Source organism: Methylomonas defluvii, assembly GCF_033949435.1.
GTDB classification, from domain to species: domain Bacteria; phylum Pseudomonadota; class Gammaproteobacteria; order Methylococcales; family Methylomonadaceae; genus Methylomonas; species Methylomonas defluvii.
Genome location: NZ_JAXARY010000030.1, coordinates 1 through 57671, shown reverse-complemented (window position 1 = coordinate 57671; position 57671 = coordinate 1). Strand labels below are relative to the sequence as shown.

At 54.9% G+C, this 57671-nt stretch carries 44 protein-coding genes, 3 pseudogenes and 1 riboswitch (1 of these 48 running past the window's edge); of the genes and pseudogenes, 13 read left to right on the top strand and 34 right to left on the bottom strand.

Going from position 1 to position 57671, the window contains the following annotated elements; translation table 11 throughout:
* Positions 1 to 262, top strand: partial view of a hypothetical protein gene (locus tag QLH52_RS22390; protein WP_319963016.1) — the 3' portion only. 8 nt of this gene lie to the left of the window's left edge; the window shows 262 of its 270 coding nt (coding positions 9-270); the start codon falls outside the window, past its left edge; its stop codon occupies positions 260 to 262.
* Between the two features lie 2 nt (positions 263 to 264).
* Here the strand turns inward: QLH52_RS22390 and QLH52_RS22385 are convergent, their stop codons facing one another.
* The 18 genes from QLH52_RS22385 to QLH52_RS22300 form a co-directional block, all read right to left on the bottom strand.
* The gene (locus QLH52_RS22385; protein WP_319963015.1) at positions 265 to 492 is read right to left on the bottom strand and encodes a hypothetical protein; all 228 of its coding nucleotides are present in this window, start codon (positions 490 to 492) and stop codon (positions 265 to 267) included.
* A gap of 98 nt (positions 493 to 590) precedes the next feature.
* Positions 591 to 2564, bottom strand: coding sequence for an exodeoxyribonuclease V subunit alpha (gene recD / locus QLH52_RS22380; RefSeq protein WP_319963014.1), 1974 nt, complete (start codon positions 2562 to 2564; stop codon positions 591 to 593).
* Positions 2561 to 6232, bottom strand: coding sequence for an exodeoxyribonuclease V subunit beta (recB, locus tag QLH52_RS22375; protein WP_319963013.1), 3672 nt, complete (start codon positions 6230 to 6232; stop codon positions 2561 to 2563). Before recB ends, recD begins: the two co-directional genes overlap by 4 nt.
* Positions 6229 to 9720: an exodeoxyribonuclease V subunit gamma gene (gene recC / locus QLH52_RS22370; RefSeq protein WP_319963012.1), complete on the bottom strand. Its 3492-nt coding sequence runs from the start codon at positions 9718 to 9720 to the stop codon at positions 6229 to 6231. Before recC ends, recB begins: the two co-directional genes overlap by 4 nt.
* 109 nt (positions 9721 to 9829) lie before the next feature.
* Entirely contained in the window at positions 9830 to 11206 is a 1377-nt protein-coding gene (locus tag QLH52_RS22365; RefSeq protein ID WP_319963011.1) for a GGDEF domain-containing protein, read from the bottom strand.
* A 71-nt stretch (positions 11207 to 11277) separates the two neighbouring features.
* The gene (locus tag QLH52_RS22360; RefSeq protein WP_051669884.1) at positions 11278 to 11997 is read right to left on the bottom strand and encodes a response regulator transcription factor; all 720 of its coding nucleotides are present in this window, start codon (positions 11995 to 11997) and stop codon (positions 11278 to 11280) included.
* A gap of 607 nt (positions 11998 to 12604) precedes the next feature.
* Positions 12605 to 13018: a lysozyme inhibitor LprI family protein gene (locus QLH52_RS22355; protein WP_319963010.1), complete on the bottom strand. Its 414-nt coding sequence runs from the start codon at positions 13016 to 13018 to the stop codon at positions 12605 to 12607.
* A 61-nt stretch (positions 13019 to 13079) separates the two neighbouring features.
* Positions 13080 to 13478: a cupin domain-containing protein gene (locus tag QLH52_RS22350; protein WP_319963009.1), complete on the bottom strand. Its 399-nt coding sequence runs from the start codon at positions 13476 to 13478 to the stop codon at positions 13080 to 13082.
* 97 nt (positions 13479 to 13575) lie between these two features.
* Complete coding sequence (locus tag QLH52_RS22345) at positions 13576 to 16851, bottom strand: efflux RND transporter permease subunit (RefSeq protein ID WP_319963008.1); 3276 nt, start codon at positions 16849 to 16851, stop codon at positions 13576 to 13578.
* Positions 16848 to 17945: an efflux RND transporter periplasmic adaptor subunit gene (locus tag QLH52_RS22340; RefSeq protein ID WP_319963007.1), complete on the bottom strand. Its 1098-nt coding sequence runs from the start codon at positions 17943 to 17945 to the stop codon at positions 16848 to 16850. Before QLH52_RS22340 ends, QLH52_RS22345 begins: the two co-directional genes overlap by 4 nt.
* Before the next feature lie 10 nt (positions 17946 to 17955).
* Entirely contained in the window at positions 17956 to 19293 is a 1338-nt protein-coding gene (locus QLH52_RS22335) for a TolC family protein (RefSeq protein ID WP_319963006.1), read from the bottom strand.
* Positions 19294 to 19415: 122 nt separating this feature from the next.
* Positions 19416 to 20687, bottom strand: a complete 1272-nt coding sequence (locus tag QLH52_RS22330) for an NAD(P)/FAD-dependent oxidoreductase (RefSeq protein ID WP_033156333.1) — start codon at positions 20685 to 20687, stop codon at positions 19416 to 19418.
* 42 nt (positions 20688 to 20729) lie between these two features.
* Complete coding sequence (locus tag QLH52_RS22325) at positions 20730 to 20942, bottom strand: YgaP family membrane protein (RefSeq protein ID WP_033156334.1); 213 nt, start codon at positions 20940 to 20942, stop codon at positions 20730 to 20732.
* Positions 20939 to 21094: a cytochrome bd-I oxidase subunit CydX gene (gene cydX / locus QLH52_RS22320; RefSeq protein WP_020481307.1), complete on the bottom strand. Its 156-nt coding sequence runs from the start codon at positions 21092 to 21094 to the stop codon at positions 20939 to 20941. Before cydX ends, QLH52_RS22325 begins: the two co-directional genes overlap by 4 nt.
* Before the next feature lie 11 nt (positions 21095 to 21105).
* On the bottom strand, positions 21106 to 22245 hold the full coding sequence (gene cydB / locus QLH52_RS22315) for a cytochrome d ubiquinol oxidase subunit II (RefSeq protein WP_319963005.1): 1140 nt from the start codon (positions 22243 to 22245) through the stop codon (positions 21106 to 21108).
* Between the two features lie 24 nt (positions 22246 to 22269).
* Positions 22270 to 23820 (bottom strand): cytochrome ubiquinol oxidase subunit I, encoded by a 1551-nt coding sequence (locus QLH52_RS22310; protein ID WP_319963004.1) that lies wholly within the window; start codon positions 23818 to 23820, stop codon positions 22270 to 22272.
* Positions 23810 to 24370 carry a cytochrome oxidase putative small subunit CydP gene (gene cydP / locus QLH52_RS22305; protein ID WP_225893093.1) on the bottom strand — a complete coding sequence of 187 codons (561 nt, stop codon included), beginning with the start codon at positions 24368 to 24370 and terminating at the stop codon, positions 23810 to 23812. Before cydP ends, QLH52_RS22310 begins: the two co-directional genes overlap by 11 nt.
* A 428-nt stretch (positions 24371 to 24798) precedes the next feature.
* Positions 24799 to 25455, bottom strand: coding sequence for a thiopurine S-methyltransferase (locus tag QLH52_RS22300; protein WP_033156460.1), 657 nt, complete (start codon positions 25453 to 25455; stop codon positions 24799 to 24801).
* A 469-nt stretch (positions 25456 to 25924) separates the two neighbouring features.
* Between QLH52_RS22300 and QLH52_RS22295 the strand changes: the two genes are divergently transcribed.
* The 3 genes and pseudogenes from QLH52_RS22295 (at position 25925) to QLH52_RS22285 (ending at position 28470) form a co-directional block, all read left to right on the top strand.
* The gene (locus QLH52_RS22295) at positions 25925 to 26356 is read left to right on the top strand and encodes a desulfoferrodoxin family protein (RefSeq protein WP_033156337.1); all 432 of its coding nucleotides are present in this window, start codon (positions 25925 to 25927) and stop codon (positions 26354 to 26356) included.
* 479 nt (positions 26357 to 26835) lie between these two features.
* A pseudogene (locus tag QLH52_RS22290) lies at positions 26836 to 27972 on the top strand (SulP family inorganic anion transporter); the annotation flags it as partial.
* A gap of 63 nt (positions 27973 to 28035) precedes the next feature.
* The gene (locus QLH52_RS22285; protein WP_319963018.1) at positions 28036 to 28470 is read left to right on the top strand and encodes a sodium-independent anion transporter; all 435 of its coding nucleotides are present in this window, start codon (positions 28036 to 28038) and stop codon (positions 28468 to 28470) included.
* Between the two features lie 494 nt (positions 28471 to 28964).
* Here QLH52_RS22285 and QLH52_RS22280 read toward each other — a convergent pair whose 3' ends face one another.
* The 5 genes and pseudogenes from QLH52_RS22280 to QLH52_RS22260 form a co-directional block, all read right to left on the bottom strand.
* The gene (locus QLH52_RS22280; protein ID WP_319963003.1) at positions 28965 to 29510 is read right to left on the bottom strand and encodes a M15 family metallopeptidase; all 546 of its coding nucleotides are present in this window, start codon (positions 29508 to 29510) and stop codon (positions 28965 to 28967) included.
* A 3-nt stretch (positions 29511 to 29513) separates the two neighbouring features.
* Positions 29514 to 30116 (bottom strand): nucleotidyltransferase family protein, encoded by a 603-nt coding sequence (locus QLH52_RS22275; RefSeq protein ID WP_319963002.1) that lies wholly within the window; start codon positions 30114 to 30116, stop codon positions 29514 to 29516.
* Positions 30097 to 30390 (bottom strand): annotated as a pseudogene (locus QLH52_RS22270) (XdhC family protein); the annotation flags it as partial. The gene QLH52_RS22275 and the pseudogene QLH52_RS22270, both read right to left, overlap by 20 nt.
* Positions 30391 to 30554: 164 nt before the next feature.
* On the bottom strand, positions 30555 to 30938 hold the full coding sequence (locus QLH52_RS22265; protein WP_033156342.1) for a hypothetical protein: 384 nt from the start codon (positions 30936 to 30938) through the stop codon (positions 30555 to 30557).
* Between the two features lie 112 nt (positions 30939 to 31050).
* Positions 31051 to 31155 (bottom strand): annotated as a pseudogene (locus QLH52_RS22260) (IS5/IS1182 family transposase); the annotation flags it as partial.
* Between the two features lie 482 nt (positions 31156 to 31637).
* Positions 31638 to 31712, top strand: a riboswitch (cyclic di-GMP riboswitch).
* A gap of 426 nt (positions 31713 to 32138) precedes the next feature.
* Here QLH52_RS22260 and QLH52_RS22255 point away from each other — a divergent pair.
* From QLH52_RS22255 to QLH52_RS22245, 3 genes are all read left to right on the top strand, one after another.
* Positions 32139 to 32888, top strand: a complete 750-nt coding sequence (locus tag QLH52_RS22255) for a hypothetical protein (RefSeq protein WP_101052258.1) — start codon at positions 32139 to 32141, stop codon at positions 32886 to 32888.
* Between the two features lie 196 nt (positions 32889 to 33084).
* A complete protein-coding gene (locus tag QLH52_RS22250) occupies positions 33085 to 33918 on the top strand; it encodes a hypothetical protein (RefSeq protein ID WP_101052257.1) in 834 nt (277 codons plus the stop codon).
* Positions 33919 to 34110: 192 nt separating this feature from the next.
* A complete protein-coding gene (locus tag QLH52_RS22245) occupies positions 34111 to 36312 on the top strand; it encodes a cytochrome-c peroxidase (protein WP_319963000.1) in 2202 nt (733 codons plus the stop codon).
* 254 nt (positions 36313 to 36566) lie between these two features.
* On the opposite strand, the gene QLH52_RS22240 is transcribed toward QLH52_RS22245, so the two are convergent.
* The 8 genes from QLH52_RS22240 to QLH52_RS22205 form a co-directional block, all read right to left on the bottom strand.
* A complete protein-coding gene (locus QLH52_RS22240; RefSeq protein ID WP_319962999.1) occupies positions 36567 to 37688 on the bottom strand; it encodes an XdhC family protein in 1122 nt (373 codons plus the stop codon).
* 292 nt (positions 37689 to 37980) lie between these two features.
* Positions 37981 to 38781, bottom strand: coding sequence for a 2,3-dihydro-2,3-dihydroxybenzoate dehydrogenase (locus QLH52_RS22235; protein ID WP_319962998.1), 801 nt, complete (start codon positions 38779 to 38781; stop codon positions 37981 to 37983).
* On the bottom strand, positions 38778 to 40841 hold the full coding sequence (locus QLH52_RS22230; protein WP_319962997.1) for an MFS transporter: 2064 nt from the start codon (positions 40839 to 40841) through the stop codon (positions 38778 to 38780). The genes QLH52_RS22235 and QLH52_RS22230 overlap by 4 nt, the downstream gene beginning before the upstream one ends.
* Positions 40841 to 41824: a FecCD family ABC transporter permease gene (locus tag QLH52_RS22225; protein ID WP_319962996.1), complete on the bottom strand. Its 984-nt coding sequence runs from the start codon at positions 41822 to 41824 to the stop codon at positions 40841 to 40843. Before QLH52_RS22225 ends, QLH52_RS22230 begins: the two co-directional genes overlap by 1 nt.
* Positions 41821 to 42843: a FecCD family ABC transporter permease gene (locus tag QLH52_RS22220; protein ID WP_319962995.1), complete on the bottom strand. Its 1023-nt coding sequence runs from the start codon at positions 42841 to 42843 to the stop codon at positions 41821 to 41823. The genes QLH52_RS22225 and QLH52_RS22220 overlap by 4 nt, the downstream gene beginning before the upstream one ends.
* Positions 42840 to 43778 (bottom strand): ABC transporter substrate-binding protein, encoded by a 939-nt coding sequence (locus QLH52_RS22215; RefSeq protein ID WP_319962994.1) that lies wholly within the window; start codon positions 43776 to 43778, stop codon positions 42840 to 42842. The genes QLH52_RS22220 and QLH52_RS22215 overlap by 4 nt, the downstream gene beginning before the upstream one ends.
* Positions 43775 to 44575 carry a siderophore-interacting protein gene (locus QLH52_RS22210; protein ID WP_319962993.1) on the bottom strand — a complete coding sequence of 267 codons (801 nt, stop codon included), beginning with the start codon at positions 44573 to 44575 and terminating at the stop codon, positions 43775 to 43777. Before QLH52_RS22210 ends, QLH52_RS22215 begins: the two co-directional genes overlap by 4 nt.
* Before the next feature lie 118 nt (positions 44576 to 44693).
* On the bottom strand, positions 44694 to 45674 hold the full coding sequence (locus QLH52_RS22205; RefSeq protein WP_319962992.1) for a helix-turn-helix transcriptional regulator: 981 nt from the start codon (positions 45672 to 45674) through the stop codon (positions 44694 to 44696).
* Between the two features lie 157 nt (positions 45675 to 45831).
* Here QLH52_RS22205 and QLH52_RS22200 point away from each other — a divergent pair, with 157 nt between their 5' ends.
* Genes QLH52_RS22200 through QLH52_RS22180 form a run of 5 tightly spaced genes read left to right on the top strand, consistent with a single transcriptional unit; the run spans position 45832 to position 52803 of the window.
* The gene (locus QLH52_RS22200; protein WP_319962991.1) at positions 45832 to 47805 is read left to right on the top strand and encodes a TonB-dependent receptor plug domain-containing protein; all 1974 of its coding nucleotides are present in this window, start codon (positions 45832 to 45834) and stop codon (positions 47803 to 47805) included.
* A gap of 6 nt (positions 47806 to 47811) precedes the next feature.
* Positions 47812 to 49035: an isochorismate synthase gene (locus QLH52_RS22195; protein ID WP_319962990.1), complete on the top strand. Its 1224-nt coding sequence runs from the start codon at positions 47812 to 47814 to the stop codon at positions 49033 to 49035.
* Positions 49032 to 50669 carry a (2,3-dihydroxybenzoyl)adenylate synthase gene (locus tag QLH52_RS22190; protein WP_319962989.1) on the top strand — a complete coding sequence of 546 codons (1638 nt, stop codon included), beginning with the start codon at positions 49032 to 49034 and terminating at the stop codon, positions 50667 to 50669. Before QLH52_RS22195 ends, QLH52_RS22190 begins: the two co-directional genes overlap by 4 nt.
* A complete protein-coding gene (locus QLH52_RS22185; RefSeq protein WP_319962988.1) occupies positions 50666 to 51544 on the top strand; it encodes an isochorismatase family protein in 879 nt (292 codons plus the stop codon). The genes QLH52_RS22190 and QLH52_RS22185 overlap by 4 nt, the downstream gene beginning before the upstream one ends.
* The gene (locus QLH52_RS22180) at positions 51541 to 52803 is read left to right on the top strand and encodes a condensation domain-containing protein (protein ID WP_319962987.1); all 1263 of its coding nucleotides are present in this window, start codon (positions 51541 to 51543) and stop codon (positions 52801 to 52803) included. Before QLH52_RS22185 ends, QLH52_RS22180 begins: the two co-directional genes overlap by 4 nt.
* 48 nt (positions 52804 to 52851) lie before the next feature.
* On the opposite strand, the gene QLH52_RS22175 is transcribed toward QLH52_RS22180, so the two are convergent.
* From QLH52_RS22175 to QLH52_RS22165, 3 genes are read right to left on the bottom strand one after another with little or no spacing between them, the layout of a single operon-like run.
* Positions 52852 to 53991 (bottom strand): XdhC family protein, encoded by a 1140-nt coding sequence (locus QLH52_RS22175; RefSeq protein ID WP_319962986.1) that lies wholly within the window; start codon positions 53989 to 53991, stop codon positions 52852 to 52854.
* 43 nt (positions 53992 to 54034) lie between these two features.
* On the bottom strand, positions 54035 to 56287 hold the full coding sequence (locus QLH52_RS22170) for a xanthine dehydrogenase family protein molybdopterin-binding subunit (RefSeq protein WP_319962985.1): 2253 nt from the start codon (positions 56285 to 56287) through the stop codon (positions 54035 to 54037).
* Positions 56284 to 56757: a (2Fe-2S)-binding protein gene (locus QLH52_RS22165; protein WP_319962984.1), complete on the bottom strand. Its 474-nt coding sequence runs from the start codon at positions 56755 to 56757 to the stop codon at positions 56284 to 56286. Before QLH52_RS22165 ends, QLH52_RS22170 begins: the two co-directional genes overlap by 4 nt.
* 486 nt (positions 56758 to 57243) lie before the next feature.
* Between QLH52_RS22165 and smbP the strand changes: the two genes are divergently transcribed.
* Entirely contained in the window at positions 57244 to 57564 is a 321-nt protein-coding gene (gene smbP / locus QLH52_RS22160; protein WP_319962983.1) for a small metal-binding protein SmbP, read from the top strand.
* Positions 57565 to 57671: the final 107 nt, after the last annotated feature.

Sequence of the window (57671 nt, the reverse complement as noted above, 5' to 3'; positions counted from 1 at the left end):
ATGCGCTAGCGTGACCTATGACAATCTAGGACACGCAACAATTGCCAGATTACATAGATTTCCAAAATGGAAGAGCTACCTTCTTACGGAAAGACGTGAACTCGTTGAGCAAGTTGCGTCCACCGGTTCCTGGGCAGCAAAAGAACTGCTTGGGTTAAAGATTGAAGATGAATTTCCTAGAATGAAGGACGATCAATTGGCGGATAGATTTTTTCTTGGTGACATTGACACATTGCGGGCAATACGTAGCGGGTATTCATGATCTTAGAAATGCTGTAATCCAACGTGTTCCTCTGACCGTCCGTCCGACAAACGAACTGGAACGGCAGGGCCGTAGGGTGGATAAGCGAAGCGCCATCCACCATAGGAACGCAAATAGGTGGATGGTGCTTCGCTTATCCACCCTACAACTTTTATTATTTGAATGGCTGATTTAAATTTTAAACCGACATTCAAGGTAAATACACGAACTTCCGCCTTGGAATTTTCCATTTCCAAAAACCATCATTCGGCAGCGGCGTAAGCCTATGTGAATCCATGACCCAAAGTGTTACCTAAAAAATCCAATAACATGGGCTTTTGCTTTACGACTACTTACGACAGGTCAAAATAGCTTTAGTAAACACCCCGTCGCTGCTTTCCAATAGGCTAAAGTGTTGTTTGGCGCGGGTGATGCCGGTGTAAATTAATTCGCGGGTGAGCACCGGGCTGATGTTTTCCGGCAAGACCAAGGCCACGTGAGCAAACTCCGAGCCTTGTGATTTATGCACGGTGATGGCGAAAGCGGTTTCCACGTCCGGCAGGCGCATTGGCGAGATCCAGCGTATTTTCAGATTGGCCGATGGCTCGATACCGGCATCGGCACTGGGAAATGCTACTTTAAGCTTGCCGCTACTGTCTCGCAGCGCAATCCCAATATCGCCGTTCATTAAGCCCAGGTTGTAATCGTTGCGGGTGATCATCACCGGCCGGCCTTCGTACCACAGCGCCTGCTTGGCTTTGGCGAACAACCATTCTTCAATGCGCTGATTAAGGCCTTCCACGCCCCACGGTCCTTTCCGCAATGCCGACAACACTTGAAACGCATCGAAGGCGGTCAACACTTGCATGGCCCATGCGTCGTATCGTTCCGCGCTGTCCGGCCGGCCATTATGGATTTGCGCCAAATAATAGCCATAACCTCGGCGGGCCACGTCACCGCTATTAATCACCAGTTTTCTTAACAAACTATTGACGGCGTCCGGGCTTGAGTGTTGCCGTAAAGCAATATATTTTGCGCGCGGTTCGGGTAGCAAATCCGGGTACCGTGCCGTATCAGCTAAGATGGCCTGAGCCTGCAAAGCATCGCCCTGATTCACGGCTTTAGCCAGTTGGCCGATGCCACTGTGGGCATCGAAACGATGACTGTGCCGTAACATAACGGTTTGTTGATTGATGGCAGAGCCGGGCACTGCGGCGGGTTTGATCTGTTCGCCGGCATAGCGGCTTATCCACGCTAGCGTTTCCTGATCATAGGCCGCGTGTTCGGCGCCGCGACATAAATCCCCCATCACTGAACCGGCTTCGACGGATGCCAATTGGTCCTTGTCGCCCAACAAGATCAACTGGGTGTTTGCCGGCAAGGCTTCCAACAGCGACGCCATCATTTCGAGATCTATCATCGACGCCTCATCGACGATCACGATGTCGGCGACGATAGGATTATGGCGATGATGCAGAAAGCGCCGCGAATCATGCCGGCTGCCCAGCAAACGGTGCAAGGTACTGGCTTTTCTCGGGATACATTGTTTGATACTTTCGTCGATAGTCAAGCTGTTGAGCGCTTTGGCAATCGACTCGCTGACCCTGGCCGCCGCTTTGCCGGTCGGCGCCGCCAGCAAGATATTCAGATTTCTGGGTTTATCGCTCTCCTGTTGCACCAGTTCAATCAATAAAGCCAACAATTTGGTCAAGGTAGTGGTTTTGCCGGTCCCCGGTCCGCCGGTGATAATGGCAAAACGGGCGCGCAAGGCCAGAACACAAGCAATTTTTTGCCAGTCCGGGCTTTCCGAGCTGGCGGGAAACAGCGTTTGCAAGCGTTCCGCCAAGGACGCCGGCAGCTGGTCCCGCGCTGGTTGCAAGAGCTGCGCGACGCGGGATTGCAGTATTTGTTCGTAGCGCCAGTAACGCCGCAAATACAGCCGGGTACCGGCTAAAACCAGCGGCGTATCGCCTTCTCCTGATGACACAAGTCTTGATTGCGATAGAGCCGCTTGCCAGAGCTCAAGGCTGTAAACTTTTAAGCGCGCCAATTCGGCCGCCGCCGCATCCTGCTCAACAGCCCAAGCATCATCGGCCGGAATAGCCAGCGTCATCCCCGGCTGCTCACAGAGTTTTGCCAAGTCCAAATACACTTCGCCTCTATCCAGCTGATGGCTGACCAAGGCTCCTGCCCATAGCACAGTGTCAGAAGCCGCCGGGTCGAGATCCAACAAAAAGCCCACGAAGGCGCGATTCAAATGACTCAACCAGCCTTTCGCTACCCATTGCTGCATGCTGTCGATTACCGCCGTTTGCCGAATCATGACGATGCTCCAAACAAAGCATCCAAACCCTCGATCAATGCCCTGGCTGGCTTATCGAATACGCGTCCCGCCGTTGGCCCTGGCGCGCCTCTTAAAAACAAATACAGGCCCCCGCCGATGTGCGTTTCGTAATCGTAAGCAGCAGCCAACCTGACTTTCAGCAAACGATGCAAGGCCAATAAATACAAGGAGGCTTGCAAATCGTACCGCTTAGCCAACATGGCCGCCGTCAAGGCCTCCTGGGTATACGCCGCGTCGTCGGCACCCAAACTGTTGAATTTATAATCCACCACGTAATACTGCTGATCGTGCACGAATACCAAGTCGATAAAACCTTTTAACAGACCGTTTACTTGGCCGGGTAACAAACTTGGACGCACTTGTCCGCCGAAGGTGTGGCGGCAGACCAAGCGGTCCAGTTCCTCAGTATCCACGGTATCGGCTCCCAGCAGAAACTCCAGCTCGGCTTGATAGGCATTGGTTTCGAGCGCAGCCAAACTAAGCTTAGCGTCCTGCAGCAAGGGCATGTTCAACCAGTGTGCCAAGGCCGAAGCGATGACGGCATGTTTGTTCTCCCATTCGCCGCCGATAAATCGCTTTTGAATCAATTCTTGTCTTAAGGCTGGATTTTCCGAGACCTTGGAAAACCCCCATTGCGCGCATTCCTCCAGCAGATCATGAATCAACACGCCGGGACCGGCGCCTCTGGGCAAAGCGTGGACACCGGACAAAGGTTTACTAAGCGCCGCAGCAATTTCGGCTTCGTCGTTTTGCTTATCGTCTTGGGCGGTTTCAAACTCAGGCAACAGCCGAGACTGATCTTCCGCAGGCGTCAGGTGGTCCGCGATGTGCAAAGCACTATAACTGGCTATCCACCAGTTACTGGATATTTTGCCGAGCGGCACACGCGCATCAAAGCCACCCTCTTCAACCAAGACCGGGCTATAGCGCGCGTCGTTAATTTCCGGTAAGGGCGTTATCGAAATCGCGTCACAGCTGCCTTTGAGTTCACGCAGTTGCTCGGCTAAGGCGCTGATCGGCATTTTGGCCTGCCAATTAAGTAAGGCGCCCATGGCCGATTTCTCCAACTGGCAATCCTTAGTACTGCCGGATTTGACCGGCGCAATACCCAACCAACAAGCATGCCGGGCTCGGGTCATCGCCACATACAGCAAACGCAAATCTTCCTGCAACCGCTCTTCGTCGCTGATGGCTTTAATGCGTTCTTGTTTATGCAAGTCGATTTGCAAATCCTGGTTGTCGTCGTGATAACGGTAGTAAGCATTGAAACGGCCGCCGACTTCCCGAAAGCTGCAAATAAACGGCAAAAATACCAACGGGTATTCCAGGCCTTTGGATTTATGAATCGTGACGACTTTAATCAGATTGGCATCGCTCTCCAGCCTGATGATGCCGTCATCGCCGGCCTGACTACCGCCCGCCTCTATGGATTCGGCCAGATACCTGATCAGCGCCTGCTCGCCTTCCAACTGCGTGCTGGCGCGTTGTAACAATTCGGCCAGATGCAGCAGATTGGTGATGGAGCGTTCGCCTTCGCTGTCGTCAACCAGGCGGGCGTGTAAGCCGTAATCGTTAATCAATTGCCGCAGCGCGGGCAAAATGCCGTCGCGTTGCCAGCGTTGTTGATACGTCAGAAAGCGTTCCAGATGCAATTCCCAGCCGGGTTCGTCCAAGGCGAGTGCGTGCAGCGCTTGGTAAGACCAAGCAAAGGTCGCCGAACTTAAGGCCGCTCGCACCTTGCGCTCATTACGCGGCTCGGCCAGGGCATTTAACCAAAGCAACATGTCGACTGCTTCGCCACTGGCAAAAATGGAATCGCGTTCGGACAGATAAACGCTGCGCAAGCGGCGGCGCGCCAAGGCGTTGCGTATCGCCGTTGCTTCGGTGCCGCTGCGGACCAGGATAGCGATGTCACCAGGGTGCAAGGCCTGCATGCCGGATGCAGATTTAAACCCGGCTTGCCCGGCATCGGCAGCATTCAGTAATTTGACAATCTGGCTGGCCGTCACCTCCGCCAGCCTTTCGCGATAAGCCGGCATGCCGACCGCATCCGCGCTTTCCCAATGCCACAGGGTCAACGCCGGAGCGGCTTGCTTATCGATAAGCCATACCTCGTCGCGACCTTGGGCCTTGACCGGCAAAAAAGGTAAGGGATTGTCCTGTTCGGTTTTAAAGCGAAACGCGCCCCGCTCTTGCTTATCGGCTTGCAAAAACACCTGATTGACCGCGTCTACCAAAGCCTGGGTGGAACGGTAATTGGTGCCCAGGGTGTAATGCCGGCCTTGGGTGTCGCTATGCGCTTTAAGATAGGTATAAATATCCGCACCGCGGAACGAGTAGATAGCTTGTTTCGGGTCGCCGATCATCAAACACGCAAAATCTCCGCCGGCTAGTGTGGCGTAGAGCCTGGAAAAAATCCGGTATTGCAGCGGGTCGGTATCCTGAAATTCGTCGATCAACGCGAAAGGATACTGCTCACGTATCACCTGCGCTAGTCTGTCGCCATTGCGGCCTTGCAGCGCGTTATCCAGACGTATCAGCATGTCGTCGAAAGTCATCCTGGCGATGCGCTGCTTTTCAAAATCGTAACGCTGCCTGATCCAATGCACGGCGTGCTTGATCAGCTCGACTTTTAAACTGGGCAGTGCCGCCAGTTGCGCGGGCAAGCGGCCAATCGCCGCAAAACCGGGATGGTCCGGCGGCGTCTGCCCTGGATTAGCTAATTGTGCCATGCCGGCCGGCGACAGATTCTCAAAACCCTTGCCTATGTCCAGCGTATCTTGCAAAGGGTCCAGACTCCATGCCTCGATTTTGTCCAGCCAGTTGCGGCGATTAGTGGCGTTGTAATTTTTTGCTGGCAGCACTTTGGTTTCTATAGCCGCCTCCAATAGGTCGCGCACTTCCGGCAGCCAGCTGAGCCAAGGCGCCTTTAAAGCCCGCAGCTCAGTCTGCCGAATGGACGCCACTGCGGCAATCAAGGCCTTGATGGGCTGACCGTCGGCCAAGCTAGAAGGTATCGGCTCGGCGTTACCCAGCAGCGAACGTACCGCCAACAGTAATTCGTCCGGATGCTTGAACAGCGCATACAGGCTAGCAAAATCGGCGTCGTTGGACATGTCGTAATAAAAACTGCGCCAATAGTCCCGCACCACCTCATTCAGCAATTCGGTATCGTTGGTGTTGACTTCCTGCCGGAACAAACTGCCGCTATCGAAAGCATGTTGTTGCAGCATGCGGTTACACCAGCTATGAATGGTATAAACCGCCGCCTCGTCCATCCAGTTGGCCGCCAATTCCAAGCGGCGGGCGCAGGCCGGCCAGTCTGCTTCGGGATAAGCGGCGCGGATGTCTTGTAAGAAGTTATCCTTCGTCGGCAATTGCTGACGAAAAAACCGTGCGGCCTGGCTCAAGCGCTCGCGTATCCGTTCCCCCAGTTCCTTGGTGGCGGCCTCGGTGAAGGTCACCACCAAAATATCCGGCGGCAATAGATACCGGCTGGGTTCGACGCTATCAGGATGGTGTCCCAGAATTAAGCGCACATATAAGGCTGCGATGGTGTAAGTCTTACCGGTGCCGGCACTGGCTTCGATTAGCCGCGTACCCGACAACGGAAATTCGAGGGGGTTGAGCGGGATAGCAGTGGTCATACCGACGCCTCTCCTGCCGCTGGTAATTCGCGGATATGCGCCAGCATCGGCCGATACAAATTATCCGCCCAATAAGCAAAGCCCTTATCCGCGTCAAACTCAGTCAAACTGGCAAAGTTGGGAAAGAAGCGGGCCAGATAAGCGTCGTATTGCACTTCGCCGGCATTCCAGTCGTCGCCGTCGTATCTGGCTTGGGCTTTTTCCCGCGCAGTTTCCGGCGGGGCGGCAAGCCAGCAAAATGCGGTGCGGCACGCCACCGGCAAAGGTGCTTGCATGCCCTCATGATAAGCAGCAACCAGATCTTGCAACTGTTGGTAAGCGTCGTCTTGCTCAACAATCGGCATTTCCAGCACCGTGTCGGCCCCGACAACTAAGGTGTTTACCGGCAAACTAGCGGCGCAAGCCGCCAAATGCTGCAGCCACTGCAAAAATAAATTCGGATACTTGATGGATTTGTCCTTATTCAACAGATTTTGCGCCGTCAAATGCAACAGACCGACTTGCCGGTCATTCCGGCGCAGTTGACTAAGATCGCCGGTCAGTTGCACCGTCACGCCGTCTGCCAATGCAAAAGGTGCCAGCTGCATCACATGCGGTTCTAAAACCTCTGACCATACCGAAGCCAACTCGCGATAACACTCCCAAGCCGCTGTAACCGGCTCGGCTAAGGCTGAGAAACTCGCCTGGGCAAAACCGCCCAAAGGCAATTGGCCTTTCTGCGTCATCACGGCCTGCTGCCTGGATAGGTATTCTTCCAAGTCGTCCGGATGCTCTGCGGTTAAACCCTGAAGCAATTCATTGCTGAACAAATAGGCTTGCAGATTATCGATTCCAAACGGCTCGCAGTCTTCGCTGGTAACTGCCAGGCTATCAAAGCCAAATTTCAGGGTTTGGTTACAAAAACTTTTCACCGGCGCGCGTAAAAACCGCGCAAGTGATTCCAGGCTCAAGGCGTAGGTTTTATCATCCGAGCTGGAGACGATTTGCCCGTTAAGCGGCTGAGCGGCGGCTGGTACAAACCATTCCCTGGCATAGGTAAAAAGGCCGGGATCGCGGTCTTTTTGCACATAAGCTTCGCTAAACGGTTGCAAGGGATGCGCGACGGTAATTCTCGCCAACAACGCGGGTTTATTGGCAAGCGCCCACCCCTGCGCCAGTACATCACGTAATTGACTGATCAGCACCGAAGGCGGCCGCTCGCTGTTATCGCGGATACTGCGCCCTACCCAACTGATATACAGCTGTTCGCGCGCCGACAGCAACGCTTCCAGGAACAGATATTGATCGTCTTGCCGCCGCGAGCGATCACCTGGGCGGTATTGCCCGCGCTGGCTCATCAAATCGAAACTGCGGGCCTGTTGATTGCGCGGGTAATCGCCGTCGTTCATGCCCAGCAGGCAAATCAGTCTAAACGGGATGGCGCGCATCGGCATCAAAGTACAGAAATTCACCCGACCGCTGAGAAAGCGTTGGTGTAAGGAGGGTTCGTCAACGCCAGCCAGCCAGGCCTCGCATACCACATGAATGGGCAATAAATCCGCACTGTTTAAACCGGCTTGTTCGCAATACCTGGACCAATTGGCCAATGAACTTGTCAGGGTATCCAGGGTTTTTCGTTCGCGTTCGTCGCTTGCCTGAAAAAAGTCGCTCAGCAGCTCGGATAATATTTGCTGCCATCTACTTGGCGCATGTTCCTTCCTTAACAGCTCAGCGTATTTTTCCAACGTTTCCAACAGAAACGCCAGACCGCCCAGCCATTGCGCATCCAGGCCGCCGATTTCTTCGTAAGGTTGAATCTCATCGAATGCGGCACCGGCGCCAACCGCATATCCCAACAACATGCGCCTCAGCCCAAACTGCCAGGTATTGGCCTGCAAGTTTGCGGGCATACTCACCCGTTCCGTGCGCTGCCGGGCGTTCAAGCCCCAGCGGATGCCGGATTCTTCGATCCACTGATGCAGTTTAGGTATAGCGGTTTCGTCAATCTTAAACCGCGATCGCAAGGCCGGCAGTTCGAGCAAGCCTAGAAATTCGCTGACCGCAAACCGCGATTCCGGTAAATTCAGCAAGGCTTCCACCGCAAGCAGCAGCGGATTTTGCCCACGCTGTTGCTGATCGGCCAGACTGTAGGGAATATAACGTGGATCGTCGCTTTGAATTTGCCCAAACACCGCGTGGATATGCGGCGCATAGGTATTGATGTCCGGCACCATGACAATGATGTTGCGCGGATATAAAGGCTTGCCATTTTGCTGCGCACTATCGAAGCGCGCCAACAGTTGATCGTGCAGAATTTCGACTTCACGTTGCGGACTATGGGCGATATGAAATTGGATAGACGTATCGGCGCTAGCCAGTAAAACCGGCTGCTCGGGCAAGGGCTCCATATCCAGTATCGACTGTTGCAGATGTTGCAGCAAACTCCGTTGCCCCGCTTCGCCGTAGTCCTTGAACATGTCGATTTTACTATCGGGCCAATGCCAGTTGGCATAGGCTTGGGTTTCATCGAAATGATCCAGCAAACGAATATAATCCCGGCCCTGTTTACCCCAGGCGGCCAGTAAAGGCGGCGCCTGTAGATGCAGTTCCGCATCGCTTAATGCCGCGCTCATCCCCGATTTATACGTCTGACGGCGGCGTTCGGCTTTCAGCAGTTCCTTGTCTTCGATGATGTCGGCCCAATAGTGCTGACAAGGGTTATGCACAAACAACACGATCTGACAAAACCGCCCCAATTTAGCCAGCACTTCCAGCGATTGCTGCGGCAGGGAAGACAGACCGAACAACACGACGCGGCGCGGCAGGCCGGCAGGCCGGACAGTCAATGTGTCGATTCTAGCCATGAACTGGGCATGCACCGCCGCCCTACTGGCAAACGGCGAGGACTCTTCGCCCAAATCTTCAAGCACGGCCCGCCACAAAGCGGCTTGCCAAAGTTGCGCGCTGGGTAGCGGTTTGCTTTCACCATGGCCGTTGCGCAACACATCCTGCCCCGCCGCCCAATCCGACACCCAATCGGAGCGATACACTTGATATTGATCGAACAGGTCCGCCAGTTGTTCGGCAAGTTGGTGTCGTTTGCGGCAATGGCTGTCGTCGGTCAAAAAACTGGCTAGCGTTTCAAACCCAGGTTGTTTCAGCAAGCCCGGCAACAGTCGATATATACGCCAGATCAAGGGGTCTTTGGCTAAGGGTTGCTCGGTGGGAATCTGCTCGCCCAATACGGCCCGGTAAACACTCCAGATAAATAAGGACGGCAATTGCATCTTCATCGCGGCGGCAATGCCCAGCGCGGAATTTTGCGCCAGACTTTGCTTCAACCAATGCCCCATACCGTTGCTCTGCACCAGAAAAATCTCGTTTTCCAGTGGCTGCAAGGGATGCTGTCTGAGCCAATACTCGACCACATCGCGAAGTTCCTCCAGTTGATTGGAGTGAATCACGGCTATGCCGTTATCTAGGGAGTGGGCGTGACCTGCTGCGGGCATGATAGGCTGAAATAGTTTAGAGGAGCGGTGCGCCTATTATCGCCGCTTTTGACCGGACCATCGAGACCTTGCGAATTAGCCGCAATACAGTCTTAGCTATCTATGCGTTTCATATCGGCATGACAAGATGTTGGGTCGGACCAGACGAGGTATCGGCAACCACCCGATTGCGGCCTTGATGCTTGGCAAGGTATAGCGCCTTGTCGACGCGATCAAGGAATTGGCTTTCGTGCTCGGTAATGGAAAACTGTCCGACGCCTATGCTGATAGTGACTTGTATCTGCTCGACGAAGGAATGGTCTTCTATCGTGGTACGCAAGCGATTTGCAAACTCGACGGCATCCTGAAGAAGTGTATGCGGCAGCAAAATCGCAAATTCTTCCCCGCCCCAACGAATGGCATCGTCGCTGCATCTGACCACGCTCATCAGTTTCAAACTGATGGCTTTCAAGATTTCGTCGCCGATCAAGTGGCCGTGTGTATCGTTAATGTGTTTGAAGAAATCGATGTCCAATAGCAACAGCGAAAACGCCGGGGCATCGTAACGCCGCATGCGGCCGATTTCATCTGCCAGCCTTTTATCCAGCATCCGTCTATTGCCAAGTCCGGTGAGGGGATCGGTCAACGAGGATTTTTCAAAGCCCTTGGCCTTGGCGTCCAGAATAGCCACCAGCTCTTTGAGTTCACCGGCATGATGTTTGATTAAATCAATCCAGGTGCCATAGGCAAATCCCACCAGTTCACTCTGCGTAACGACGCCTACCAACTGGTTTTCCTGATTCACCACGATGGAGCGTTTGATGTGACAGGTTTTTAACTGCGCGAGCGCGTCTTGAATAGTTGAACTGACCTGGGTGGTAATGACCGGACTCGTCATGTACTCCAGGAGCGGTCTGTCGGTGGTATCCGCAGCGGAAATCAGTTTAAAAATATCCTTGGTGGTAATGATGCCAATCGGTATTTTGGCTTCGACCACAATGATGGAGTCCTCCATTTTTTGCAGATGGTTCAGCACATCGTCCAAAATCCAGTCTGCGGTAAAAGTGACAGGCTCTATTCTGGTCACCAACTCGCCGATGGTTTTCTTTTGCACCAGAACGGTAGGATCGACCGCCGATAAAATGTCGGTATCGGTCAATATCCCGACCAGGCTCTCCGCGGAATCCACGACACCTAGATACCGGTCGCCATTGTTTTCAAGGATTTCGAATGCGGTCAGAATACGTTCATTTTCGAAAACGCAGGTCATCTTGCGTAATGTCAATTCAGCCAAGGTGGCATCACTGCTGCCGCCCGCGTGCAGATGCCGCAGCAAGTCTTCAACGGAAAATACAAAATATTCGTCGCCGATCTCCAGCACCACGCTGCTGACGTTATGCTGGTCTATCAACTGCGAGACCGAACGAATAGTCATATTTAACGTCGCGCGCAAAAGTTGTTTTTGCGCAATCGACCCAACCGTTGGAAAAATTGTAAATTCAGTCACGAGCGTCTCAAATTTGGCTATGCCTTGCGGTTATTGCTGGCCGAAAAGGGTTTGTTGGGTAGCAATGGGGGCTAAGCCGGGGATTTTTGGCGTTTCTCACGCTTGTTGCTTTGTTGGGTGTTCAATATTTTTAGCGGCGGGATAGTAACCAAATCAGTCGGTCCTTGGCGAGTATTTGACTTGAAGGTATCGTGCAACCTCAGAAGATCCGTAACCGTTTTGGCGTTGGTTTTGCGCATCAAATTAGCACGATGCACTTTGACGGTTTTTACGGAAATATCCAGTTTTTCGGATATTTCCTTGTTGGTGTGACCCAGTACCACCAACTCGCAGGTTTCAATTTCGCGTTTGGTCAGATTACGGAATTGATTGTTGATAGTGGTCGCGAACTCATATTCAAAAAACGCCAGTTCAAGGCATTTGCGGATCTGCTCCAGACTGAAAGGCTTTTCAATAAAATCAAACAAACCGGTTTTTATCGAACGCAAGGTCGTTGAGAGATCGCTTGAGCGGGTAATGCAAATCCGCGGGTATTCCAGTAATAAGCCCAACTCGGAACCGGACGGCGATATTTCGACCACGTCCGGGTCAAACACCATCACAAAGGCAATATTTTTGCTGGTTAAATTCGCCTTATTGTCTACGATCCAGCCAGCCAACTCATCCCGACTGGCAACATATTCCACGTTGGCTTGCAGACACTCTCTGACCCGATTGATACCTTTAAAGGACGAGACCTCCCGGTCAGCAACCAAGATTAATCTATCGGTTTCCAAAATCTGCAGCGCCATAGTCTATAAAAGTTGATACAAAGTTTCGCATTCCAAAGCTTGTCAAGTGTACGTAAGTCCTAAGTTTTGTCTATTGGGCTAAGGTCTTAGATACGTCATCCGCTGCCCTGCTGTTCAGGCTCATTTATGCTTTTACTGAACCGGGCTCCCCACTTATCCTTGGCATTCGGTTCTGGCTCGTCGAAGCCCAGGCCGGTACGCATTAACTCAAACGGTAATTTAGTGGGCAATCGGCTGGCCAAATTGCGTGGCATATCCCAGGGGCAAATGTTCGGGCAACGGACAGCGCAGGGCCTAATCGAGAAACAAGAGGACAAATGGCAGTTAACCGACGCAGGCACTGCAGCGGGCGGTGTCTATCTGAGTGGCAAATATGGCCAATACGCTGCCTGGCCGGAGGATTTTCAGATGCCGAGCGCGCCAAGCAAAGCCGATGCACCGAAACTATTGACAGCCACTGTGCAGGAGCAACAGTCGAACTGCCGGCCAACAAAATGAACTACATCTTGTCCGAATTGAGCTGGATCAAAAAAGGCTTGAAAGGCAGGCTGGTCACCGAGCAAGATGTAGCTAATGAACTCAAAAGCAAGCAGCGCAAGCCTTTTAGTTATTGCTCGTTACGGCCTTGCAGGGGCTGAACCGGCAATAAGGACTCAATTTCCTGCGCCCTTTCTGCGGTAGATGACATCACACAATCGTTAGCGCTGATTGTTGCAGCGGTCCCGCCATCCGGGTTAGCGTAAAATCGGCAATTACTGTCGCGAAATTTGACCCATGCCCGCTGAGCATCTTGCAGCGCTTTGACTCTTGCTGGATCTATGCTTTTGAGTGCAGATTTGTAGGCTTTGTTAAGCCTGTCGTCTTGCAGCTTTGTTTCATCCGCTATGCAATCCAACATAGATACCGTAACGCCTTCTGATTTATCCATGCATGCTAAATATTGACTTGAAAATTTTGCTTCACCAGCCGCAGCCGTATATGACAGAACCATCGACACCAACAAAATACCAATCTTAAACATAATGCTTTCTCTATTAAAAAATTAGACTTTATGTTGGCCGAACGCTCAATTCGTTGAGGCTTCAATGCTTAGCCGACTTAGCCGCCGCAAGCTCGAATATAATAATCTCCGCCTCGCCTTTACCGACATTTTCCACGGTCATTTCCGCGCCGGTTTCCCAGAACACTTCGCCTTGGCTATAGACCTTGGTTTGGCCGTCATCGACGACTTTCAACTTGCCCATCACCACATATCTTGGGCCGGGCCCTTCGTGGGTATGCAATGGGGTTTTATACCCCTTGGGGAAGCGCACCCGGATTACATGGCTCTCCACTTCTTTACTGGGTAAAGTCACCGGCTTGGTCATTAACAATTCCCGCGAGAATTTGCTGGCGGTCTCGTCGGCTTGCGCGAACGGCGCCAGACACGTTAGTAATCCTGAAACGGCAAATAAGTAGCAGACGCGGTTTGATTGTTTCATAAGGGTGGCCTCAAAGCTAAGGGATGGGTATTTAGGCGAGTATACAAAAAACGCTAGTTACCGCGCCCGCCGAATTGCCATCGCGGGCGCTATTAAGCTAGTCTTCGGCTGGCACTTGCTTGGGCATGTCGCGATTGATCAAGAAATACACCAAGGGAATCACCACCAAGGAAAACAAGGTGGAGGCGATAATCCCGAAGATAAAGCTCCAGGCCAGGCCCGAAAAGATGGGATCGAGGACGATCATCACCGAGCCCAACACTGCCGAAGCCGCCGTCAAAAAGATCGGGTTCAAACGGGTGGCACCGGCTTCGATGATGGCATCGGCCAGGCTAATATCCGGATTGCCGCGATAGATGTTCTCGATAAAATCGATCAGAATGATGGAGTTGCGCACCACGATGCCGGCCAAGGCGATCATGCCGATCATGGCCGTGGCGGTGAAATACACCGGATCGGCATATTGCCCCACATCAGAGGTGAACAGGTTGATAAACCAAAAGCCCGGCATGATGCCGATTACCGTAAGGGGAATGGCGATCATCATGATCAGCGGCACACCCAAGGAGCCGGTCTGTCCGACCAGCAGGATGTAAATCATCACCATCGCCGCCGCGAAGGCCAAGCCGAGGTCGCGGAACACATCGACGGTGATTTTCCATTCGCCCTCCCCGGCCATTTCCGCGCTGTAACCGGCTGGCAGCGGTTGCTGTTCCAAGGCGTCCTGCAGATCCCACACCGCTTCCACCGGGCTGCGGCCGGCCATTTCAGCTAGCACATACGACACTTGGCGCAAGTTTTTATGGTAGATGGTTTGATCTGCTATCTCGTGGCTGAACCGCCCGATTTCGCTCAAGCGGATCAAATCGCCTTTTGCAGACTTCACCGACAAGTTTAATAAATCAGCCTCGGAAGAACGCGCGGCTCTGGGATATTGCAGGGTAATCAGCAAGGGCTGGCGTTCGCTGGCAATATGCAAGGTACCGGCTAGGCCACCTTCTACCGCCAGTTGCAAACTGCTGGCGACTTGCTGATTGCTGATGCCCAATAGGGCCGCTTTGTCCTGATTCAACACAAACTGCCATTGGTCTTGCGGCGCTTGCACATAATCGTCCACATCCACCACACCCTCGGTCGTTTGCAAATGTTCACGGACTTGTTTGGACACCTTCACCAAGTCCTGATAACCGGCTTCCGGCGGGCCGTAAATTTCTGCGACGACACTGGACAACACCGGCGGTCCCGGCGGCATTTCCACAATTTTTAGGTTGGCGCCGTATTTTTGGCCGATGCGTTCTATATCCGGACGCATCCGCAAGGCAATCGCGTGCGATTGTTGCCCGCGGCGAGATTTATCCACCAGAATGATGCGCAGGTCGCCGACATATGCACCCTGGCGCAAATAGTAATGCCGCACCAGGCCATTGAAATCCATCGGCGATGCCAAGCCCACGTAGGTTTGATAGCTACTCACTTCGTTGACCGTGGCTAAATACTGGCCCAAGGCCGACGCGACTTCGTTAGTCGCTTCCAAAGACGAGCCGCGCGGCATATCAATCACCAATTGCAGCTCGTTTTTATTATCAAACGGCAGCAGTTTCAACGGTACGACTCGGGTCACCGCCATCATAGTGGACAGGACAAACGCCACGAACACCGCCAGCAAAAACCACAAGGCTTTGGATTTGTGACTTAGTAGCGGCGCCATAATGGCCTGATACAGCTTGAAACCTCGGGATTCCTGTAACCGAAATTCCGGTCCATGATCTTTACCGTAATCGCCCTTTAACAATTTATAACTAGCCCAAGGCGTCACCGTGAAGGCGATCAGCAAGGACATTAACATGGCTATCGGCACGTTAAAGGCCATCGGCGCCATATACGGTCCCATCATGCCGGTAATAAAAAACATCGGCACGAACGACATGATCACCGCGAAGGTGGCCAGGATGGTCGGAGGACGAATTTCGTTCACCGCAGTCAGCAAGGCTTGTAACGGTGGCTCTTTGCGCATTTTGTAGTGGCGATGGATGTTCTCGACATCGACAATCGGGTCATCGACCAGCAAACCCAAAGACAGAATCAACGCAAACAGCGTTACCCGATTGATGGTGTAACCAAAGATCAAATCGCAGAGCAAGGTAATCGCGAAGGTCATCGGCACCGCCAACGACACGATCAGCGATTCTTTAAAACCCAGCGCCAACGCCAATAGAACAATAATGGTCAGAATCGCGATGCTCAGATGCATCACCAACTCGTTGACCTTGTGATCGGCGGTTTCGCCGTAATTGCGGGTGACCGTGACCAGCACTTCATCCGGAATCAGCGTGCCGTGCAATTGCTCGGTCAGTTCCAACACTTGTTCGGCCACGCCGACGGCGTTGCTGCCGCGCCTTTTGGCAATGGCGATTGTAGCCATTTGCCGTTCTTCGCCCACTTGCGGTAAAGCGTCACCGGCATTCCCTACCGTTTTCATTTGCTCCACACCGGGACCAAAGCCGATGCGGGTGTAATAGTCGGTGTCTTGCGGGCCATCGACGATCTGCGCCACATCGCGCAAATACACCAGACGGCCGGCGACGTTTTTCAACACCGTCGCCCCGACCTGCTCCGGCGTTTCATAATGCGGCCCGGCTTCCAGCAAGATTTCGTTATTGTGCTGATTCAATCGTCCGGCTGGCAGATTGACATTGCTTTGCGCCAAAGCCTGTTGAATTTCCGGCAAGCTCAGGCCGCTGGCTTGCAACTTGGCGGGATCGGGGTACACCGAAATCTGCCTAGGCGCCGCGCCGATGACCCAACTTTTGCCGACGTCGTCAATGGCACGCAAGCGCTCGATTAGTTCTTCGGCGATGCGGCGTACCGCCATAATGTCTTCATTGGCCTTGGGCATCGATAGGCTCAATAGCAAGATCGGCACGTCATCGATTTCCACCGGCTTGACGACCCAATCGCTGACGCCGGGCGGGATGATGTCCAGATTGGCTTGCAGCTTATCGCGGGTTTTGATCAGACTGTCTTCAATGCTCTCGCCCACCCGATAGCGCACCGTCACCAGTGCTTCGCCGGGCCGGGAGGCCGAATAGACGTATTCCACCCCCTGGATTTGCTTGAGCAATACTTCCAGCGGCGTAGTCACGCGCTTTTCCACTTCTTCGCTGCTGGCTCCCGGATAATGCACAAACACATCCATCACCGGCACGATGATTTGCGGATCTTCCTCGCGTGGCGTCAAAGTCAGCGCCGCCGCACCTGCCAACAGGGAAATCAATAAAAACAGCAGCGATAAATGCGAGGTGGTAAATAAACGAACGATGGCAACCGTCAGACTGTCCTTTTTCGCTTCCATGGTTTTGTTCAACTCGCTCATTGCCCCAACCCAGCGTTACTCAAGATGGTTTCGCCGGCGCGCAATCCGGAAAGTATTTCGACTTGGTCGCCATACTCCTTACCGGTGCGAATATGCCGGGTGAGCAGTTTTTGTCCGTCCAACACTTTGACGGCTTGCAGTTGCCCGTAATGCAAAATGGCCGCAGAAGGGATCATCACGGCTTGTTGTGCACTGGCACAAGCCAGTTCCAGCCAACCGAATTGGCCGTGTTGCAAACCTGGCAGATTCGGTAATTTAACTTTTACTGCCAGGGTGCGGGTTTGCGGATCGATTTCCGGGGCAATTTCGTCGACCGTCGCGGCCAGCGTTTGCTGCGGCGTGTCGAAGCGCACTTTTACTTCCATGCCTAACTTAATAGCTGCAGCACAGTGGCTGGCAATGGCTGCCTCCAAACGCAAGTCGTCGGGTTTGTGCAAGGTGACAATCGCTTGATTAGGCAAGCCCATGTCGCCCGGCTCTTGTAAACGCTCACCCACTACTCCGTCGAACGGCGCATAGAGTACGTTCTCGCCCAGCATCACTTTGCTTTGTTGCGCGGAACTGGCCGCTTGATTAGCCATGGCTCTGGCACTTTGGGCTTGCGCCAGCACGGCTTCGTAGTTTTGGCGGGTGGCCGCTTGCTTGTTGTAGAGATCGGTAATGCGTTTTTCTTCGGCATTGGCCTGGGCCGCCTGGGCCTGAGCCGCCGCCTGCCCGGCGCTGGCGGCATTGTAAGCCGCCCGCAGATCGCGATCATCGAGACGGGCGATGACTTGGCCTTGTTTGACTTTGTCGCCCGGATTCACGGTTATTTCCAGAATGCGCGCATTTAATTTTGGGGCAATTTTGGCGGCCAGGCGGGACCTGACGACACCTTGCCAAGCCAAATTGTTTTCCGCAGTCTGTGTGCCTACTTTTAAGGTCAGTGCGCCGGCGGGTATGCTGCTCTCAGGCAGATCCGTGTTGCCGGGCTCGGTCTTATCCTCGCCGCCCAAAATGCCCAGGGCAAATAAAATCACCAGCAATAACGCCGTGATTGCTGCCGCAGGGACCAGCCATCTCGGCGCATGTGATTCAGAAAAATGTTCGGTCATCGTGACTCCTTTATTGCCAGTAACCGGTGGCTTGTTTCAGTTCCGCTTCGGCCCGCAAGGCATCGAAACGTGCGGTGATTTGTCGGGTATGCGCCTTATCGCGCGCCACTTCGGCTTCGATATAGCGCGTCACGGTCACGACACCGGCTTGGCGTTGCTCATTCACTAACCGCAGTGCTTCTTCCGCCGCTTTGACCGCTACAGTGCTAACGTCGACGCGACTCAGCGCATCTTGTAGTTTGATTTGGGCGGATTTCAGCTGTTGCTCGATGCGCAAACGGGTCTGCCTGGCTGCCTCTTGGGCGGCCGTCAGTTCGTGCTCGGCTTTCTTGATTTTTTCTTGAGTCGCAAAGCCGGAGAATACATCCACTTCCACCATTACCCCGGCAGTGACGTTATCGCGGTTGCTGCTGAACGCCAGATCTTTGCTGTCGGAACCATAACTGACAAAGGCGTCAGCGCGCGGTAGGTGCGCAGCTTGCGCGACATCAAGCTGACGTTCGGCCATCGCCACGCGCTTCTGCGCGGCTTGCAGCTCCGGATGGTTACTGAGTGCTTGATTCAGTAATTCGTCAAAAACCGCCGGACTGGCCGGTAATGCGGCTTGCCGAGTTGTATCGATGGTAAAAGGTGCGTTAACGGGTAAGCCCAGCAAGGTTTTCAACATACTCTGCGCCAGCTCGATGGCGTTTGCAGCTTGTATTTCCGCATCCTTGGCTTCGGCCAATTGTACTTCCAAGGACAATACATCGGACTTTAATACCGTGCCGGCATCAAAGCGAATCCGTGACTGATCCAACTCGCTTTGCACTGCTGTAATCGAGCGCCGACTAATCTCGTGGGCTTCCATTGCCGCCAACTCCCCGTAATAGGCCGCGGTTACGTTATTCACCAACTTATTGCGGGTTGCGGCTTTTTCCAGTTCCGAGGTTTCGATACCCAGTTCCGCCGCCTGTTTGCGGTAGTAGTCCTGTCCACCGCGAAACAACGAATACGTCGCTGTCACTTGCGGCCGATAGTTATCAACCCCGCCGGGATGATTGAAGTCGTTGCCGGCAAAGCTGAGCCGACGCTGGGCAATGATCATCGCAAAGGCTTGCGCAGGATTATCGCTGTGCTGATACGACAAACTGGCTTTGATTTGCGGGTAAAAACTGGCCAAGGATTCGCCCAACTGCGCATTGGCCTGTTCAATACGCGCTTGCATGATGCCCAGCTCGGGATTGTTCGCCAACGCGGTGTCAATGGCTTGTTCCAGGCTATATTGACTGGGTTCGGTATCGGCCAAGGCCGTCTCCAAAACCAGCATCAGCACGAAAACTAACCGCCATAAAGTTCGATGTATCATTGAGTAATCTGCATGCAATTAGGGCAAATGGATTGATAGGGAAGTCTAGACGCATAGCGCCATTGGTTGGCCAACGGCACTGTTGCGTTTGTCATTCCCTATCAGCGCGGCGCAAACCAGTGTCAGCCTTTCAACCGCATAATGCCAAACATTTTTAAGGTCAGTTTTTCATAGTAAGGCTCGCTGATACCCTTGCGAACTTTACGCATAAAGTATTTTTCATAGCCAATTTTAGCCAAATGCACCCATTTACCGCTGGACGCCCACTGCACGTTACGTGGCGGAATTTGCGGCATGGCCAGGAAAGCGACGCCCGAATCGCCAAAGTCCGCCAGACATAGTGCATTCCAGGTGCCTTTTTCTTTAGGCTGCTTGCCATCAAGTTCTGCCCGTATGTTATGAGCCGTAGCAGTAACCATCGACTCGATCATGTAACCCGTCTTGGGTGTGCCGGTCGGCACTGGGGTTTGCTCGAGCGGTGGAATAGCGATGCAAACCCCAATGGAGTAGACATTCTTATACGTGGGATTACGTTGATTTTCGTCAACGATGACAAAACCGCGGGGGTTCACGAGTTTGTCAATACCGGTCAAGGCATCGACGCCTTTAAAAGCCGGCAGAATCATACTGTGTTTGAACGGTAACTCGTGTTTCTTTTTCTCCTGACCGTTTTCATCCACTTCGGTGACATACATCATGCCGGCTTCGATCTTGTCGATTTTGGCATTGCAAATCCAATTGATATGTTTGTTCCGCATCTCGGCTTCCAGCATCCCTTTGGTATCGCCCACGCCGCCTAAGCCCAAATGGCCGATGTAGGGTTCCGAGGTGACATAGGTCATTTTCACCTTATCGCGGATTTTACGTTGCCGCAGGTCGGTTTCGGCGATGAACATGTATTCATAAGCCGGGCCAAAGCAGGACGCCCCTTGGGCGGCACCGACGATAATCGGACCCGGATCTTCGACAAACTTGTCCCAAAACTCACCGGACTCGCCGGCGTGATCGACATGGCAGACCGATTGGGTATGGCCGTTAGGCCCCAAACCCGGCACCTCGTCAAAGGCCAGTTTTGGACCTGTGGCGATCACTAGAAAGTCATAATCGACTTGCGAGCCATCGGCCAATTCCACTTGATTGTTTTCCGGATGAAAACGGGTGACTTTTTGTTGAATGAAACCGATCTTCTTTTTCTTGAACATCGGTGCCAATTCCACCTTGATATCTTCCGGCTTGCGCCAGTTAACGGCTACCCAAGGATTGGACGGTACAAAGTGAAAGGTCGGGGTATCGGCGATCACTACTACCTCGTCTTCTTTCCGAGCGTTTTCTTTCATTTCCAATGCCATCGGGATACCGCCGATGCCTGCACCTACGATTACGATTTTTGCCATGAGACTACTCCAAATTGAAAGATAATTATTCTTTTGCCGCTGTTATTGGCAGCTTTCTTTGATGCCCAATTTTTTAAGAATCATTTCCAGCGGACAGAATCGGGTAAAACCGCTTTGAAACAAATTGGCCCCGACAAATGCGGTAAACCAAAGCCAATTGCTAGACTGAAATAAGGGGCTGCCTTCAACGCCGAGGCTCAGCGACAGCAACACAAACAAGCCGGCGACAATACGGACGATACGTTCGGTGGTCATGACAACCTCTCTTTGCTACGTTGCGCCAAGCTCTCGCACGATTGATCGATGCCGTGATGATCGATGTCGCACACCGATTCCAGCCACATGGCGTTGATGATGGCAAAGGACGCCGCGAAACCGACGCCGAGTATCCAAGCGAAATACCACATGATGTGTCTCCTTAATAAAGTGTGTGGCTGTCTTTAAGAACAGCGGCTTCGGTGACGCTGCCCCACATCACCCGGTACACAAAACGGGTGTAGAGCAGGACGATGGGCAAAAAGATGATGGTGATCCAAAATCCCAGCAATAGCGTGTTATGACTGGAGGTACCGTCCCACAACGTCAGGCTGGAACCGGGCGCGGTTGACGAGATTAACAAGAAGGGAAACAAACCAAAACCGACCGTCAGCGCCACACCGGTAATGCCTAGGCTACTGAGTACGAATGCCCCCATCCTGGACTCACCCTTGCCTAACCACCACGCCAGCGCGATACCTATAACAGCAGTCAGCGGTGCCAGCCACATCCAGGGATAGGTCATGAAATGTTGCAACCAAGTAGCGCCATGAGCAATTACGGTTTTATGCAAGGGATTGGACGGCGCATCAGTAGCGGCCATCTGGGTAATTTCCGGACGATCAATACCAACAAAGACCCAAAGTGTTACCGCTGTTAACGCGACTAATAACATCGGCCCCAAGGCACTAACGGTATTTGTAGCGCGAGCATGAATAAGGCCTTCACTCCGCCATTTCAAAAACAACGCACCATGGAAAGTAGTTAGTAACACGCCGGTGAACCCGCACAACAAGGCAAACGGACTCAACAATGCCCAGAACGACCCGTCGTAAAACGCGCGCAGATCTTGGTCGAAATGAAACGGCAGGCCCAAAATTAAATTGCCCACCAACACACCGAGCAGAATCGGTGGCAAACTGCTGCCGATGAACAGACTCCAATCCCAACTCTTGCGCCAACGCGGGTCTTCAATCTTGCTGCGGTAATCAAACGCGGCCGGACGAAAAAACAAGGAAAACAATACCAACAGCATCGCCGCATACAGCCCTGAAAACAACGTGGCATAAACCGCTGGCCAAATCGCGAATATCGCCCCTCCCAACAGCACCAGCCACACCTGATTTCCTTCCCAAGTGGCGCCAACGGTGTTGATGATCACCCGGCGTTCCACGTCGGATTTACCGATAAACGGCAGCAAGGTGCCAACTCCGAAATCAAAACCCTCGGTCAATGCGAACGCAATGCCGACGACACCGATAAAGACCCACCAAATCAGGCGGATGGTTTCATAATCAAACATAATGAACTCCTGTTGACGAAGGGGTTAGGCGGGTTGCTGTTCGAGACAATAACGTCCGGTATGCAAGCTGCTGGGTCCGAGGCGCACGTACTTCAACATCAGATACAGCTCGATGATCAGCAATATCGTGTAGAACAAGGCAAAACCGCCGATACTGAACCACAATTGCCCGGCGCTAAGGCTGGAAACGCTCATGTGGGTAGGCAATACACCGGAGATAGTCCAAGGTTGGCGACCGACTTCGGCAACGAACCAACCGGTCTCGGCGGCAATCCAGGGTAACGGGATGCACCAGACCGCCATCCGCAACAGCCAGCGTTTTTGATCGGCTACTCGAGTGGCGCAGTAGTAAAAGGTCATCGCAAAGATGAACAGCATGATAAAGCCGCAAGCCACCATGATGCGGAAGGTCCAGAATAGCGGCGCGACTTTGGGAATTGTGTCGTTGGCGGCTTTTTGGATGGTGGAGGCATCAGCGTCGATAACCTTGTCGGTATATTTTTTCAACAATAAGCCATAACCCAGGTCGGCTTTATGGGCCTCGAACGCTGCTTTGGCACTTAGGTCACCGCCACGCAGTTTTTGCAAATTGTCGTAAGCCAGCATGCCGCTTTCGATGCGCACCACGCTCTCTTCACGCAAATCTTTTAGACCTTTAACGTCTTCATCAATGGAACGGGTAGCGATCAAACCCAGCACATAAGGCACTTTCAACGCCATATCGGTTTTCTGATTGTCCTGATCGGGCAAACCAAACACGGTGAAACCAGCAGGGGCCGGGTGGGTATCCCATTCCGCTTCAATCGCAGCCAGCTTCATTTTTTGGGTTTCGCCGGAGGTGTAACCGCTTTCGTCGCCCAGCACGATCACCGATAAGACGGAGGCCAAACCAAACGCCGAGGCGATGGAAAACGAGCGTCTGGCGAAACCTATGTCGCGCTTATTAAGCAAGTACCAGGAGCTGATGCCCAGCACGAACATCGAGCCGGTGACATAACCTGCCGCGACGGTATGCACGAATTTGACTTGCGCCACCGGATTGAAAAACACGTCAGCAAAGCTAGTCATCTCCATGCGCAGCGTTTCGTAGTTAAACGCCGCACCGACCGGATACTGCATCCAGCCGTTGGCGATTAATATCCATAACGCCGACAGACTGGTGCCCACTGCCAGCAGCCACGTCACCACCAAATGCTGCACCCGGCTCAACCGATCCCAACCGAAGAAAAACAGACCCACAAAGGTCGATTCCAGAAAGAACGCCATCCAACCTTCCGCAGCCAATAAGGGCCCGAAGATGTCGCCGACGTAATGCGAGTAGTAAGCCCAGTTGGTGCCGAACTGAAACTCTAGCGTCAATCCGGTGGTGACACCCATGGCAAAGTTGATTCCAAACAGCTTGCCCCAAAATTTGACCATGTCCTTATAGACTTCCTTGCCAGTCATGACATACACCGACTCCATGATGCCGAGGATAAAGGTCATGCCCAGGGTCAAGGGCACGAAGAGAAAATGATACAGCGCGGTTAGCCCGAACTGCATGCGCGACAGCATGACTATATCGTCACCGAACATGGCGAGACTCCTGGGTGGGTTGTGAGGAAAAATCGGAATTGATGTGGACAGGTGCAGCGGGCAAGGCAAAGTGTGCGGCGATGTCCGGTTTAGAAACTGGGCGCTCTTGCCAGCGGAAAATCAGAAACCAGAGGCCTGTAAGTAGAATCACTTTTATCAATAGCGCTGCGGCTATTTCCCAGCGTAGCAAGCCGGATTTCGGTAAGGCGGGATGGGTAGTATCTGTCATAGCCACCTCTTTGTTTAGAGCCATGGAAATGCTTGCGGGTAAATCGGCCTTGTGCGGCTTACTCAGGGAAAACAACGTTTGCCGAATAGCTCGGCAATATTGGCTAGCAGTGGCCGGCAATCCCTCTTTATTTGTAGTGTAGTTCGGTTTTGAATTCGGCACCTGTCTTAGGCAGTTAGAAACCAAAAGCGCAGAAACGCTGTTTTTGATCGCCATCGTATCTTGGCGACGACCGCCTAGCGGCGGATGGTTGTATCTTGAGGTATCAGTTTCTGAGAGTTGACCGAAAAACATACGCACTTCACAAATATCATTAATCAATAATATTTCTATATCAATTTGCGTGCCAAACGTGATTTCTCCGATTAATCAAGGTAGGTAAGGGCCAATCAGCTATTTAGAGGTGCAAAATACGTTTCATTATGAAACATTGAAACAACACACAGTAGGATGAAACAAAAATGAAACGTGACACACCGATTCTGCAACAGTCTCCCGCTTTGATAAACCGACGCCCTAAATGCTGCCGCTCCATTGAGTATTGGAGCCCAAGGGCTTAAAGGGACTCCGCTCCTCGCCGGAACGACGATTCCAAAAAATTCAAAAGAGGATCAACCCGGGCTGTTTATCACTGGTGTTTCGTGCGGATTGCGCGCGTCGAAACCCAAGCGGATGCGCCTATCGACACACCAAACGGTATTTAAGCGCCGGGTTAATGCTATGCGACTGGCAATTCGGTACTTCTGTTATCACCGAACCAACAGTTTATAGGTTTGCTCCACCATTTTAGTTAAGCCGCGCTCTTTAAAATGCAGCTCGGTCGCTAAGGCGTCGTCACTGGTCAGCAATTCGATTTCACACCAGTGACTGTACAAACGCTCAACCTCGTCGGCTTGGACGCTAAACGGCGGCCCCGGCATTTCGTGTTGCGGATAATCGAATGCTATCAGCAACATTTGCACGTTGGCGGGTAACAGCGAGGACAATTTCATCACGTAATCAATGCGCATATCCGGCGGCAAAGCCACCAGCGCCGCCCTATCGTAAACCGCATCAAACTCACCGACGTCGGCAGCTTGCAATGCAAAAAAATCCCCGCAGAAAATCTGCAAACCGTCCACCTCGCTGACCCAAAAATCGCCCTGGCGCCGCACCGTTGGTTGCAAATTGTTATCGGCGAAAAACGACTCGACAGCCAGCGGACTTAATTCCACCCCCACCACCTGATAGCCCATAGCCAATAGCCAGAGTAAGTCCTTGCTCTTGCCGCACAGCGGGACAAACACCCGCGCTTTTTTGGGGATAGACAAGCGCGGCCAATGCGTTTGCAAAATGGGGTTGAACTCATGCTTGTGAAAACCGATTTGGTTCTGTTGCCAACGCTGATGCCAAAAATCGTGATCCATAGCCTGCCCTCTGATTTGATATTGCAGAAATAGCCATTCTATTTGACTTGCCGGTTTACTGCTTGGCATTGTTGGCAACAAAAAAGCCGACTTTTTCGAACAGCGGCGATAGCTGACAGCAATCAGCTCTTCATGTCCGCTGGCGCGGCTTATCGATACTGAACATCCTCTTGAATTTCCGCTGTTAAATGCCTCATTGACCTGCCGCCAGCCTGGGCTTCGAAGAGCTCAGCCCGAACGGGTAAAAAGGACCGGCGTAATAAATATAAGCTAACGTAAGAACCCATGGACGTAGATCCAGCAAATCGTGATACATTTCGATGCGTCGCGCGGTCAAGCGAGCCGGAGCCGTTGCGAACGCTTCTTCTGCATAGGCAGAATAAAGAACCGGTTCAACACACGCTGCCGAGCAAGCCATACGGGCTTAACTCGGTAGTCGACAATTTTTAAACCATCACAAGGAATTTTCATGGAACGTCGCGATTTTATTCGATTGAGTGCCGCCGGTGCGGCGATCAGCGCCATTGCCCCCAGTCTGGCCCAAGCCGCGGAAGCCGGCAAACAACCTACACCGCCGGGCGATGTGTTTTACACCAAGGATGCGCAAGGCCGCTGGGCCGGCAAAGCCGCGACGCATTTGCCGGTGATTGAAGTCGTTAAAGCCGACGATAAAACCACCGTCAAAATCACCACCCCGCACGAAATGAAAGGCTATGAACATTACATCGTCAAACACGTATTGCTGGATAAAGACTATAAATTCCTGAATGAGCGGATGTTCGATCCCAGCAAAGACCCGGTCGCCATTTCCGAATTCAGCCTGGCAGGATACAGCGGTACCGTTTACGCCTTGAGCCTGTGCAACAAGCACGATCTTTGGTTGAATAGCGCCGAGGTATAAAGCCATCAGATCGGCGATAACAAGGAGGTTATCGCCGTTTCGCCACTTATTTCCGTCAAACTCTCCTGGGTATCGGCGGTCATCGACCCGCACCCGTCATTTATCTTGCTCCAAAGCGGCCACAAGTCCAAACATCGTTTTTCGGGTTTCGCTTCTACGAAGCGGACTTTCGTGGTTTCCGGCAGTCGGCGTATTTGAGCCATTGAGTATGCTCCGACCAATGGCATCAAACCGGCTGTATTCCGACCATGATTTGGCTTATCTCAAACTCCAGATGTAGATGCAGGGTACGCTCGCGCACCCATAGCGGGTCATCATGGTAGCGACTGACACAAGTTACGCGATGTGTACCCAAGCAGACTGCACAATGTTTTCAAGCGGCTATGATCGATTCGGTTGTCATGACTTGTTTCCTGCGGCAATCGCTACAACCCGGGTGCTATCATGGGTCCCATCGATAAACATTTAAAATTTTTCCAATGATTGCAATTCTTGAAGCCAGTCGCGCGGGTTTATTGTCCAGAGCGCATTGGCTGAATAACCTGTTGGCCGGCGTGATTGTCGGCGTAGTGGCGCTGCCTCTGGCCATGGCCTTTGCGATAGCCTCCGGCGCCAAACCTGAGCAGGGGCTATACACGGCCATCGTGGCCGGTGGGCTGACATCCTTGTTTGGCGGCAGCCGCGTGCAGATAGCGGAGCCAACCGGCGCCTTTATCGTGATTCTAGCCGGCATTACCGGCAAATACGGCATCGGCGGCTTGCAAATAGCTTCCTTGATGGCCGGCATCATATTATTGCTTATGGGGCTTACCAAGTTGGGCGGCGTCATCAAATATATACCCGATCCGGTCATCGTCGGCTTTACCAGCGGTATCGGGGTCATCATTTTTGTGGGGCAATGGAAAGACTTTTTTGGTTTGAGCCCCGCAGCCGGCGCCGAGAATTTTCATGAAAAATTTTGGGCGTTGGCACAGGCGTTTCCTGGGCTGCACCTTGAAACCACCTTGTTAGGTGGCTTGACCTTGGCGGTGTTGCTGATTTCCGGCCGGATTCTGAAACGTATTCCCGCCCCGCTGGTCGCCATGTTGATTGCCACCTGCACGCAGTAGCAATTGCAATGGGACGGCGTGGCGACGATAGGCAGCGCCTTTGGCGGCATTCCGCAGCAGTTGCCGCAATTTCAACTGCCGGCAATGTCGGTATCGGAGGTGCTGCAATTAATCGGACCGGCTTTTACGATTGCTTTGCTGGGCGCGATTGAGTCGCTGCTGTCCGCCGTGGTCGCCGACAGCATGGCCGGCACCAAACATGACGCCAATCAGGAATTGATCGGTCAAGGGATTGCGAACATATGCTCTCCATTGTTCGGCGGCTTTGCCTCTACCGGGGCGGTTGCCCGCACGGCGACCAATGTGCGCAATGGCGCCAACAGTCCACTGGCGGGGATTGTGCATACCTTGACCTTGATCGGCATTGTCATGTTGCTGGCCCCTTATGCGTCGTTGATTCCGCTGAGCGCGTTGGCCGCCATTTTGTTTGTCGTGGCCTACAACATGAGCGAGTTGCACCGTTTCGGCCACATGCTCAGAACGGCGCCGAAGTCGGATGTGGCGGTGCTGCTGATTACCTTTTTGCTCACCGTGTTCAGCGATTTGGTCATCGCCGTCAATATCGGCGTGATGCTGGCGGCGCTGCTATTCATGAAACGCATGTCGGAAGCCGTGGGCATAGAGCGGCAAGCGCACGACGCCGTCATGGAAGAACTCGATGACGCGGATTTTACGCTGCCAGCCAATACCGTGGTTTTTGCCATGGAAGGGCCTTTCTTTTTTGGCGCGGCGGCAAGATTGGAATCCGCGCTGGAGGTGATTCACGGCCATACCGAAATTCTGGTCTTGCGCCTGGAAAAAGTGCCTTTTATCGACGCAACCGGCCTGCAATCGCTGTGGGATTTGCTGGATAACTGCAAACGGCACAAAACCAGACTAATCCTGTGCGGCGCAAGACCGAATGTCTTCGAAAAACTCCGCCGCGCAGGGCTGGTTGGTCAAGTCGGCAAGCTAAATGTGGTGGACCGAATACAACAGATCGCTACGGATATGATTAAAAAATAACCTCCCTGCTTATCCATCAACCCAGAGGAGGCTTGCGTAAAAGCTAAATCCGCTCCTTCTCTGACTGGAAAAGTTTGGGATGGCGACATATACCGTCACCGCTTCAGATTCATCGCCGGAAAGCTGTGAATTCCAAAACCTGAAAGCGGGCATTCGTCACAGAGTCCAACCGACGCGAAGCTGAGGCGCGAGTGCTAATCTTGAATGTCCGGTTTAAGCGGCTAGGCGCTTTAGTCCTTTGAAGGCATTGCGGGTAAGGCTTTTTGCCAGCCGGTTATACAAGTTTGCTTTGCCCGCAAGGCTTTGGAGTTTGTCCGCAACGTAAAAACCTTGCGATGCTGGCGACCACAAAAAACCCAAGACGGGAGCTTAATTACCTTATGCGCAGCCCTATAAGCGATAACCGAATAGCGTCTAGGCTTGCAAGCCTAATTTGGAGACTCGGTGATAACAAAGAGACCCACTATTTTGGCTTCAATAGTTACCAAACGTTGCTACGAATCGCCCCGATAACACCAATGCCAAGGCTCGTAAACATAACCGAAGCGGTTATCGCGCGGGAATGACAGAAAAAATTGAAAGCGTTTTGCGTTGCTTGATAGCCACTGAAAAGCAGCCGTTTGTTCGAACCGCTCGCCCAGTTCCGGGCAGTCGTCGCTGCCTATATCGATGGCACGCCCGGTGTGGTGTTCGCTGTAACCGGGCGGGGCCAAGACTCGCAGAATCTCGTCGATAGTTTGGCCCTTCCCGAGCTTGCGCCGAATAATGTCGGCTTGATAATCCGCACTGCGAAAGGCCGAGACCATCAGCAGGGTAATGCCCTCCTCGGCGGCGGCTTGTTTCAATGCGTGCCAGGCAACGGCCGCTTCCGCCGTGAGATAAAACGCCCTGCCCTGCGGCTTGGTTTCCGCGACGATCAACTCTGTAGGCTCGCGGCATAATGCCAAACCTCTAGCTGCCGGCAGTTCTTCCGGAATGCCTAGTTCGATGAATAGCTCGCGAATACGCTGTAAGTAGGCGTCAAGCGGTTGGGCAATCATGGGCTACATCTCATTGAGTGCATGCAAGCGCTGGTAATCGCTCGTGGTGTCGACATCCAGTTCCGCTTCCAGCAACGGCACTTTTACCAGTGAGTCTTCGAAGCGTAGTAACAAGGGCTTGGCTCCCCGGTCGCCGGTCAAGCTGGCTAGCTGGGCAAAATAAGCAGCCGGAAACACGGCCGGCACGCCAAACGACTCCGCATACTGACTGACGACGATGCGCTCCGGCGCGTTTTGCCAAGCGCTAAGCAAACTTTGCAGATGCGCGGCGCTAATCAAGGGTTGATCACAGAGCATCAACAATACCGCGCTAGCCGTGTCCGGCACAGCCTGGATACCAGCCCGAATCGAACCGGCCATCCCGTCCGCCCAACTCGTATTCAATACCACCTTACTGCCGCTCAAATCGACTGCGGCTTTTATCGCCTCAGCATTTGCGCCCAATACCACCACCGTCCGCTCCGCCAACACGGCTTGCGCATTGGCAAGCGCATGCGCCAGTAATGGACGCTCCTGCCAAATCAGTAATTGCTTGGGGCTGCCCATCCGGCTGGAGGCACCGGCCGCCAGGATGACGGCATGCACATTATCCATGGTGGCAGGCATGTTTTTTAATCGCAACCGGCTCTTTCCCCAATTGCCAGCCGCTACGGCCGTTGAACGGGGACTGGATGCCGGTCACGATGGACAAGACAATCTCTTCCGGAGGTTGCGCGCCGATGTCCAAACCGAACGGGCGGAATACCCGTTCGACTATCAGTGCCGTGTTGTCGCCCAGACTTTGCAGTAACCGTTGTTTGCGACGCGCCGGACCCAGCAAACCGACCAACTCGCCGGTTTGGGTAATCAACATGCGCGCGCCGGCCTTTTGGTAGGTCGAGCCAAAGGTTTGTTGCCAAAAATTGGCGTGCGTTTTTTAGTGGATGATTCCTGCACTGACTATTCCTATAAAGAGATTGCCGCTCGAGCAGTTAAAAACTGATTAGGGTTTTGTCCGCGACTTATTGACGGCCTCCTAGCACAAAATGCATAAGGTGTGGAAACTCAAGCCTTGGCTTTTTTATCCTTACGGATGCCCCGGACCGCATACGTCCTGGCTTTATCTTTGGCGGTTTCCGCAAAGAAGGTCTTCCAGGTCTCGCCGCCTCTGTCGGCAATTGCCGCCGAAATATCCTTAAATAAACTGATACCTTCCAACACCATTGTCGGGGTAAAACCATAATCGTGGGTGAGGTAGTAACTGATGCTCATCAGATAGGTTTTTTCTCTACTCATGAGCTTGATCAGACGCTGCTTTTGTTTATCGTAGACATAGTAAGAGGTCAGCGCCAGCAGGCTCAGGCCAAAAAATTTCGTCCACAACAAAATGTAGGCATCGTCTTCATAGAGCTTCTGACCCTTGTTCAAAATGGCATCGGTTTTATTCATATGTATCCTCGGTGAAAGTGTCGGGCATCTTAATTTAAGTTTGAAAATTTTGTGTTGGAAATATTGGATAGTGTCGTCATAACACAGCCGCCCAAAGCGCAATACCGCGTAACTACAAGGCTACCAAGAACCAAGCGATGTTTTTAGCTTAACCAGTAGCTATGCCATGCCATCGCCTTAAATGCAAAAAAGCCTTCTCCACCTGATGGCAAAGGCGATTAGAGGAATCAACCTTTTTCTGGGGCTGAGTGATTTTCATCGACAATTGACAGATGACTAAAGCTCTGGCGAGGCCGGTCGTCGATTGCCGACGAAGTCATGATACGCATGAGAATGTTGGATTATTATTTCGGAGTTCGTTCCAGCACCCTGATTTTTAAGCACCCAGCTTGGTATATCACTACCCAAACTGATGACTTTTACCCTTACGGCGCAAACTCAAAGCTGCCGCCATAATCTCTTAAAAAAAATAAGGGATATAACCCACAATACGCGAAATAACACACTCTGCATAGCGTTATAGCCATCTAAAACCCCAGAAAACCGCCACACTTATTACTACTCCACCCTATCAAACAAAACAGCCTATCGCATTGTTTTATATGAACATAACCATAGAAAAACACTAGCAACCCTTGCTCAAATATATTTTGGCGCATGTTTTGCTTTATAAATAGTGCTGCACCCACCTGGGCGCAGCCACCAAGTCGCCACACTCGTCGCAAGGCGGGGCCGGAAAGCTGCGGATCTGATTCAGATAGTCGAGCTGCCTCTTATGAGCGGGTAAGAGAAGGGTCTAGCCGGTCGAGATTCATACACCGACAACTACCCATAGCGCTCGCTCACTGGTCAGGAATAGTTTGTTGTATCACCTGATTAGCTAAACCCGTTGTTTAACTCACTACGCAAGCAAGCCCGGTATTTAAAACTCTTTGGACGGTCTCTCTCGCAACCATAGCGTAGCGTGATCAATTCAGGAATATTGAAATACATAGCGGTTTTAAGGCTGTTCAAATTGCGCGGGAAGCCATCGGCCCAGCACTTACCGTACGCAAAGGACCGGAAAGTAAGAGGCTGACATCGCGGCATCCGGCGCAGGTGCGTTAGGCAACGACTCGCAAAGGGAATTGCGAAACATTGAATGTCGCCGGTAAAACCTACCGGTAAAAATCTTCGTCTTACTATGAAAGGAATTGAAATATGTCTGTTAACACGAAACATGCGCCTGCCTTGAAAAAGGTCGCTGCAACACTTGCTATTTCACTTTTAGGCCTCGGCAATGTACAAGCCGAGACCGTAAACGGCACCATCTATAAAACCGTCGACCCGGTTCACGGCGCCGGCACCACAATCGATTTCTACTCGTTCTCCTTGTCATCAGCTGCCAATGTGATAATCGATGTCCTGGCGAATGAAGGCTACGCAGCGGGCTGGGGCGCGCATCCCGGCGCGTATGTCGATATAAACGGCGACGGCGAACTGACACTGGCAGATAGCCAATTCCGCATTTTTCAGGACACAGTCTCACTGACTACCGAAATCGTCAGCGGCGACGACAGCCCAGCTTACACCATACCCGGCAATACCGGCGGATGGGCCGATGGCAGCTTGTTGAGCCGAGACTCCTACCTGGCTACTGCATTGGACGTGGGCAATTACATTATTGCTTTTGGCGATTACTCTCTAACCATCGAAGAAGCTGTGCTGGGCTTCAACAAGGGCGACACCATCACCGGTGCGACCGGCGTCAACCCGATAACGGGCGCCACCGGTCAGGATCATTTCGATTATCAAATTACCCTGACCGCCACCGACTACGTCACCGGAGCCAGCCTGCCTTTGACCATCACCGGCGAGGGTGTTAGCGCAGTGCCGGTGCCAGGGGCCGTTTGGTTGTTCGGTTCTGCATTAATGGGATTCAGTGTATTAGGCAAACGCCGCACCGCGTAACCCCGGCAAACAAGAGCGAAAAGGTCAGCCGACATCAGCTGTCGACTCACCCCTCGCAATGCATGTCTAAACCCTTTGGAGATGTCTATCTTTTGGCTGCCAGGCCCGAAATACTCAGACAAATCCAAATTAAACAGCAACTTAAATCTACCACAATCGTAAACAACGATGTGGTAGATATTGGAGACACTCAAAAATGAACATCGATTTACAAACTATTTTTAAAATCACCCTATCGTCCGCCGCGCTAACCCTTGCCGTTGCTCAACCTGCGACGGCGGCTTGGTCAGGCGCCGATAACACTCTCGAGCTGGGCACCAGCATCTCAAACCCTAGTTTTAATTCCAGCAATTTGGGCTTCGCGGGCAATCCGTCTCTGTCCAATGATGGTTGGGGCATGCAAGGTGCATTTACCAACTTCTATTTGAGCTCATCAGCCCAATCCGTGACTGTCGACGCGCGTTCGTCCGCCGCAAACTTTCCGGCCTTTTCAATTTTCAGAACCAATGTGGCTTATTCGGGTGAAACGGTCGGCGTCGATACACCGGCTGAGCTAACCGGCCAAATTCACAAATTTAACTCGGTCGGCCAAGCCGGCGATCCAGGCATTATGTGGGCAACCGGCGCGGACGGCATTGTCGAAACCCTGGGCTACGTCAGTTCCTCAAGCAAAAACTACGTTAACTCTTTCGGCGGCGTCATCGACTCCGGCGCCCACGATGTCAGTATCGACAATCTGTATGAAACCGGCGTATCCGGCACTATAGGCGTCACCGGCAACCCTGCTTTTGCCAACACCAAAAGATTCGCGACCTTGACACTGAACGACTTGCAAGCTGGCTGGTATGCCGTGTTCGTCGGCGGTGCAGACGTCCTCGGAAGCAGTGCCGGCATCTCTTTGAACATTTCCGCGTCGGCCGCCCCTTCTACCTACACACCGGCGGCGGTGCCAGTACCCTCCGCTGTCTGGCTGTTCGGCACGGCACTGGCCGGCTTTATAGGCAGAGGCAAACGCAACGCTAAAGCGTAAGCCAACACCCAGCACATAAGCCGATGTTCCTATAAAAAAAGGAAGCTTGGCGAGGGACTTCGCCAAAGGAATAAGGATGGCCGATAAATTACGCTGTGTGGTTTATCGGCCTTTTTTATAGCTTGAGCCCGCTGATGCGGGCGTTTTGGCCGTATTTGTTGCCAACCAACCATTTCTCAGTGGAGTTTCACCATGACATTGTTTCGTCATAGCCAATTAGCGATTGTTTTAGCCGGAGGTGTACTGCTCAGTTTCAGCGCCGCCGCGGTCGAATTGGCACTAGGGCCCATGCCGATAAGCCTGAAGCATTTGCCCGTTCCGCCTGTTCCCGGACTACTGGACGGCCCGGACCCTATTGTCGTCAACAAGAATGCCGCGATTGCCTTGGGCAAAGCGCTGTTCTGGGACACTAACGTGGGTAGCGACGGCATGGCCTGTGCGTCCTGCCACTTCCACGCCGGCGCCGACGGCAGAGTAAAAAATCAGCTTGCTCCGGGCGGCCAATCCAGCCCTTTAAGCGATCAAACATTCAGCAATGCCATGACGGGTGCATCGTTGGGACCCAATCACACCCTCAGCATTGGCGACTTTCCGCTACATCAACGGGAAGATCCATTCCAAGAACATTCTGCGGTCCTCTACAACACCGACAATGTAGTCGGCTCGTCCGGTACTTTCGGTGGTGAATTCAGAGCCGTGGACCGCTACACAGCGCCTAACGACACCTGCAGCCGCAGCGTGGACAGCCTGTTTCATGCCGGCGCGGTCGGCACCCGCAAAGTCACGCCGCGCAATGCGCCCAGCGTGATCAATGCGGTGTTTAATCATCGCAATTTTTGGGACGGCCGCGCCAACAATGTGTTTAACGGCAGCAGCCCTTGGGGCGACCGAGATCCCGACGCCGGCGTCTGGGTAAAACAGAACGCCACGACGCTAATTAAGCAGCGCCTGCATTTAATCAATTCCTCGCTGGCGTCATTAGCGGTAGCTCCGCCACAAAACACTACCGAAATGGCCTGCCGCAACCGGACCTTGATGGAACTCGGTAGAAAGCTGCTGTTACGCCGCCCGTTGCAAAACCAAAAAGTACATCCTGAAGACAGTGTATTGGGACCTTACAGCCTCAATAGCAAACCCGGCACGAACACTCTGTATAAGCTGCTGATCATGCAGGCATTCAATCCCAAATACTGGTCGTACAGCGGTAACCCGCCAATTCCGGCCCCCAAAGGGTTTGCGCCCTATAATCAAACCGAAGCCAACTTTGGCATGTTCTTTGGCCTGGCCATCCAACTCTATGAAAGCACATTGATTTCGGACGAATCGCCCTTCGACAACAGCGCCCGCGACACTGGCAATCAACCCATAGAACTCAGCGCGTCGGAATTGAACGGCTTAAAACAATTCCGAAAAAATCAGTGCGCGCTCTGCCATTTAGGACCCAACTTCAGCGCGGCGTCGATCAACGCCAATGCGGCCATTGCCAAAACCCATCCGGAAGCCTTCGGTGAACCGACTTTCTTCATCAGCGCATCCACCAATGTGGTCAATCGCATACCATTGCTTATCAAAAACACCCCAGTCACCGCATTTTTCGATACCGGCTTTTCTTCCACAGGCGTCACCGAAGAAACGGCCGATATTGGCGCAGGCGGCGTCGACGACTTTGGCAACCCGCTATCGTTCAGCCGACAATATTTACAACATTTGGCGGGCAATAATGCCGCTGCACTGGATGAAGATGTCACTAAAGTGAGAGCGTGCGATTTTCAGGAAGCCCTTGCCCTAAATATCAAACTGCCTTATTCACTGCCGAGCTTGTTTACCATCACCGACGGCATAAGACCCCAGCCACAAAGCACGGAGAACTGTTTCCTGCCCGCAAACAATGCCTTTTTGCCCACGACCGCTGCCGCCTTAGCGGAGTTGAACAAGCCCAATACCCGGAAAATGGTAGCGTCTGTCGACTCGACATTTAAAATCCCCTCGCTACGCAATATCGAGTTAACCGGACCATACATGCACAACGGCAGCATGGCCACCCTGGAACAAGCGATCGAATTTTATTCGCGAGGCGGAAATTTTGCCTACGACAGCAAACAAGTTACTCGGGTATTTCCGCAGCCCAATCTACAACTGGATGCGCAAAACCGCGCCGACCTGATCGCCTTCCTGAAAACCTTGACCGATGACAGAGTCCGCTACGAAAAAGCCCCCTTTGATCACCCCGAAATCAAAATACCCCACGGCCACGTTGGCGTGGAGCAGACAGTAAGCGGCGGTAATCCGCTGGGAGCCGTTCTGGGTAAAGATGAATTTCTGACCATTGACGCGGTTGGCGCCCAAGGCAATTCATCACCGATACAGCCTTTCGAAGCGTATTTGGCACCCTAACGCGGTTTAAATTTCAGCCCACAGTCACCGGCTAAAGCCGGTGACTTCCAATCCATGCAAGGCTAAAAAAGGTAATAACAGCGCCTTACCTAAGCCACACCGTTATGCATGGCAAGAAAACTAGCCAACACCGGCTTCTGAAAAGGGGGATTCTTAGAAAATAGCCCCTATTTATCGGCAAAAAGCCGCAATAAATCATTCCCGTAATTTGTACACGCTCAGCGCTGAGGCATTCTCAGTCGCCGGCATGCACATTATCCAGGGCTGCAAGCATGTTTGATCGCAACCGGCTCTTTCCCCAGTTGCAAGCCGCTACGGCCGTTAAGCAGGGCCTGAATGCCGGCCACGATGGACAAGGCAATCTCTTCCGGGGTTTGCGCGCCGATGTCCAAACCGACCGGGCCGAATACCCGTTCGGCTATCAGCGCGGCATCGTCGCCCAGGCTTTGCAGTAATCGTTGTTTGCGATGCGCCGGACCCAGCAGACCGATAAACGCCGCCCGACACTGGACGATGGCTTGCAAGTAGCGTTGGTCGTATTCGACGTTATGGGTCATCAGCATAATGGCATTGAAGCGATTTAAATCCAGTTGGGACGCGACCTGATCCGGTATCAGATGCAATAATTGATCGGCTAAAGGAAAACGCTCTGGTTTGATATGCGCGGGCCGGTGATCGACTAAGGTCACGCGCCACCCCAGGGATTTGGCGCAATTCACCAGCGGTATCGCGTCGGCACCGGCACCGAATATCAGCAACTGCCAAGGCGGTTGCACCGGATCGTAAAAGACTTTGATGTCCAGGCCGTCAAGCGGATGAGTTTCGATGCGCGGTTTTTGCTGCAAAGCCGTTTGCAGCGCCGCCGTGGCAAAGGGAAACGGCGCGCTAGGTAAAATTGGCTGCTCGCCGACGATGGCCGCAGGCAAAAACTGGCTGCGCCCTGCCGGGAAATCCGCATGCTCGGACTCGAACACCGTAACCAATACCCCATGCGCTTGAGCTTCGGCGGCTTCCAGCAACTGACTCAATGGACTGAAACCCTGCTCGGCTTTTAATAATTGCAGCAACACCCTAACCGCGCCGTTACAACCCAGGCCCAAACCCCAAATCGCGTCTTCCCCGGAACGCATATCGTAAAATACGGTTTTGGCATGGCCGGTTTCGAACACCGATCCGGCCTGCTCCACCAAATCCCGTTCGAAACAACCGCCGCCCAGCAAACCGACCAACTCCCCGGTTTGGGTAATCAACATCCGCGCCCCGGCCTTTTGGTAGGTCGAGCCAAAGGTTTCGATGATGGTCGCCAGCACACTATCCTGCCGGTCGCGTTGCAATTGCCTATAGGCTTCGAGCAGATGATTGATGTTATTGGCCATGATTTACTCGCTTGCGGGTCTGCCGGCGATTGTAAGCCATATCAACTCCAGCTCAAATCGGTACGCAATAGCGGCAACTGCCTAACCCGCACGCCGGTGGCGGCGAAGATCGCATTGCACACCACCGGCGTCATTTTCTCGGTTTATATTTAGGTTAAACAGCTTCGCTCATATCGGACATTCGTAGCCATCAGCGTCGGGACCGCCATACCACTTTGCGCGCAGACGAACCGCTCGATTTCCAAACTTCTTACGGGCAATTCATCGTGACCACACGCGGACTATTTTGCCGTTAACCTAACGTCGCCCCACCATCAATCACTAAATCCTGAAGGGTGATATGTCCGGCCCGATCCGACAACAGAAATGCCACAGCGTGAGCTATATCGTCCGGTTGGGCCAGTTTGCCGAGCGGAATGCCCAGCCGATGTTGCGCCAAGGAGCCCTCAATGACTTGCGCGGCGCTACCGGCACCAGCGCGCCAGAAGCGGCGCTGCATGTCGGTTTCGGTCGAGCCCGGCGACACCAGATTGCAACGAATGCCGTATTCCGCCAGTTCCAAGCCCAAACAACGGGTGAATTGGGCGGCGGCTGCCTTGGATGCAGCGTAGGCCGCCATACCGGTCCGCGGCGTCGATGCAGCATTGGAACCAACCGTCACGATAGCCCCGCGCCGCCGCTCGCGCATCCGACGAGCTACCGCGCGGCTTAGCGCAAATACACCATGACAGTTTACGGCAAAGCTTTCCAGCCAGTCCTCGTCACTGGCATCCACTCCATGACCGGGAAGCAGCACGCCGGCGACATTCACCAGATAGTCGATTTCACCGATTTCCGCTTCCACGCCGGCGATCGCGGCCTCGATGCCGGCGCGGTCGCGTAAATCCAGCGCCAGCGGATATAGCCCCGGCATCGACTCGTAAACCTTACACAAGGCGTCGGCGTCGATGTCGGCCGCAACCACGGTCAAGCCCTCGCCGGCCAACACAGCGGCTACCGCCTGGCCGATGCCGCGCGCGGCACCGCTTACCAATGCAATACCGGGGCGCGGACCGAATCCGGCGCTAGGTGACGACTGTCTTGCCGATTTCATGATTCGGCCGAGGCAACCGGCGTAAGACGATCCGCCTTGGTTGTCGATGCCCCCTGCGACGCGCCGAAACGGTGTAAGCCGGCCAGCAAGCACAAGCTCACGCAGGTGACACCTGCCGCCAGCCAGCCGACGCGATCAAAATGCTGCAATACGGCGCCATCCCCGCCGGTCATCCAGCCCGCGCACCCGGCTGCTAAACCGGATGCGGCCTCGGTGCTCGCGGTATTCACCGCCATGTAGCGTCCCCGCAACGGTGGCGGCACTCTGCCAATCAGCCAAACCGAGGCCGGAATAGACCGAGTGGAGGTTAAAGCCATAAACAACACAAACACCGCCGTCGTTTGCCATAATGGCCCCGGTTGTAACTGAGTCAACCACAGATGCGGAATGATGCTGGCGACCATCAATACAGCCAGAATCCCGGCGGAACCAAAACGATCCACCGCACGGCCAATAGCTCGCGCCACTACGAAAGTCGCCAATCCGGCGCAAAGATAAATCCAGGACAAATCACGTAAATCAACACCCAATGTGCCGTTCAAGTGCGCGCCCAGATAAGGCACGATCAGAAAACCGGCAAAAACGATGCAAAAGCTCAACACCCAACCCAAGGCCAGTGCCGGCGAACGCAAACTCCCGCGCCCGGCGCCGACGCTAACGGGTGCTCGGGGTAAGGCCCGGTACAATCTTAGCCACCACAAGGCAGACAGTGCCGCAACCGCTAAAAAAGGAATTCGCCAGCCGCCCAACGCCGCCAATCCCAGGCCGGAGGGCACACCGATCACGGCACACACGCCGAAGGCCGACATAATGGTACCGATGGCCTGGCCACGGCGCTCGGGCTCGATGCTGTCGGCTATCATCGCCATCATGGTTGCGTTCATCAACCCGGCGCAAGCACCCGCCAACGCCCGCGCGACCAGTAATTCGCCGAATTGCCCCGCAAAACCACAAGCCAGCGTGGCGACCACAAATCCGGCGTACAAGGCCAACAAGGTGCGCTTGCGGTCGCCGCGATCAATCCATCGACCACCGAGCAGACTGGTCAGCGCCGAGGCCAGCGTATAGACACCAACCAGGGATCCGAAGCGCGCCGGACCCATGTCGAAGTCGCGCATCAGCGCCGCGCCCAGCGGCATCAGCACCATATAATCAAGTAAAAGGGTGAATTGAAGTACCGCAAACAACAGCACTAAACGACGCTCCGCCACGCTAGCCGACACTTCGGCGAACGGACCGACCGAAGCCATGCTCACTGGCAAAGGCTGCGCTTGCGGCAACGGCAAATCGGCTTGTCTTACCGGCACGACGACAGGTGTACCGTCGGGTGCGGTCAGGATATGGCTATCGATGCCGTAAAGCTGCCGCAATAAAACCGGATTCAATACATCCACCGGGGAACCGCGGGCCGCTAGTCGGCCGTTATCCAAGGCCACCAACCAATCCGCATGGCGCGCGGCAATTAGGTCGTGCATTACCACCACCACGGTGCGACCGGCATCCGCCAACGCCCGCAACAAGGCGATCAATTCCAGCTGGTGCCCGGGATCAAGCATACTGCCGGGTTCATCCAGCAGCAGGACCGGCGTGGACTGCGTCAGCATCATCGCTATCCACGCGCGTTGCCGCTGCCCGCCGGAAAGCTTGTCCAACGGCTGTCCAGCCAATTCCGTCAGATCGGTAAGACGCAAGGCTTCGCAACGGGCGGCCTCGTCTTCCGCAGACCAGCTCGCCATCCAATGCCGATGCGGGTGGCGTGCCAACGCTAGCAAATCGTTTACCCTCAGTCCGACCGGCGCTTGCGGAAACTGCGGTAAAAAACCCACGCTACGTGCCAAGTCGGCGGTCGAGAATAGTCGCAAATCGTCTTCGCCCAGCTGGATACATCCTGAATCGGCTTGATGCAGACGAGCCAGGCAACGCAGCAAGGTGCTCTTGCCGCAGCCGTTGGCGCCGACAATGGCGGTCACCCGTCCGGCCGGAATTTGCAGGCTGAGGTCGCGCAATACGGGTTCCGCACCATAGCCGGCGATTACTTGGTCAACCCGAAACTCCAACATTACCCGGCTCCATAAGCTTTCGGCCGCATCAACAACCACAATAAAAAAGGACCACCCAAAAAACCGGATACGACGCCGACGGGCACTTCGACCGGCGCGGCCGCTATGCGCCCAAGCAAGTCTGCGGCTGTGACCAGTACCGCGCCGATACTGGCGGAACACCATACCGGTATGCCGCCGTCCGGCGACAACCGCTGTGCCAGCATCGGCGCGGCGAGCGCGACGAAACCAATAGGCCCGCCGACGCCCACCGCGACGCCCGCCAGCGCAGCGGCCAGCATCAGCACGGTAAAGCGCAGCTGACCTAAATTGACCCCCAAACCGCGAATACTGTCGTCGTGCAGACATAACAGCACCAAAGCGCGGGAGATGACCCAACAGGCAGTCAGCAAGATGCCGAGCAGCGCCGAAGCCACCTTGACCACAGGCCAGGCGCGCCCGGCTAAACTTCCGACACTAAACGCATACAGACCGGTGGCATGGAAGATGGACAATGTCGCCAAGGCAATGTCAAAGCCGGCGCGCAGTAAACTGGCAATGCCCAGCCCGACCACGAGGACCCGGTAACCGCGCGTACCCACGCCGCCGGCGGCCAGCAAGGTGAATACAGCGGTGATCAGCGCACCCGCCACCGCACACCACCACGGGGCCAACAAACCGGACGGGTTTAGCATCAAACTCAGGGCCAACGCCAGTAACGCACCATCGTTGATTCCCAAAACATCGGGACTGGCCAAGCGATTGCGCGTCAAGTTTTGCAATAGGGCGCCGGCGGCGCCGAGCCCGATGCCAACCACGAGTGCCGCACATAAGCGCGGCAAGCGAAATTGCGTGACCAGCGTGAACAGCCAGTCGGACCCTGGGCCAAACAAGCCGGCATACACTTGCGATGCCGACAAGCGTGGCGTGCCGGCAACCAGCGCGGCATACGCCAGCACCAGCAATAGCGGTATGGGCGCTAGGCGGCGAGCAGCCTTGGTCATCGCTCACTTCCGGCCGGCATTAAGCCCAGTGTGGCGTCGCGATTTACCATCCAGATCAGCAAGGGCGCGCCGATGCCGGCCAATACGGCGCTAACTGGCGCTTCGAACGGGGCAAGCAACAAGCGCGAGCTTAAATCAGCCGACAGCATCAGCGCGGACCCCAGCAAAATAGAATAGGGAAGTTGGGAGGCGATCGTCACTCCAGCCAGCGTTCTGGCGCAATACGGGGCGATTAATCCCAAAAACGGAATAGGGCCAGCAAGTGCTACGCTTGTGCCGGTCAACAGTGCCACGACCACCACCGCCCCCACCCTAGCCGGAGCGGGTCTCTGACCCAGCGCGCGCGCCAGATCATCGCCCAAGGTCAGCGCCGATAACGGGCGCACCAGCGCCATGGCCGCCGTCAAACCGACGCTTATCAGCACTAGGCCGGGCCAAAGTAAGCCGGCATGCGGATGGGCTAAGGAACCCAGCAACCAAAACCGATAACGATCCAGATTGGCGGTGCTGACCAAGGCCAGCCACGCCGTCAGACTATGGCAGGTGGCGGTGAGCGCCAATCCGGCCAACACCAGCCGTAAAGGCGATGACTGGCCGCCGCCGGCACGCGCCAACAGCAAGATCAAAAGACTGCCCAAGCTTGCCCCACCCAATGCCCAGCCGATCTGCGCACCAGGACTTTGCCCAGCAAACCAAGCGATACCGAGTGCCACTCCAAGTGCGGCGCCACTGTTGACACCCAACAATCCGGTTTCAGCGAGTGGATTGCGCGTAACGGTCTGCAACAAAACCCCGGCTGCGCCCAATGCCGCACCCAGGGCCAAGGCCTTGAGTAGGCGGGGCAGCCGCAATTCGCCCAGTACCAGATCGACATGGGCGTCGCCGGACGCCCGTAGCAGCCAATGCAGACTGTCTTGCCAGCCGACACCACCTGCCCCAAAGCTTAACGATGCGAAGGCCAACAACAGCACGGAAAGTGGCAACAGAACACCTAAAAGGGCGGCTTTAGGCGCCTTCACGATCCGCTCTCCATCGCGTCAAATGCCGATACCACATCTTCAAGGAGCGTTTTGGCAGCCAGCGGACCACCGATGACCGTCCATAAAGCCGCATCCACTTCGCGCACTCGATGCAGCCGCGCTGCCCGCAATTCCGCAAAAGCCGGTTCGTCTCGCAAGGCAGCGACGCCGCGCGGATCCGGTGCAAAATTACCGATGAACAACCAATCGCCGTCGATGTCGGCCAATACTTCCCTGCTTAACGGCGCTCCATGTCCGGCACCGGGTTGACGTTGGGCAGGAGGCCGAGTCAAACCCAAATCTGTCAGAACCCGCCCGGCAAACGCATCGCCCAGCATATACATGGGGCCGTTAGGCGTAAGTCTAACAATGCTCACCGATTCACCCCAGTGCGCTTTCAGCTGCTCTCGCAGGCGGGCAGTCAGCGTACGATACTCTTCGAGTACTTGCGAGCCGGCCTGCTGCCGACCCACCGCATCCGCAATACGCCTCACGCTGTCTTGCCAGTGTTCACCAGGATAAAAGCTGACTACGGTCGGCGCAATCGCGCGTAATTGCTCCAGGAATGCGGGATCGCTCTGACCGCCGGCCAAGATTAAATCCGGGCGTAGCGCGACGATGCGGTCCAAAGACGGCTGGGCGAAATCACCTACGCTGTCTATCCCATTCACCCGTTCGCCCAAATAGCGCGGCGGGTGCTGGCTGCCGCGACCGTTGCTGGCACCGACGGGCCGCAGACCAAGCGCCAGCGCGGCGTCCAAATCCAACTCGCTCAATGCCACCACACGTTGCGCCGCTTGTGGCACGCTTACCGGTCGGCCGATGGCATCGATTAACTCACGAGCCCCCTGTTCCGGCGTAGCCGGCGGCGGGCCATCGCATGCTGCTAATAGTAATATCAGCACAATCCTTACCCTAAACATACGTCTTTTCATGTATTCCCATCCATGCAGCGGTGCCGCTCGTCGTGGTAATCCTCTTCACTCCACCCCCGACACCAATAGGGCACTGTATAAAGAGACGCGGGGGATAAACCTCGTTCGCGCAGCAGGTATTGGCGAATGGCGAGCACAGATGCACTCTCGCCGGCTATCGTCGCGAATACCCTTGCCTCCGCCAGCCAACGGATTTGGCGGACGGCGCCCGTCAACTGGCTCGAAGCGCGCGCATGCAGCCAGTGCAACTGCACGCCCGGCGGATGCTGCAACACCAGTTGATCCGCCGCGTCAGGCACTTCGATCAAGGCCGCTCCGATTGCCGTGGCCGGTAGGGTTTCCAGCACCGCCGCGATAGCCGGCAGGGCGGTTAAATCGCCGGCCAACAAATGAAAATCGGCCGCGGCACTCGACAACGGGGGACCGCCCACGCCGGCAAGACCAATAATGTCGCCGATTGCGGCACGGATGGCCCAGCGCGAACCGGGACCCTCGTCGCCGTGCAGCACGAAATCGACATCGAGCAAATTCTCGGCAAAATCGACGCGGCGCAGGCTATAGGCACGCGCTACGGACCGGAAGCCGTCCGGCCACTGCGCGTCGCCGGTCGAGTTCGCGCCTGAAACAGGTAGCAGCAATTTGAGATGCGCGCCTGGCCCAGCATGAACGATGTCTTGCAAGGCCTCGCCATGAAAACGGATTCGGCGTAAACGCGGGCCTAATCTGAGTGTTTCCCGTACAGTTAAGCGCTGAGGAACGCGGGTAAATCGGCTACGATGCGTACTAAGGGTCGTCATGCAAAAAATCGAGTGGTTAAGCTGACGTGGGATTATACGGTCGGCCACGGGCTAACTGGGACGCGGGGCCGTGGATTGAACGGCTGGCAAAACAGCATGCATTTTTTGCAAAGATAGCTTAACAACGAGCGCGCAAGCTGCCGGGGGGAGTGCCAAATTGGCGCCGGAAAGCCGTTGCGAAATTGCCGGCGTTGGTGTAACCGGCCAAATGCGCCGCTTCGCTGACGCTGACACCGTCGCATTCCAATGCGTGGCGCGCATTTTCCAGCAGCCGGCGACGCTGATACGCGAACACACTACTACCGGTGTATTGGCGAAAGTAGCGCTGCAGGGTACTGGGACTCATGCCGATGCGCTCGGCCAAGGCCTGCATCGACCAGCCGTCGCCTTCTCCGCTATCGAGAAAGGCGCAAAATTCGGCCAATCGCCGCCGTTCGCGCGGCCTAAGCACGCACTCCGGCTCCCGGTGGCCGTCCGTCAGCGCCGCCAAAGACTCGGCGGCGATATCCAAGCAGCGACTTTCCAAGCATAGGCTCATCAGCGGTGTGCCGGAGGCGCACAATTCGAACACGCTAGCCGCCAAAGTCCGCAAGCGCGCAGACAATCGCCACTGTTGTGCCGCCAGATGGGTACCGCGCAAGTGGTTCAGCCCCGGGTGTGCGGATAGTACGTGTTCGTGCTCGGCCAGCCAACGGGTACCGAATGCCAAACTCACCACCTTCCGCCGGGCGCCGCGCCGCAACTGACGGGAAAAGCACTCGCGCCGACTTAAAGCGACGACCAGTCCGCGACGATCGCCGCCTGCGCCTAGCAGAAAACGTTGATCGCCGTAGCTTACATCCGCTTCGCCAGCTAGCGGCAACACGATCAACAACCCCGGCTGCAACATTCCCGTCACTTCCATATCGAGTTCGTCTCGCACATCTGAGGCGTAAAGCGACAAATCCGGCTGCAGCTGAAACTCCCGCAGCCGACCACTTACTATGGGGGAGCCGCTGGGAGCCAAGGATACAGCCGCACCTCCAGGGGTGCTTAGACCCGGTCGCGACAGGGCCGAGCAATCGATCTTGGATGAGGTGATAGTTGATAGCCGATTCATAGGATTCTGCCCGAGTGATTCATGAATGATGTTCCAAGCCTTCATCTGCGCGGCCCGCAAAGGAATCCGGTTCCCCCGCAAACGCACGTATTTGCTTTGAGTCGGATAATAGCAGCCACTAATGTTAATGTAAATCATTCTTATTTGAAGACCAATCATGAAAACCAGCTCCCCTGTCGGTTCGAAACTTACCCTCCCCTTAACTTTCTTTTTACTCGCGGCAACCGAATACTCGGTGGCTGGCTCAAATGAAGCGGACACGGATAAAACTGTCGTCATGGACACGATTAACGTGACCGGTAAAGCGGTCAAAACTGATAAAGACACCGAAACGGTGGAAGACACACCCTCGACGTCGATCAAGGATGTATTCGAAAAAAATATCTCGGTCGGCGTCGGCGGCCCTACCGCGACTTCTCAAAAGGTGTTTGTCAACGGCATCGAGGAAACCAATCTCAACGTACAGATCGACGGTGCCCGGCAGGTCAACAATATATGGCATCACAACGCCAACCTGCTGATCGACCCCGGCGTGCTAAAAGCGGTCAGCGTGGATGCCGGCGTAGCAGCGGCGGACGCCGGCCCCGGCGCGCTAGGTGGCTCTTTGCGCTACGAAACCAAAGACGTCGATGACATGTTGCAGCCCGGACGGGATTACGGTGCGTTTTTAAGCGGCGGCTTCGCCAGCAACCTAGACACCTTTACCAAATCCGGCGCTGCCTACGGGCGTTATCGCGATGTCGAAGCCATGGGCTATGCCTCGCACGCCGAAGGCGGCAACTACGATGCCGGCAATGGTGATCCAGTCCAGGGCACCGGCACCAATCTGTTGAGCGCTTTGGGAAAACTAGCCTACACCGCGGAGGGTGGACACCGTTTCGAGGCCTCGGCTCAGCATCTTTCGGACGACGAAATTCGACCGTTCCGCGCCAATTTCGCCGCAGTGCGTGGTCAGACCTTATTGTCGGAAAATATCTTCAACCGCAATACCGCCAACTTCAAGTACAGCACCCGGCAGCCGAGCAAGTTTTACGATCCGGAGGTACGTTTTTACTATAACGATACCTCGCTTTCCCGACCGAATCGGAACGGCGGATTTCGTCCCGGCTATTTCGATTCCACCATCGAAAGCGTCGGGGCGACGGCGTTGAACCGCGTCAAAACGCCGTTGGGCGAACTCAGCGCCGGCATGGATTTTTATCAGGATCGGGCGCTAACCGATAACTTTCGCGATGCTTCGATGACCGAAACAGCCCGAAATTTAGGCGGATTCGCGCAATTACGCGGTGAGCCAGCCGACTTGCTTAAATTTTCCGGCGGCGTCCGTCTTGATTCTCAAGAATTCGAATCGGTAGACCGGAAACTGTTCGACAATACCGGTGCCAGCCCCAACGTGTCTATCGGCATCACACCCTTGCCGGACTTGACGCTGAACGGCAGTTATTCCTATGTCTTCGGCGGCATCCAACTGGCCGAAGCAGCACTCTTCCACACCATGCCGTATTCGGCTTATTCCGCCGATCTTGCGGCGCAACGCTCCACCAACGCCAAGGCCGGGCTCAGTTACCGCTTGGCAAGCGTCAAGTTTGAGGGCGAAGTGTTTTCGACCCGAATCCAAAATACGCCGGCGTATCAAGAGGGCGACGACAGTTTCGTCCGGGTTAACGGCCCGGCAGTCAAAACCGAAGGCTTGAATCTAGGCGTGGGCTATCAACGCGCAAATGCCGATTTCGGCGCGCATTACACCAATACCGAAGTCAGCTACGATCATTCTCAACTCGGCACACTGGCGTTCTACTTAGGCTCGCCCGTCGGCGAAATCATCAAGCTGCACGCCGCCTATGCGTGGCCGGAACTAGGGATAAAAACCGGGGTAAGTTCGGAAATCGCCCTGAAGTACCGCTTCGCACAGGATTCGGGTAATCGCGATCTCAACGGCTATCACACCTACAACGTATTTGCCCAATGGCAGCCGAATTTTTACCGCGGCCTGACGCTGCGCGCCGAAGTCAACAATCTCACCGATGAAGACTATACCGATCGCTACACCGCCGGTACCGCAGTCGGATTCATTACGCCGCTGCAAAATCCCGGCCGTAGCGTACTAGTTTCAACCAGACTGGAGTTCTGAACCCCTATGTATACCGACACGAGTCAGTTATTTTCCGTAAACACCGCCACCACCGAACGGATGGGCAACGAGCAGCCCACGGCAATTGAGCTGCTGCATCGCTATGGCGCCGGCTCCAGTTTTTTCTTGGACTCTCCCGAGCGTACCCTACTTGGTAGCGGCATCCGAGCTCGTCTAAGCCGCCGTCCCGGAGAGCCAACAGCCGACGCTCTGCAACGTTTGCTCACCGATGTTGGGCAAAAAGACGATACGCCGGCTATTGCGGTGGGCGCACTGCCGTTTGCTCCCGAAGCCGATCCGATATTGTTTATTCCCCAGCAAATGGCAACGGCGGACCGCCTCACGCGCCACGCAATAGCCAGGACGAAACCGACCATACGCAATTCTGTAACTCAAGAGCGGCCAACACCGGCGGTCTATGCCCAACAGGTGCAACAAGCGTTGGACTTGATACGGCAATCGGCCTTAAAAAAAGTCGTGCTGTCCCGAATGCTGGAAGTGGTGGGCGAGAGCGATGTCGATCAGGCCGGCGTGTTACGCAATCTGGCGGCGCGCAATGCAGCCGGTTACACCTTTGCCGTCGATTTGCCCACTGTATCGGGAGGTGTCCGCCGCTTGATAGGTGCCAGTCCTGAACTATTGTTGCGGCGCAAAGGCACACAGGTATTGGCCAATCCAATTGCCGGTACCGAACCGCGCAGCATCGACCCTGGCGAGGATCTGGCGCGATCCCGCCGCTTGTTGCACTCTGCCAAGGACCGCCACGAACACGCGCTAGTGGTGGCTGCCGTAGCGGACACCTTGCGGCCCTATTGCCGCACCCTAGAGGTGCCGCCGGTTCCGGAGTTGATTGCGACGCCCCGCGTCTGGCATCTTTCCACTCGGATCTGCGGAGAATTAAGCCACTATGCCCCCAGCTCCTTTGACTTGGCCCTAGCCTTGCACCCGACACCGGCCGTATGCGGCGAACCACGCGATCTGGCTCGCCAAGCCATTGAGCAATTGGAAGACTTTGATCGCGGCCTGTTCACCGGCCTGGTGGGCTGGTGCGACGCCAACGGCGACGGTGAATGGGCAGTGACGATACGTTGCGCGGAAATCGAAGCCAATCGCGCCAAGCTATTCGCCGGCGCCGGCATCGTCGCGGATTCCGAACCTTGGCGGGAAGTGGCCGAAACCTCGGCCAAATTTCGCACCTTGCTGGACGCACTGCAGGGGGATGGCGTATGACGGCATCCGATTTCACGCCGTGGCCGGACGAGTTGGTCAGGTCCTATCGCGAACAGGGTTGGTGGCAAAACCAAACCTTGGGCGCTTTGTTACGCGAATCGGCGCAGCGCTACGGTGAACGTATCGCATTGGTCTGCGGCGCGCGGCGCTGGTCGTACCGCGAGCTCGACGAACGGGCCGATCAGTTGGCGACCGGGTTTGCGCAATTGGGTTTGCGCACCGGCGAACGTGTAGTGGTGCAATTACCCAACATCGCCGAGTTTTTTGCGGTGTGTTTTGGCTGTTTTCGCCTCGGTCTGATCCCGGTGCTGGCGCTGCCTGGGCATCGTCGCGCCGAAATCGCCGCGTTCTGCCAGCTGGCCGAAGCCGCCGCCTACGTGATACCGGATCGCCACGACGGATACGATTACCGCTTGCTAGCGCGGGAAACACTGGCATTGGCACCGTGTTTGCGCCACGTGATCGTGGCTGGCGCGGCGGAGGAATTCGTACCTTTGCAAAGCCTTTATGTGAAGCCGTTGGCGCTGCCGGACCAGGACCCAGCAGCGGTAGCGCTGTTACAACTTTCCGGCGGCAGTACCGGAACACCCAAGCTGATTCCGCGCACGCACGACGATTATCTTTACAGTGTCAGGACCAGTGTGGATATTTGCGGTTTCGACGCCGCTACCGTGTATCTGGCGGCCTTGCCTGTCGCACACAACTTTCCGTTAAGTTCGCCCGGCACGCTGGGCACCTTATATTCCGGTGGCCGCATCGTGTTGTTGACTCGACCCGAGCCGGACGCAGCTTTTACGCTGATCGCCGCCGAAGCGGTCAGCCATTTAGCATTGGTGCCGTCGCTGCTTTTGGCGTGGCTGGAGCGCGCTACAAGTCTGCGTCCGCCGCTTGGCAGTCTGCGCCTGGTCCAGGTGGGCGGCGCCAGTCTGGCAGCGGAAGTCGCCGCCCGCATTAAACCGGTGTTCGGTTGCGCACTGCAGCAGGTATTTGGCATGGCCGAGGGTTTGGTCACTTACACTCGGCTGGACGACGATCCCGATGTGGTTCTGGAAACCCAGGGCCGGCCTATGTCGCCCGGCGACGAGATCCGCATAGTCGACGACGAGGACCGAGTGCTGGCCGACGGCGAGACCGGCCATCTGCTGACCCGCGGTCCCTATACCATTCGAGGCTATTGGCGCGCCGACGAGCATAACCGCAAGGCATTTACCGTGGACGGTTTTTATCGTACCGGCGATTTGGTCAGGCGCCGCGCCGATGGCAGTTTACAGGTGATGGGCCGGAGCAAAGATCAAATCAACCGCGCGGGCGAAAAGATTGCCGCCGCAGAAGTGGAGCAGCATTTGCTCAGCCATCCGCGCGTACGCAACGCGGCGCTGGTGGCTATACCGGACGAACGTCTGGGCGAACGCAGTTGCGCCTTCGTCGAATTGGCCGAGCCGGATTCGGACGAAGCGCCGGCGCGAATCGCGCTAGGGCTGAAATTGTACTTACGCGATCATTGCGGACTGGCCGCACATAAAATTCCCGACCGAATCGAATTCATCGACCGCTTACCGCTTACCGCGCCAGGCAAAATTGCGAAACCGCAGCTGCGGGCGCTGGCGCTTAACCTGACACGAACACCGACATGAGCATACCCCGCATCCCGCCATACGACCTTCCAAAACAACTGCCCAGCGGAAAAGCGAACTGGCGCTTGGACCCGCGCCGTGCCGTATTACTCGTGCACGACATGCAACAGTATTTCCTGGATTTTTTCGAACCATCCCAGCCGCCGATCCCGGCGCTGCTGCGCAACTGCACCGACCTGATCGCCGCCTGCCGCACTGCCGGCATGCCGGTTATGTACACCGCGCAACGCGGCGGGCAGACGCCGACCGAGCGCGGGCTACTCAACGATTTTTGGGGGCCTGGCTTAGCGAACGATCCGGCGCTGGAACGTATTGTCGATGCTGTCGCACCCAACCCGGAAGACACAGTGTTCCCGAAAGCGCGCTACAGCGCTTTCAAGCGCAGCGACCTGGAGACGCACCTGCGCGCGCTGGGGCGCGATCAGCTAGTGATTTGCGGCGTCTATGCGCATATTGGCTGTCTGATGACGGCGGCGGAAGCCTTCATGCTGGATATCCAAGCCTTTTTGGTTGGCGATGCGCTGGCCGATTTTTCGCGCGAGGAGCACGAACAAGCCTTGCACTATGCCGCCGGGCGTTGCGCATGCGTTCTCAGCAGCCGCGATGCAATGGCCGCTTTGGAATCGCTTAGTCCCAGCCTGGACGCATTACGTCGCGAAATTGCGGAAGCGATGGCAATCAACCCGGCTCTATTGGGCGATGACGACGATCTATTGCTGATGGGCTTGGATTCGCTGGCGCTGATGACATTGATGCAGCGTTGGCGCCAACGCGGATTCGCTGCCGAGTTCGCAGAGTTGGCGCCCTTGCCGACACTGCGAGCCTGGCACGCTTTGTGGCAGGACTACGCCACCGTGAAGGCAGAAAGACCATGATACGCGATCAACCCGGCCTGCCCTTAACCCAAGCACAGATAGGCGTCCTGCTTGGCCAACAACTCGCCGGCGAAGCCAGCGTCTTTTATGCCGCCGAATACACCGAACTAGACGGCCCACTCGATTACGAATTGTTTACACAAGCCCTAAAGGCTACGTTGCGCGAAGCTGACGCGCTGCAGGTCCGCATCGTCGAGATGGAAGGGGCCTATCGGCAGCAGCGCGTCGAGCATAGCCCGCCGACTTTGGCGGTAGCGCCCGCCGAACAGCTTAGCCAGACGGCATTCATGGCCGAACTGTTCGGGCAACTACAACAAGCCTTCAATCCCGCCGCCGGCTATCTTTATGAGCATAAGCTCTATCGCCGGGAGGCTGAGCGCCACGTTTGGCTACATCGCGCGCACCACCTGCTGCTGGACGGCTACGGCTTCCAGCTAATTGCACGGCGAGTTGCCGTTTACTACGAAGCGCTGCTATCCGGCAAACCGTTGGCAGCGGGAGCTTTTGGCACCCTGGACGCCGTTTTGGAAGCCGATCAGGCCTATCAGAATTCGTTTGATCGTGAGGACGACCGCCGATATTGGCTCGCCGAACTAGCCGGGTTGCAACCCAAGTCCCTGTCACCCCATCCCACGCCCGGAATCGGCCGCGGCCGCCGATTCAGCGGGGCCTTGCCGGATGCGGTGTGCCTGCGCCTTAATCGCCGTGCGCTGGAGCTGGAATTGAGTTGGCCGGAGTTATTGATTGCCGGTTTTGCCGGCTATTTGGCCCGATACGGTTACGGTCACGACACGGTACTGGGCCTGACTACGATGCTGCGCGCGTCGGGGGCGGTTGCCCGCACTCCGTGCAGCGCCATGAACGTCATGCCCTTGCCACTCCGGCAGGTCGAAGAACTGGATCTAGCCAATGCGGCTCGCCGCCTGCGCCGGGATTTAGCCCGACATAGACCACATCAACGTTACCGTTTCGAGCATTTGGAATTCGATCTGGAAGATGCCGGTTATCCGCGCGGCCTACTGGGCACCGAAATCAATGTCATGCCATTCGAGCCACCGTCTCGTTTCGGACCCTGCCGAGCCCTCACTCATACCTTGGCGGCAGGGCCGGTGGAAGATCTGGCTGCGGTGTTCATGGCCCGAGGCGATGCTATTGTCCTTGATCTGGATGGGCGCGAGGAAAATTACGACGAGCCAACGTTGCGCAAACATTGGCTCGGCATAACCGATTATCTGGCGCAAGCGTTGGAGTCGTCTTAGTCGTCAGGCCCCGCTCGCATAACCCAAATTTAACCTTATACTCCGGCCTCACCGAATTGACTGGGCTTGGCTATGGCTGCATTCATGCTTGATAGCGACTACGTCATAGCCTAATTGCAAGCCGCTACGGCCGTTAAGCTGGGCCTGAATGCCGGCCACGATGGACAAGGCAATCTCTTCCGGCGTTTGCGCGCCGATGTCCAAACCGACCGGACCGAATACCCGTTCGGCTATCAGCGCGGCATCGTCGCCCAGGCTTTGGAGTAACCGTTGTTTGCGATGCGCCGGACCCAGCAGACCGATAAATGGCACTCGGCAATGCACGATGGCTTGCAGGTAGCGTTGGTCGTATTCGACGTTGTGGGTCATCAGCATAATGGCATTGAAGCGATTTAAATCCAGCTGCGCCGCCACCTGTTCCGGAGTCAGATGCAATAATTGATCGGCTAAAGGAAAACGCTCCGGTTTGATGTGTGCGGGTCGGTGATCGACTAAGGTCACGCGCCACCCCAAGGATTTGGCGTAGTTCACCAGCGGTATGGCATCGGCACCAGCGCCGAATATCAGCAACTGCCAGGGCGGTTGCACCGGGTCGTAAAAGACTTTGATGTCCAGGCCGTCAAGCGGATGAGTTTCGATGCGCGGTTTTTGTTGCAAGGCCGTTTGCAGCGCCGCTGTGGCGAAGGGGAACGGCGCGCTGGATAATATCGGCTGTTCCCCGACGATGGCGGCCGGCAAGAACTGGCTGCGGCCGGACGGAAAATCCGCATGCGCGGAATCGAACACCGTAACCAATACCCCATGCGCTTGCGCTTCGGCGGCTTCGACCAGTTGCTTCAACGGACTGAAATCTTGCTCGGCTTCTAATAACTGCAAGAAAACCCGAACAGCGCCATTGCAACCCAGGCCCAAACCCCAAATCGCATCTTCTCCGGAAGGCATATCGTAAAACAGGGTTTTGGCGTCGCCGGTTTCGAACACCGATCCGGCCTGCTCCACCAAGTCCCTTTCAAAGCAGCCGCCGCCCAGCAAACCGACTAACTCCCCGGTCTGGGTAATCAGCATACGCGCCCCGGCCTTTTGGTACGTCGAGCCAAAGGTTTCGATAATGGTCGCCAGCACGCTGTCCTGCTGGTCGCGTTGCAATTGCCGGTAAGCTTCTAGCAGGTGGTTGATGTTATTGACCATGATTTACTCGCTTGCAGGTGTCTGGGCGATTGTACTAGCCATATCAACTCCAGCTCAAATCGGTACGCAACAGCGGCAATTGCCGGACCCGCACGCCGGTGGCGGCGAAGATCGCATTGCACACTGCCGGCGCCAACGGCGGCAGCGCCGGTTCACCCAAACCGGTGACCGGATAATCGGTTTTCAGAAAATGCACATCCACCCGGGTAGGCGCATCGGCGATACGGATCATCGGATAATCGCCAAAATTGCTTTGTACGATCCGACCTTTTTCGATATTCAATTCCTGGAACATCAATGCGCACAGTCCATCGATGACCGAGCCTTGCACCTGATTTTCCGCGCCGCTGAGATTGACGATCTGCGCGCCGATGTCGGTAGCCACCACCACTCTATCGACCTTAAGCTTGCCGTCTTTGGATACCGTGACTTCCGCGACCTGAGCGATGTAACCCAGATGGCTGAAATGAAAAGCGATGCCCTGCCCCTGACCGCGCGGGAAAGTTTTCTTGCCCCACTCTGCTTTTTCCGCGACGTGTTGCAACACATGCTTCATTCGATTCACATCGTAAGGAATGCCCTGCTGGCCGGTGCCGGGGATAAAGCCTTTATCGCCCAATATCTCCAAACGAAACGCCAGCGGGTCGCGACCGGCGGCATGCGCGAGTTCGTCGATAAAGCTATGGAACACCCAGGCCAGCACGTTGCTGCGTGGCGCCCGCCAAGGCCCCATCGGGATATTGCACTCCAGCGGGGTTTGTTCCAGCAAACAGTTTTCCACCCAGCGACCGGGAAACTCGTCACCGGACAAATTGGCGCCGCTGCCCAGTTCCAGGGTTTCCTTGCCGTCCTTGACCACTTTATGCGCAAAGGTGACGAAATGGTTATGCCAGGCAATCAGCTTGCCTTTATCGTCCAGGCCGCCTTTTAAAAAGTGAAAGCCACCGGCGCGGAATTGGTCGTGTTGCAGATCGTCTTCGCGAGTCCAGGTCAGTTTGACCGGTACGCCGACTTGCTTGGCAATCGCCGCCGATTCGATGATGTAATCTGGAATCAAACGCCGGCCAAAACCGCCGCCGCTACGGGTGATATGTAGCGTAATTTTCTCTTTCGGAATCCCCAAGGTTTCGGTGACGATCTTCTGCCCGGCTTCCGGGTTTTGCGTCGGCGCCCAAATCTCGATGCCACCGTCCTTGAACCAGGCCGTACAATTTTGCGGCTCGATGCTGGCGTGGGAGATAAACGGATAGCTGTAGGCCGCTTCCACGGTTTTGTCCGCGTCTTCCAATGCTTGCTTGGCATTGCCGTCGTTACGCAACACCTCGCTGCCGGCCTGCTCGGATAATTCCTTGGCCTTGGCGCTAAAGCCGGCCCAGCTTTGCGCGGCCGCCGGGCCTTCGTCCCAAACCACTTCCAGTTGCTTACGTGCCGTGAACGCCGCCCAGGTGGAATCGGCGACGATCGCCACGCCGGGCAACAAGCCTTTTAAGCTGGTTCCGCCCTCGACGATAAACGCATGTTTTACGCCGGGCAGCGTCTTGATTTTATCCAGATTGGCACTGACCACCTTGCCGCCGAAGGCCGGGCATTTTTGATAAGTGGCATACAGCATACCCGGCAATTGCACGTCGATACCAAACAAAGGCTTGCCGGTGACGACGCCGGGATTATCGACGCCGCCGATCCGCATACCTAGTAATTTATAGTCCTTGGGGTCTTTTAGCTTAACCGATTCAGGTGCCGGCACCGGTATCGTCACTGCCTTTTCCACCAATTGCCCATAACTAAGTTGCTTACCGCTAGGTGGGTGATGCACGGCGCTATCCTTGGCAAGCAATTCGCTGGCAGGCACCCGCAAGATTTCGGCGGCGGCGAGGATCAGCATGGTTCGGGCCGTAGCGCCGAGTTTATGGAACTCCTGGTAGTTGGTCGGCGTTGAGCGCGAACCGCCGGCGCTTTGGCTGCCGTAAATCGGGTCCAGATCGCCCTGCACGATTTGCACGTCCAACCAATTCACCTCCAGTTCCTCGGCGATCACCATCGGCAGCGAAGTCTTGATGCCTTGACCTATCTCCGGCTGCTTGCTGATCAAGGTCACCTTGCCGGTCGGTGCGATGTGGATAAAAGCATTGGGTTTAAACACGCTGCTTTCCGAAATAGTGGCCGGTTTGGCGACACGCTTGGCAGCACTATCCGCGACGTTCAGATAAAAGCCCAGCACCAAACCACCGCCGGCCAGCGTGGACTTGCGCAAAAAATCTCGGCGGCTGGCATTTTCCAATTCATATTCGTTCATATCGACTCCTTGACAGCCAGTTCAGCAGCGCGGTGTATGCCCGCGCGTATCCTTAAATAAGTCCCGCATCGGCACAGATTGCCGGCCAGTTCAGCATCGATCTCGGCGTCGGTCGGGCGGGGATTTTTTTTCAACAACGCAGCGGCGGTCATGATCTGCCCGGCCTGGCAATAACCACATTGCGGCACGTCCAGCTCCTGCCAGACTTTTTGCAAGGGGTGTTCGCCAGTCGGATGTAGACCTTCTATCGTGGTGACCCGGCTTTGGCCGACTTGGGCAATCGGCTTCAGACAAGCCCGGCTAGGCTGACCGTCGATATGCACGGTACAGGCACCACACTGGCCGATCCCGCAGCCGAATTTGGTACCGACCAGATTGAGATGATCGCGCAGCACCCACAACAAGGGCGTGTCGGGATTAACATCCACGGTGTGTTGTGTCCCGTTGACGTTGACTGTGTATTTGCTCATAAGATTTGATGATTGGATAGTTGTAATTATCTGGCGCGCATTCGTAGCAATCCATAGATAAGCAAAATTCGCACCTATATAGGATTGGCGTACAGCTTACACACAAAGGCCATGTAAACAGTTGAATCCCAAGCCATTTATTAGAAAACTCTAGTCTTTAAAAGAACACAAGTCACTTATCGCAATCAGGCTAGCTCTCTCACCAGTCAGAAAACAGCTGATATATCAACACCAAGTCAGCAACTTTTGCTGACAGACAAACACATAAACCCCCTATAAATCATCATTTTTTCTTTGCAAACAACAAGTTGAAAACTGGCATATAAATTGAGTAAGTAATTAGGCGATACAGCAGATATTGGATTATCTCGTATTGTTAAAACCGCTAAATATACAAGTTTATTCAGACTTAAAATCCTCAATAAACCATTAAGTATTATTCGGTTTTAAATAGTAAATTAACTAACCATTTCCCAGGGGGATATTATGAAAACGACTGTAGCGTTGATTGCCAGCGCCTTATTAATTGCCAGCAGCGGCGTATTTGCCGAAGAACATGCTGCCGAATCCTTAAAACATGCCGAGCATGCCGTAACCCACGGCAAAGCCGGCCATGCGGATCAATTGGTGGAGCATGCGGAAAAAGCCCTGGCTCACGTCGATAAAGCGGAAAGCGCCGCCACCGGAGAAGCCAAAGCACACATCAGCGCAGGTAAAAAATCACTGGAAGAAACCATTGCGCACGGCAAACAAAACCATGCCGAAGTAGCCACCAAACATGCTGAAGAAGCCGTAGCAGGCTGGTGAAAAACCCGTCGATATTTCCCCTTACCCACGATGTAAGTGATTTTTTCGAGTTGAAATCGGTCATGACATCGAGTTTCAAGCGTTTTGCCCCGGTTTCAAGGGCTTTT

What these genes read in the sequence shown, in the direction of transcription:
- QLH52_RS22385 (WP_319963015.1), bottom strand. Translation starts at nt 492, where the DNA reads ATGGAAAATTCCAAGGCGGAAGTTCGTGTATTTACCTTGAATGTCGGT.
- recD (WP_319963014.1), bottom strand. Translation starts at nt 2,564, where the DNA reads ATGATTCGGCAAACGGCGGTAATCGACAGCATGCAGCAATGGGTAGCG.
- recB (WP_319963013.1), bottom strand. Translation starts at nt 6,232, where the DNA reads ATGACCACTGCTATCCCGCTCAACCCCCTCGAATTTCCGTTGTCGGGT.
- recC (WP_319963012.1), bottom strand. Translation starts at nt 9,720, where the DNA reads ATGCCCGCAGCAGGTCACGCCCACTCCCTAGATAACGGCATAGCCGTG.
- QLH52_RS22360 (WP_051669884.1), bottom strand. Translation starts at nt 11,997, where the DNA reads ATGGCGCTGCAGATTTTGGAAACCGATAGATTAATCTTGGTTGCTGAC.
- QLH52_RS22355 (WP_319963010.1), bottom strand. Translation starts at nt 13,018, where the DNA reads ATGTTTAAGATTGGTATTTTGTTGGTGTCGATGGTTCTGTCATATACG.
- QLH52_RS22350 (WP_319963009.1), bottom strand. Translation starts at nt 13,478, where the DNA reads ATGAAACAATCAAACCGCGTCTGCTACTTATTTGCCGTTTCAGGATTA.
- QLH52_RS22345 (WP_319963008.1), bottom strand. Translation starts at nt 16,851, where the DNA reads ATGAGCGAGTTGAACAAAACCATGGAAGCGAAAAAGGACAGTCTGACG.
- QLH52_RS22340 (WP_319963007.1), bottom strand. Translation starts at nt 17,945, where the DNA reads ATGACCGAACATTTTTCTGAATCACATGCGCCGAGATGGCTGGTCCCT.
- QLH52_RS22335 (WP_319963006.1), bottom strand. Translation starts at nt 19,293, where the DNA reads ATGATACATCGAACTTTATGGCGGTTAGTTTTCGTGCTGATGCTGGTT.
- QLH52_RS22330 (WP_033156333.1), bottom strand. Translation starts at nt 20,687, where the DNA reads ATGGCAAAAATCGTAATCGTAGGTGCAGGCATCGGCGGTATCCCGATG.
- QLH52_RS22325 (WP_033156334.1), bottom strand. Translation starts at nt 20,942, where the DNA reads ATGACCACCGAACGTATCGTCCGTATTGTCGCCGGCTTGTTTGTGTTG.
- cydX (WP_020481307.1), bottom strand. Translation starts at nt 21,094, where the DNA reads ATGTGGTATTTCGCTTGGATACTCGGCGTCGGTTTCGCGGCGTCCTTT.
- cydB (WP_319963005.1), bottom strand. Translation starts at nt 22,245, where the DNA reads ATGTTTGATTATGAAACCATCCGCCTGATTTGGTGGGTCTTTATCGGT.
- QLH52_RS22310 (WP_319963004.1), bottom strand. Translation starts at nt 23,820, where the DNA reads ATGTTCGGTGACGATATAGTCATGCTGTCGCGCATGCAGTTCGGGCTA.
- QLH52_RS22300 (WP_033156460.1), bottom strand. Translation starts at nt 25,455, where the DNA reads ATGGATCACGATTTTTGGCATCAGCGTTGGCAACAGAACCAAATCGGT.
- QLH52_RS22295 (WP_033156337.1), top strand. Translation starts at nt 25,925, where the DNA reads ATGGAACGTCGCGATTTTATTCGATTGAGTGCCGCCGGTGCGGCGATC.
- QLH52_RS22285 (WP_319963018.1), top strand. Translation starts at nt 28,036, where the DNA reads ATGCTGGCGGCGCTGCTATTCATGAAACGCATGTCGGAAGCCGTGGGC.
- QLH52_RS22280 (WP_319963003.1), bottom strand. Translation starts at nt 29,510, where the DNA reads ATGATTGCCCAACCGCTTGACGCCTACTTACAGCGTATTCGCGAGCTA.
- QLH52_RS22275 (WP_319963002.1), bottom strand. Translation starts at nt 30,116, where the DNA reads ATGCCTGCCACCATGGATAATGTGCATGCCGTCATCCTGGCGGCCGGT.
- QLH52_RS22265 (WP_033156342.1), bottom strand. Translation starts at nt 30,938, where the DNA reads ATGAATAAAACCGATGCCATTTTGAACAAGGGTCAGAAGCTCTATGAA.
- QLH52_RS22255 (WP_101052258.1), top strand. Translation starts at nt 32,139, where the DNA reads ATGTCTGTTAACACGAAACATGCGCCTGCCTTGAAAAAGGTCGCTGCA.
- QLH52_RS22250 (WP_101052257.1), top strand. Translation starts at nt 33,085, where the DNA reads ATGAACATCGATTTACAAACTATTTTTAAAATCACCCTATCGTCCGCC.
- QLH52_RS22245 (WP_319963000.1), top strand. Translation starts at nt 34,111, where the DNA reads ATGACATTGTTTCGTCATAGCCAATTAGCGATTGTTTTAGCCGGAGGT.
- QLH52_RS22240 (WP_319962999.1), bottom strand. Translation starts at nt 37,688, where the DNA reads ATGGCCAATAACATCAATCATCTGCTCGAAGCCTATAGGCAATTGCAA.
- QLH52_RS22235 (WP_319962998.1), bottom strand. Translation starts at nt 38,781, where the DNA reads ATGAAATCGGCAAGACAGTCGTCACCTAGCGCCGGATTCGGTCCGCGC.
- QLH52_RS22230 (WP_319962997.1), bottom strand. Translation starts at nt 40,841, where the DNA reads ATGTTGGAGTTTCGGGTTGACCAAGTAATCGCCGGCTATGGTGCGGAA.
- QLH52_RS22225 (WP_319962996.1), bottom strand. Translation starts at nt 41,824, where the DNA reads ATGACCAAGGCTGCTCGCCGCCTAGCGCCCATACCGCTATTGCTGGTG.
- QLH52_RS22215 (WP_319962994.1), bottom strand. Translation starts at nt 43,778, where the DNA reads ATGAAAAGACGTATGTTTAGGGTAAGGATTGTGCTGATATTACTATTA.
- QLH52_RS22210 (WP_319962993.1), bottom strand. Translation starts at nt 44,575, where the DNA reads ATGACGACCCTTAGTACGCATCGTAGCCGATTTACCCGCGTTCCTCAG.
- QLH52_RS22205 (WP_319962992.1), bottom strand. Translation starts at nt 45,674, where the DNA reads ATGAATCGGCTATCAACTATCACCTCATCCAAGATCGATTGCTCGGCC.
- QLH52_RS22200 (WP_319962991.1), top strand. Translation starts at nt 45,832, where the DNA reads ATGAAAACCAGCTCCCCTGTCGGTTCGAAACTTACCCTCCCCTTAACT.
- QLH52_RS22195 (WP_319962990.1), top strand. Translation starts at nt 47,812, where the DNA reads ATGTATACCGACACGAGTCAGTTATTTTCCGTAAACACCGCCACCACC.
- QLH52_RS22190 (WP_319962989.1), top strand. Translation starts at nt 49,032, where the DNA reads ATGACGGCATCCGATTTCACGCCGTGGCCGGACGAGTTGGTCAGGTCC.
- QLH52_RS22185 (WP_319962988.1), top strand. Translation starts at nt 50,666, where the DNA reads ATGAGCATACCCCGCATCCCGCCATACGACCTTCCAAAACAACTGCCC.
- QLH52_RS22180 (WP_319962987.1), top strand. Translation starts at nt 51,541, where the DNA reads ATGATACGCGATCAACCCGGCCTGCCCTTAACCCAAGCACAGATAGGC.
- QLH52_RS22175 (WP_319962986.1), bottom strand. Translation starts at nt 53,991, where the DNA reads ATGGTCAATAACATCAACCACCTGCTAGAAGCTTACCGGCAATTGCAA.
- QLH52_RS22170 (WP_319962985.1), bottom strand. Translation starts at nt 56,287, where the DNA reads ATGAACGAATATGAATTGGAAAATGCCAGCCGCCGAGATTTTTTGCGC.
- QLH52_RS22165 (WP_319962984.1), bottom strand. Translation starts at nt 56,757, where the DNA reads ATGAGCAAATACACAGTCAACGTCAACGGGACACAACACACCGTGGAT.
- smbP (WP_319962983.1), top strand. Translation starts at nt 57,244, where the DNA reads ATGAAAACGACTGTAGCGTTGATTGCCAGCGCCTTATTAATTGCCAGC.